Below are 57,671 nucleotides of genomic sequence, written 5' to 3' on the forward strand. Positions count from 1 at the left end.
AAAACATTATTTCTGGGTAATTTGAATAATAAAATCTTTAAATTTTTCAACAGCAGGGGGTAAATATCGATTTACCATATAAGCAAGATAAACCATACGCTTGGAATAAGCCGTATCCAAATCCAATTTTACTACATTATAGTTTTGAATTGTAGGATTATCGGTAATGATAGCAATTCCTTGATTTGCCGCAACCAACCCCGCCATAGAATTTACATCCTCAAACTGACAAAGAATATTAGGCATAATTTGTGCTTTCGTAAACAGATCATCAATGATTCGACGCATACCACTTTCCTTTGTATAACAAATCAAAGGATAGGGGCAGATATCCTGAATTGAAACTTTCTTTTTTTCAGCCAGGGTATGATTTTCAGGTACGATTACGACCAAGCCTTGCTCGTAAACAGGAATAAATTCTACGTCACATTCATTTTCTACCATTGAGCAAAAGATCAAATCATATTTTTCTCTTTTTAAATTATAAAGTAAAGTTTTCGTATTTCCTTCATAACATGAAAAAGAGATATTTTTATTCTGAGGATTATCTAAAAACCCTGCAATGATTTCCGGCACGAAATTCGTACCCACCGATGTCATATATGCCAATCCTACGTGACCGCCCCCCACAGCTATCAGTCTTTCAATTTGATTTTTCCCCAGCTCCAACTGTGTTAAAGCGTTTTCCACATAAAACAAATAAATTCTGCCATACTTGGTTAATACCACATTTCTTCCCTGCTTTTCAAAAAGATTTGCCCCCAATTCTTTTTCCATTGCAGCAATAGAATGGCTTAATGTTGGCTGAGAAATGCTCAACTTCTCCGATGCTTTTGTATAATGCTCCAACTCCGCCAAAGTCTTAAAGTAATACAATTGGTTTAAATTCATTTTTTACCTCCTTTTTCACATTCAACCTCTTCGCAATCATTATAACAAAAATATAGAAACAATCTATCTTTTTTTCCTTTTTCGTCATAATCAATAAATAAAAATAATATATTATGCATTTTTTTCAAAAAAATCTATTGTTTTTTGTTAATTTTACCAGTATTTTCTAGAATTTTATAGAAGAATACCACATAGAAAAAAAGAAGCATAGTTAATTAATTTCCGCTGTACTTAATTACTCTAAATTTTTTGCGAAATTAATTGGTTTAAATAAAATACGAAAATTACTTTTTAAGTTAAATCTGTAGAGAAAACGCATTAAAGTTCTAATAAAATATTACAGAAATTGTAAAAAATAATTAAGACGACTCATTTCACTTGATTCTGACAACTTGATATGTTATAATAAGTTGTCAGATGGGATCGGATTGATATTAAGGAGGTACCAATGTACGATACAATCGTTAAAATAAATAATTCTCTCATTCAGCATGGACTCAGGAATAACAGAATCTATCTTATGCATTTAGCTAAGGAAGACATGCCTGAAATATTAAGTGAATTAGATACTGCGGCTGATAAAAACAGCTATACTAAAATATTTGCCAAGGTTCCGGATTCTTTTTCCAACTCGTTTATAGAAAACGGATATATTATGGAAGCTCGTATACCGCTGTTTTTTGATGGAAAAGAAAATTGTATTTTTATGGCTAAATATCTAGATGCAAAACGAAGTTGCACAATAAATAATGAACTGAATAAAAAAGTACTGGAAAATGCACTCTCAAAGAGTTCTTCGGATTTTTCCCAAGGAAAAATCATTTTAAAGGACGATTTTACTTTTAGAAAAGCAAATGCTCAGGATGCCTTGAACATGGCAAATTTATATACTCAGGTTTTTGACTCTTACCCATTTCCAATCTCTGATCCCGAATATATCAAAGAAACAATGAACAGTAATGTAATTTACTTTGGCATTTGGAAAGGAAGTGAACTTATCGCTCTTTCGTCCTGCGAGATTGGTCTAGAAGATAGTAATGTGGAAATGACAGACTTCGCAGTGAATCCAACTTATAGAGGTTACAATTTTTCTTATTTTTTATTGAGAGAAATGGAAAAGGAAATGAAAAAACAAGAGATAAAAACGGCATATACCATTGCTCGTTCAGTATCTTATGGTATGAATGCTACTTTCGCAAAATGCGGTTATACTTTTTCCGGAACACTTATTAATAACACACAAATCGGCGGAAAAATTGAAGATATGAACGTATGGTATAAATCTTTGCAATAAATTTCATTTTAATGTTAAAAATATAAATTTAAAAAATTAAGGGGGACTTTGATGAATAGTGAAGCAATTGTAAAAAATGTTAGTTTAGATTTAAGAGGCAATTTATTAAATAAAAATGAACGAATAAATCAATCATTAATAAATAATAAAAATAGTTTTTCTAATGTCAGTGCCAAAGATTGGAATGATTGGAAATGGCAAATGAGAAACAGAATAAAAACCGTCGATGATTTAAGGAAATACATCAAGCTTACTCCGGAAGAAGCAATGGGTATTAACAAATGTCTTGGTACTTTAAGAATGGCAATTACCCCGTATTATCTTTCCTTAATAGACCAGAGTGATCCGAATGATCCCATTAGAAAACAAGCAATCCCAACTACCTCAGAGTTGGAATTATCCAGCTGCGATTGTGAAGATCCTTTACATGAGGAAGCTGATTCTCCGGTTCCCGGTCTTACACACAGATACCCGGATAGAGTTCTTCTTTTAGTTACTGATAAGTGCGCAATGTATTGCAGACATTGTACCAGAAGAAGATTTGCAGGACAAACAGACCAATCACTTCCCATGGAGCAAATTCAAAAAGCAATAGAATATATCGAAAAAACACCTGTAATAAGGGATGTCCTTATATCAGGCGGGGATCCTCTTTTGCTGTCTGACGAAAAACTGGAACAAATCATAAAACGTCTCAGAGCCATACCACATGTTGAAATAATCAGAATCGGTAGCAGAGTTCCCGTTGTTATGCCCCAAAGAATAACACCAGAACTTGTAGAAATGTTGAAAAAATACCATCCAATTTGGTTAAATACCCACTTTAATCATCCTAATGAGGTCACCCCGGAATCAAAAAAAGCATGTGAGATGCTTGCAAATGCCGGAATTCCCTTAGGAAATCAGACGGTACTTTTGCGAGGGGTAAACGACTGTATTCATGTAATGAAGAAATTAATGCACGAGCTTGTAAAAATAAGGGTAAGACCATACTATATTTACCAGTGCGATCTCTCCATGGGGATAAAGCATTTCAGAACAAAGGTTTCAAAAGGAATCGAAATCATAGAAGGTCTAAGAGGACATACTTCAGGTTTCGCAGTGCCAACCTTTGTTATTGATGCCCCCGGTGGCGGTGGAAAAATTCCAGTAATGCCAAATTATTTGATTTCAACAGCTGAAAACAAAGTAATCCTGCGAAATTACGAAGGTGTCATTACAACCTATAATGAGCCGGATGATTATGTTTCCGAATGCAATTGTAAAGATTGCATAGAAAAAAAGAATAATAAACAAATTGGTCTTTTGAAATTGATTTATGATAAGAAAATATCACTGGAACCTTCTGGTCTGATCAGAAATGTACGAAATAAAAAAAATAATTAAGCTACAAAGAATCATAACCACGCCTAAATGACGTGGTTAGCACTAGCCATATAAGGGCTTATCAGTAGCCAGCGCCTAAATGACGCTGGCTTTCACTTCGTTCAAGACTCGGTGGTATGATTATCTACCACCCTTACCTATTAACTTTATTCAAATACACTAACAAAATTTCGTTTCCTCTACTACCTCATTACAGGTGACGTTACTATTAAACTTTATATTTTTAAGCTTCTAAATTTCTTCATTTGATGTTATGGTTTCTGCAACTTCTGTTTTTTTAACCGCAGATTTGAACATCGTTAATGACGTATATAAAATAACTACAATTACCAACCATTTCAATGTGTTCAATGGCATAGATTTAACAATATACGCTGCCACCAACACACCAACTGCACCAAATAATGTAATAGCTAGGGATGCTTTCTTATCATAGGCTCCTTCTTTTACAAATTTTACACCAGCTGCCGGCATAAGGAAAGCACAAGAACCCATCATTATAGGGAAAGCAACTTTAGGACTAAGACCTAACGCATATACTAGCGCCATACAAGGTGCATATAATCCGATACCCAATGTCATAAGCGCCCCTAAAATAAAGTTTGCAACAATTCCAATGATTAATTTTATTCCTGTAAGGCCAATGGCTTCTCCGCCAACAGGGAAAATGCCTGCTTGACTAAACAACATGATAACTGCAACAACCAAAAGTGCAATTCCCATACCCATTTGAACTTTTTTCTCATCAAGTTTCGATACAACACCTGCTCCGAGTACAGCTCCAACCGCCGCTGCACCAAGCATACTAAATAAAGTAACTGCCTCTACTTTAATAACCGTTAAGAAAACAAAAGCTTCAAGAACAACAGGAATTGTCATTGATACGTTTAAAGTTCCCGGTAAAGTTTTGTCCTTTGATAAATTAAAAAACTTAAATAATGCTGTGGTTGGAGCAAAGCTCCCTATCCCTAAAGTGTCAAAAAAATTTGTAACAAATCCTACCCCGCCAAGAGCAAAAAAATTAGTTTTTTCAAGTTCACCAGCATTTTTCACCTTAATATAATCTCGAATAAACATTACTAAAAAATATAATGTAATAATAAAGAGCAGTCCTAGAACGATTTGTAACACGTTTTATTCCTCCCTTAAGTTTTTTATGAAAAGTATAGGAATTCCCCTCCGCTAATTAATCAACAACAAAACCGTATTTCAAAGGATCATCAGGATCAATCAAAAACTCATTAATACCTGTTATAAAGGCTTTTCCGCAAATTTCCGGAATAACCGCTTTATATTCGCCCACTTGTGTTTCTCCTATGATCCTTGCCTTAAACATAGTTCCTGTAATACTCTCGTAAACAAATTCTTCATTTATTCCAATGAGTCCTTTGCTATATAATGTTGCAATTTTTGCACTTGTTCCTGTTCCACATGGTGATCGGTCAAACTGTCCATCGCCAAAAACAACAACATTTTGGGCAGATGCTTCTGGACTTTTCGCCGATCCATAAAATTCTACTAAATCTGCTGTATTAATGTGGCTAAGTGTTGGGTGTTGTACCTCAATGGTTTCATTTACAATATTTCGAATCAACATACCCAAGCTACAGATTTTATTGGCATTTGATGGACTTATTTCCATATTCACATCTTCAGCTTTTACAAGAATAAAGAAACTTCCTCCAAACGCAATATCAACTGGAACTTTTCCAATTTCAGGGATATCTATTTCCACATTTTTCTTGTACACAAATGACGGAACATTTGTAATCGTCGTCTCTTGCGCTCTTCCATTTTCAACTTTTACCTTAGCTTTAATTAAACCCGCCGGTGCTTCCAGCGTAACATAAGTATAGGGTTCTTCAACCGGTACCATACCCGTTTCTACAGCAATCGTTGCCGCACCTATAGAACCATGACCACACATATTTAAATAACCACCTGCATCCATGAAGATGATCCCTAAGTCTGCTTCTGAAGATATCGGTTGCGTAATAATCGAACCAAACATATCTTTGTGGCCTCTTGGTTCATGCATAATACTTGTGCGTAAATAATCCAAGTTTTTATCTAAATATGCCTTTTTTTCTGACATTGTATTTCCCGGTATCACTGGAACTCCTCCTGTTACAATTCTTGTAGGTTCGCCCATAGTATGGGAATCAATTGCATGAATTGTTCTTATGGCCTTCATAATTGCTCTTCTTCCTCTCTTTTTTAAGTTTAAAAAAGCTAATACATTTTTGCATTATGTTGTAAAACCGTATTTCCCCCAACATTCATTAATTTTTACGGTATCCTAAATCAAAGAATGAATTACACCATCCAAACATTGATTTGGCGTAATGACAAAAGGAGTGTTTCGCATATCAATAAGATTTCTGGCACCAATATATCCGCCCGGTTGATTGGGAAACACTGCGGTATCATACATATTGCCAAGACCGGAAACAATCTTCACCAAAACCACTCTACTACAGTTTGGTCTAATCACATCATAGAATTCATCCGTTGCATATGGCATATCTTCTATATTATGCATCTGTTTTCGTATCTCATTTAATACATGATCTGCCAAACGATGTGCAGCTTGAATTCCCGTTGCAGTACGCCCCTCTCCATTCTCAAACAAAAAATCCATGTGGAGAATACTATCATCTTCAGCTGGCGTGCCTGACTGATTAAACCTGATACAATGATCCATGTATCCTTCCGAAGATCCAATATTTGAGGGCTGGAAGCCGCTCACATCCTCAACTCCGGTAAGCATAACCGTAGCGCCCGCTAAAAGACGAGTCTCTCCAGCCCCTAAATTGCCACTTTGCTTATAGGCTATGGGCATAAAATCCAAATTCGAATTAATAAACTGATGATGTTCATTGGGCTTGATCAATCGGACATGCATTTCTTTTACACTGGGTTCCAAGCCCACAAATCCTTCTTCAATACCTCCCCTTATTGTCAAAATTCCATGTGAGATATCCGTCTTTTCCCCAAATCTAATCTCTTCGATGGCATAATTCTTCCTAATCAACCGCATTACCCTTTTTTCTTCGGCTGCCAAATCCTTTCGAAAATTTCCCATTTTCTTCATCTTGCTCTTAAGCAATGCAACTGCTTTGATTGCATCATACGCACTTAGGTTGTTGTCTCCAACAATACATGATTCATATCCGGATGCATTCTTGTTGAAATCAACGATGGTTTCAACATAATTATTTGTACAAACAAGCCGCCCCTGCTGTCCTATGTAACTCATGCCAATGGACGGTATCCCCTTCATTCCTAACTGTTCAATCACATTTACAAAATCAATATGGTGATTTCCCCATCCGTCAATGGCTACAATTGCTCCATCTGCTCTCATGCATCCAGCGATATCTCCAGTCCTTTGCGCTGTAAACACCTTGTCATCAAAACTTTCAGATACACCATTTACTATGATTCCGCTAAAATCCAGTTCCTTATCCTTCAGCAACTGTTTCGTAATCGGGCAATGATAGTGATGCAGCGTCGTCATTTTTATACTCGGTCCTAATCCCATAACATAACCTCTTGTCCTAATATATGAATAGAGCACAAATTTCCATTCGCACTCTATTCATCAACTACAGTCTTAATCGTTATACATTATGTCTGTATTCATAAGGAAGTATCTTTAAACCGTTGTAGCTGGGGCAATCTCTTATCCATTCCAAAGATTCCTTTAAAATTGCTGTCTGCATGGGGATGTTATTGGGCTCTCCTGCATTGGAACCGATGGGAACATGGGGAGCCGTAATACGTGGTGCTCCCTGCTGACGAGCAATAGGAGGAAGTGCAGCAATCACTACACAACTCATTCCTTCCGCTTCACAACAACGAGTAATGATAGTTGCTGAACGATGGCAAGTTCCACATCCGCCTGTGCACAATACAATATCAACACCTTGCGCTGCTAATTTTTTCGCGATTTCCGGACCGGTTTCATTACTGAATTTTTCAACATTTCCACCGCCACCCATGAAGGTGTATGTTTCTTTTGGAAGCGAACCGATGAATCCTTCTTTTAATAACTCATGAAGACGATCAATGGGGAACATTGCATTAACGTCCTTGTTGATATCCGAATTATCAAATCCACCATGGGTAACCATAAGCTCTGAAGATGGTGTATCAAATTCGATTGTACGATATGAGAAATCACCGGATGTGTTAAATGGTGTCTGACTTTTTTTGTGAATTCCACCTGCTGTAATAAAAGCCACTTTGCATTCATTGATTGGTTTTTTTAATTCTGTAAAAACCGGCTTTGGTGTCACCGGAACAAAGATTTCGGATTGCATTCCTTCTAGTGTTGTTAATTTCATGAAATTCTCCTCCTGTTATAACTGTTATAATTAATTTCTGTTATAAACGACTTTTTAAATAAATGATGCCGGAATCTCTCTTTTTTGCATCACTTCCATGCAGCTGAGATAACACTCTACGTCCTGCCCTACTTCCAGAAAAAGGGGTGTGAAGAACCAACGTCGGGGAACAGCTACTGTTCCAAATCCGTTTGCTATCTCAACTTTTCCTGCGGTATCATTTACTTCTATCAGTTTTCCATTTATGAAACACGGTCTAATACTATGGTTTGTATTTAAATCCGAAAAGTCATAGTCAAAAGCATCCTCAACGACTTTGATATAGCTAAAATAAAATTGTAGTTCATGACCAGTTTCTATTTTTGTATCTCCTACAATCATACTTCTGGGAACTTCCAATACACCAAGTCGTCCATGCAGATGAATTTTAACGGATTGATCTGTTGCCTCTTTCACCAATCCTCCCATTAATACAGGATTGATTTGATAAGTCGCGGCACCCATTAGTGTAACGTCCCGTTATCAAGTAATTTTGTTTCAGGAAGCCCCAATAACTTGTTGTTCTTATTAATAACGTCATTGCTCCATTTCTTTGGAGCAGGAAGAACCTCAACGCCTGCCATCTTATTCTTCAGCATCTGAATTGCACGCACTGCTACTTCTTTCGTTACACATGAGCACCCGGCAACATTATTCTCAAATCCGCCCTGATCCATATTCTCTTCAATCATAGCTGTAGCGTACTCATTACCGACCACTAACTGCCCCTGATAAGCACAGAAAGATACGCCGACTACAGGAATTCCACGCTTACCTGCCTGACCGATATGCTGAATAAAATCAATATGGTTGTTACCAAAACCCTCAGTTGTGATGATACAGCCATCAATATCAAGACCTTCCAATAATGATCCAAGTCTCTCAGATACCCATAACTTCTCATCGTTAACCTGCGGCGATCCAATGCATACAACACCTATTAAATCTAATTCTTCATCCATTGCCAAACCTTCTACCAGGGGTTCACGGATATAATGACGAGTCATCTCTTTGGTTGCGGGTCCAATACAAGTAAGTGCATGGATAGATCCGTCTCTAACCTGGTTCGGCGTTAAAATAATAGGAACGTTACCGCAGTCAACGTTCTTCTGTCCACCGAGGATGCCACAAGGTTCTGTAGGGCAAAGTACGTTATCATGCATTGCGCCCTGTCCCATGATCTCTTTTACAAGAACAACACGAGGGTTCCCTTTTCTTCTAACGTCTTCACAAATTTCTTCTTTAATTACTTCGCCTTCATATTGCTTTAATTCGTTCCGAACTGCCTGAATGATATAGTCCTGGCATTTATGTGCCGCAAAAGGCCCCGGTCTTGTCATTCCTGAAAGTCTCTTAATCACTGCATGACAACGAATGATAATATCATTTTCATCTGCACAACCGGGATGTCCGAAATACATCTTTTCATCAAGGAATCCCTCTGAAGAACCAAATTCATGAACCTGCACGCCATCCTCGTCAACACCCGTAAGCATAAAGACTACGCCGTCTGCCACTTTTGTGATTCCTTCGCCTAACTCTCCCTCGATCTTTGTTGCAATGGGGCATACATCCATAATTGTTTCTGTATAGAGGTGACGTTCCTCAGGTTTTATTACATCCAGTTTCAAGCTGACACATAAAGGATCTTCTTCCGCTGCTTTTTTTACGATGCTTCCATCAATTGTTATCTTTCCGTCTTTAATTGATGTTTTCTTTCCAATCTCAGCATCAACAATTTTGATATGCTTCTTGATTAGTTTTCTGATTACATGCTTCTCACCCTTGTTCTCCTGTACAGGTGCCGGTACCTGCATGCTGCCGCCAAGTGCTGCTCCAACAGGAATATCTAGAGATAATCCTTCTAACTTATCAATATTTACATGAATCATACCAGTTCCTCCTACATATGTATTTGAAGCCATAATCTGTTCTGAATCTTTTTCATCTTTCACCAATGCAGTGGCCTTAAGCGCTGTCTCAACCTGATTAACCTTATCCAATACATCCCTTGTAATTGGTGTCAGAGCTTCTACATTTGTTAATAATGTGCTTCCCAACACCTGTTCAATTGTAAGTGCATCATCACTCAAAGTGAGCAGCCCTGCATCAATCATATCTTCGAATAACCCTGGATCTTCCAAGTCTGCTGCTCCGATAACCGCCCCTTTCTCCCTACGACAACAAAAAATTGCCGGATCTTTTAAATGATTTTTTAATGTTTCCTGTGTAATTGACATTTGTTATCACACCCCTTTTTTTATTTTGTTTTATCTTTTCAACTCCTTCATGGAATTGTAAAGTGCTATCGTTTATACATCCGATCTTATTTCTATCAAAACCCTTGGCTTTTACTTTTATTCTTTTATTCTTCGTACCAGTTTCATGTTTACTGCACGCAAGGGACCGTCTGTACAATGATAAACCGGTAATTTCAACTGTGGTGCACATGACATAACCGTATTGGAGCAATCTGTACAATTACTAATCAGCAAAGCCTGTGCCCCATCTTTTTTTAATTTCAAAACCTTTTGCACCTGACCTGGACATTTTCCCGGGTTTTCACACTTTCTCGTCCCGTTTTTTAATTCTTTTGCTTGTTTGCAATACTCTATTCCTACAACCTTGGAACCCATGCTTGCTGCAATCTGCTCTAATCGCTCTTTGTTCCCACCGCACGCACATACCAAAAGTCCTATTTTTTCAGGTCCCTTCCAAAATTCTTCTGTTGCAATCAAACCTCCTGTTGTTTTAATAATGGGATCTTCAAGGCTTACCCTTTTTCCTGTAAATGGACCGCCCATAACAATTTCTCCATATTCCAAACCGATTCCGCCGGCTTCTTTAAACACATCACCAATGAGCATACCAAGGGGCATATCAAGCATAACCTGAAGTAACTTTCCCTGTAACTTTCCCGCAACCGTCATATCTTTCTCTATTAGCGGCTTCTTATCTTCCACGGCTTCACGAATTTTGAATACTGTTTCCGCATTTATAACAATGGCATTGGCAGCCATGGGAAGCTGATCAACTTCTAAAAGTGTTCCAAGAACCTCACGCACAATTGCTCTTTCTTCCCCCATGGGATACATATTAGGGAGGGTTGCCACTGCAATATTTGATTCATTGATACCTGTTTTCAGCCGTTCAATCTCTTCTGTGTGAATATTCTTGATTGCAATAATTCCCTTGTTCGCCTTTACCGCTTCCATTACAATTTTGAGTCCTTTGATTAATTTATCTGCTTCTGTATCAATACGACGCATATTATGGTCTAATATCGGCTCACATTCTGCAGCATTTACAATCACCGTTCCCTCACCCGTAAATGGTTTTTGTAACTTTGCATATGTAGGAAATCCGGCTCCACCAAGTCCTACCAAACCTGATTCCCGAATCAAATCCAACGGTGCATCAGACGTAAGCTTTACATATTCTTTAGACTGTATTTCATCGGCAATAATACGAATTTGCTGTTCTGTGACTTCTTCTACCTCGCCTGATATGCTGGAAAAAACATTTGCTCCAAGTTGATCTTTCGGTGCCTCCGCAATCAGCTGACCTCTCAATACTTTGTCTCCCTTTTGTACAATTGGTTTCGATGGACTCCCAATATGCTGTTTTAATAGATATGAGAATTTCCGTTTCATTTTCATCTCTCCTTAGCTTTTTGTACATTTTAAAGTCGAAATATGCTATTCAATTCCCTTTGCTTCTTAAAAACATTTAGCGTATATTTAGAGTATATTTATAATATTGATATTTGTATAACGATTGTTATTTCTATCAGTTAGTACAAACATTCATACTTGACCGGATTGTAACGCACCCGTATAGTTTGGTAAAATATAACTAAATCCAAAGAACTGTTGCAAATGGCAAAAACCTTATTTAAAAGAAAAAGCTCTTCGCCTCTATTCTGGAAGAATGTCGGACGAAAAAGCTTTATCGAACAATATCATATGAAAAAGAGCACATAATTTACTGATTACAACAGCACCCGTAATAACGCCAATAAATTAAATTTTCAAGAAGAAAACGATACCTATAAGAAATCAGACATCTACAATAAGAACTCGTAGATGTGCAAAAGAAAAATTCCTTCTCAAAGCAGAACTAGCAATAAATATGCATACAACTGCTTAAAAAAGACATACACCTAGTAAAGAGATCATTCTTCAAAGCGACCAAAGAAGCCAGTTTACATCAACAAATTTGAAAGACTTTTGTGAGAAAAATTATGTACATCACCGCATGCGTTGCGCTGGTTGTCCATATAATAAACCACCAATGAAGTGTTTTTTTAATACACTTAAAGCGAATATTTTAACTTGTATTCCTTTCACTCATCTGATGAACTCAATCAGGGAATCTATGAGTTTATTTATGTGAATACAATTATGAAAAACCTCATTCTAATTTTATACTCTAGTATTATTTTACCTGACTAGTGTCAAACCTCTTTTAGAAAGGTGTGTATTCATGGATCTCAATACTTATAAATTATTTAACATTGTAGCTGAACACGAAAATATTTCTTATGCTGCCAATTTAACAAAATATACACAGTCGAGTGTAAGCCATACCATGAAACGACTTGAAGATGAATTGGGCTTAAAGCTGTTTACAAGAGATAGATATGGTGTTCATTTGACAACGGTTGGGCATGAACTGATCCCTAAGGTCAGAGAACTACTTGCTACCCATGCACAATTAGAACAATTCATAGATGATATTAAAGGTATTGAGTCTGGTACTATAAACATCGGTACGTTTTCAAGTATTGCTATTCACTGGCTACCTGCAATATTAGACGCCTACCATAAAAAACATCCCCAAATACATATTTTAATAAAAGAAGGTGGTATTGATGAACTCTACTCCTGGGTAACTAATCGGGATGTGGATTTCTGCTTTTATAATTATTGGCCAAGCCACAATATTGAATTTATACCTATACAAGAAGATGACTATGTGGCAATTTTCCCGAAAGACTACCCCTTAGATAAGGATCTTGAAGCCTATCCTATTAGCAACTTCCATGAGAAACCTTTTATCTTGTTTGACCCAAGTATTGAAAAAAATATTCAAAGATTATTGGCAGAACAATATGTATCACCATACATACTTTGCTCCTCAAGAGAAGACTTTACCATTATGTCTATGGTTGAACATCATTTAGGCCTCAGTATTCTTCCACGTCTAATTGTAGAACAACGAAAAGAAAATCTGCAGATACTACCGTTGTCGCCTTCTTATCAAAGAATTCTTGGTATCGGAATAAAATCGTACAAAGATGCTTCTCCAGCTGCAAAAAGATTCATTGATTTTGTAATGGATTTTTTTAACAAAAAATTATCTTTCCAGTAGATCAAAATTTCCGTTTGTTCCAACATGTCATTGTTGAATAACAATTTTTTTGTTGAAATAAATCCCATATATTTAGAAAGAAATAAAACTTAATTCCTTAATAGACGAATAACAGCGCCGATTTACTTCTTAAAAATTTAAATAAGCAAAGGCCGCATTTTCTAAAAGATCACACTAAATATTCCTATGCCTAATACAAACGTTACTAATCTTACTGTTGGCATCTTTGCCTTTAGCCTTTTTCGCTAAGGGCTTTTTGTTATGTGTTTTTAAATATAAATCCCAGTGTTTTTTAGCAACCAGAATATAAAAAAGCAAATAATTCGGAAAATGCTTGATTATTGTTTTGCCATTTTAATTAACCTTCCTTACTGTCTGTTTTATGAAAAAAGGACTAAGTCTATAGGTTTTTAACCTAAGGCTTAGCCCCTTATAAAATCCATTTCTCTTTTTTAATATTAAATACAACTCCTTTACACCAAAATTCTTTATTTTGATACTTGTATTTTAATTTTCGAAACTGTAGATACAACAGCGTACTGCTTTTTCCCTTCAGCACCTCACGAAACTGGAACTGCTTTTTGGATGGCATCTCTAACAGCAAATCTCCCATACCCTTTTCCTTTGTCACTGCCAGAAACCCATAAGCTGTATATATAATAATAGTTGTCACCAGTTATAGGAACCCACGCTGTTTCAAGTGAACCATATTCAATAAAAACCGGAGCCCTTGCATTTCATGACCTTCCTTCAACCGGTCTGAAAGCCATTGTCGCTTTGCTTCAATCCCTTGATGGGGCTTTTTACTGCGGATAATACAGAATAAATACTCATTTTCAAAGTTTTCTGTTGTTAAGTTTACAAAATCAATATTCATGTTCACCCTCGCTAAAAAAATATAAAATCACAATGCATACAAGTTATTAATTCCCCCAAAACCTAATTTTTCATCTGTCTTTTGTATCTTGTATATTGCCTTTTTTCTTTTACCATAATAAAAAGTCTCCTATGATATCATATTTTAGCATAGAAGACCCTATAAAATCTATTTACAGAAAAACTTTCAAAACCTCCAATAAAACAATATCATGCCCTATCATTGAAAACCTAAAACATTAATGTTCCCGGTTTATAACCATCCGGTAATTCTTCTTCACTCAAAAATTTGAAATTATCGTCACGCAGTATTGGTAAAAATACTTCATATGGTATCTTGGAAAACTCACATCCATAGTTACTAGAGCCAAACCAGCCGCCTTCTTTTCCATTTAAGTTCAAACCTCTTGCAAACTTTGTATGGTTTGAACAATCATGAACAACAAACCCCCATTTTTCTTCAACTGCCGCTTTCATAAATTTCAATGTTAATTCCCTACTCCAAATAGGTGAAATATAGCCATGTCTGGATATATACATATTCTCTCCCCAATAATTATCTATGTTATTTCCATTCAAATGCAATTCCGCACAATTGATAAAATCAAGTTTTGTATCCAAAATTGCTGGTTTTTTCTTAAAAAAGGCATCAAAGAATTCCGGTGTCATGGGTGTCTCAATGCCCACGTTCTTAATATATTTTTTTGCTATTCCAATATTTTCAATCACCTTGTCTGAACAATTTGAAGCCCCCAAGTTAAAACGTATTTCATCAAGGCCTGCCTCGCTCAAAGCTTTTAGTGTTTCTTCTGTCGCCAAAACACCATTTGTATAAAGATGTTGATGAATACCTGCAGCCCTAAATTTCTTTATCACGGAATAATATTTTTCAATTTCCATAAATGGTTCTAAATAAACATAAGAAACACCTGTGGGTTTTGGCTGAATTGTAAGAAGTAAATCAATGTCTTTTTCATAAAATTTTGTTCCTCCAATTTCCCACATTCCTTCTCCAATAGGCGCAATCTCATCCAATTCTCCAAAATTATAGCAAAACTTACACTCTAAATTGCATTTGTTTGTTTTTCTGATTGCAGTCAAACCTGTGCCCAAGAGGCAAGAACAACATCCTTTGGGGAATTTCTTATCCTCGCCTACATAAAAAGTTCGGTTTTCCAAAGTTTTTAAACCTTTGATTTCCGACATTAACATATCATTTCTATAATCAACTGCCCCTTCAATTTGTGCAAAGACAGCATACATAATTTCTTGCTGTGTAGTCAAAAGCGTTTCATCTTCCGGCAAAGCAGAGAAAAATTCAAACCACATTAGTGCATCTTTTTTTGAAATTTTCATATTATTCTCCTTTAAGGTTTCCTTCAGCAAAACACAACGTTCTGAAAAACTTTATCTTTTTACAATATTGCATCAGCTTATCAGAAAGTCTATTGTTTGCATTTTTTCATCTTGATTTTTAACTAACCTATTATACCATAAAGTCCATTTAGAAGAACAGCCATACCGCATAATTTATCCACATTCAGCATGATACATTGGGATTATTTTCATTTATCACTCATCCACTTTATTCTCAAAAACTTTCTTTACTTTAAAAAAACGGCTATCTGCTCATACAAATTTAGAACAGATAGCCGTTGATCCCATCATTTAAATGTTATTGCTAATTTTTAAATAAACAAATTCACATTAGATTCTTCCGCATCTCCGAGGTAAGATGCAACCCCAGCATATTCAACACCGTCAAGTAATTCATCCTTTGTAATTCCCATAATATCCATTGACATGGTACAGGCAACCAATTTGATTCCTTTGTTCATTGCATGCTGCATCAATGTTTCCAGAGAATCCACATTTTTGTCTCTCATAACTTTCTTCATCATAGCAGTTCCCATACCGCCCATGTGCATCTTAGAAAGTTTCAGCTTTTGACTTCCTCTTGGCATCATAGAGCCAAACATTCTGTCCATAAACGGTTTTTTCACGGAAGGCCCATGAGATTTTCTTAAAGCATTAAGTCCCCAGAAAGTAAAAAACATGGTAACCGGTCTGCCCATAGAAGCAGCACCATTTGCGATAATGAATGATGCAAGTACCTTATCCAAATCACCGCTGAAAACAATAATTGTCTTTCCTTGGGGTGTATCTATCACTTGGTTTTCCTTTTTGGGGGTTACACCTTCTCCACCCTTTTTAATAAAAACAATATTTTCTTTGTTTTCTCTTTCTGTCTTTACCAGAGTATTTCCCGTTCTGCGGCACCATGAAGCAATATCCGCTGAGAATCCCATATCCGTAGCGGATACCTTCAAAATTTCATTCTCCTTCATATCAGAGATTGTTTCACTCACCTTCATAATGGGCCCCGGACACTGTAAGCCACAGCAATTCAAAACTTTCATTTCTTTATCAGAAATTCTTGCTGGTTCTTCATTCTTTTTTTTTTCTTCAGGTTCGAAATGGGTTGTGCTGTTTTCATAGTGCATGGATTTATAAAATGATGTTCCGCCTGCCAATACAGTCACCTTTTTGAACCCATTTTGTCTTAAAATTCGTGCCGCATTATAAGAACGTACACCAATTGTGCAATATATAATAATCACTTTGTTTTTATCCAATTCGCCAAATCTCTTATGCACCTGACCTATAGGAATATGATAAGAGCCTGGAATTGCAAATACCATTCTTTCCATGTCTTCAGTTACGTCCAAAACAACATATTCATTTTTCTTGCTTTCATCAGCCATTAAGGCATCCAATTCGTTCCACTGAACAAAGCTTACTAAATCGTGTAAAATATTCTCTGCTACAAACCCCAACATATTAACAGGATCTTTTGCAGAAGAAAATGGTGGTGCATAAGCAAGTTCCAATTCTTCCAGATCATAGACGTTTCCGTTTAAGCGCATTGTGGTAGCAAGGGTATCAATTCGTTTATCTACACCATCCTGCCCAACAATCTGCCCACCAAGGATTTTTCCTTCTTTATCAAAAATCATTTTAAGGATTAAAGGTGTTGCTCCGGGATAGTATCCGGCATGGGATTTCTGGTTAATCAATGCCACAAAATAGTCCTGGTTTTTTACTTTTCCCATAGCTTTTAATTGTTTTTCATTCAGTCCCGTACTTGCAACATTTAAGTCAAATACCTTTGCCACTGCAGTTCCTAATGTTCCGTTATATGTTTTCTTGTCTCCAACCAAGTTATCTGCCAATATACGAGCCTGCTTATTTGCGGGACCGGCAAGGGGTATCATTGTTTTCTCTTTTGTCACATAATTGGAAACTTCAATAACATCACCTACTGCATAAATACCAGGGATAGAGGTTTGGAGATACTCATCAACAAGCACGCCGCCTTTTTTATTCAGTGCCATTCCTGCTTGTTTTGCAAGTTCACTGTTTGGTCTTACACCAATGGATAAAATAACCAAATCAGCTTCCACAACTGTTCCGCTTGTCAATTCGATTTGTACCACATTTCCTTTATGATGGAATTCTTTTACACCATCGCCCAAAATCAAATTAACCCGATTCATTACCATATTTTCATGAACCAAATTGGCCATTTCAGGATCAACCGGTGCCATAACCTGAGTCTGCATTTCAATTACGGAAACTTCCAAGCCTTCTTCATGAAGATTTTCAGCCATTTCAAGACCAATAAAACCTCCACCGATTACAGCCGCACGTTTCGGTTTTTTCTCTGTAAGATAAGCTTTAATTTGATCTGTATCAGGTACTGTCCACAAAGTAAAAATATTATCGGAATTAATTCCAGGGATAGGAGGCTTTATGGGTGAAGAACCTGTCGCCAAAACTAAATTATCGTAGGTCTCTTCATAAACCTCACCTGTTTTTTTATTTTTTACCTCGATTTTTTTCTCTTCTGGAATAATTCTTGTTACTTCACTGGATACCCGTACATCAATATTAAATTTATTTTTCATTGCTTCAGGTGTCTGCAGAAGCAGCGCATCCCTACTTGTGATTACATCCCCGATATAATAAGGCAAACCACAGTTTGCATAGGAAATATAATCGCCTCTTTCCAGCATAATAATCTGCATAGAATCGTCTCTTCTACGAAGTCTTGCCGCTGTGGTAGCGCCTCCGGCAACTCCACCAACGATAATAGTCTTTTTAGCCATATTGTTATCCCCCTCAGCTCTCATTGTTATCTGTTTAACAGTTTTATTGATGTCATTATATATAATTTTCGCAGGTTCTGTCTGTAACCATGTCACAAAAAAAAAGAAATCATATCTAATGATATGATTCCCAAAATGTTTTCTTTTATTTTATTTTTGAATATAATCTTAACCCAACTAATGCGCAACCTTCCAAAAAAGGAGCATGTGTTTTGTCCAAATAATCTAATAGCTCTTTACTCTCAGCCCCGGGTTGAATTAAAATATACTTGTAGTCTTTCTTGCATTCTTTCATTAATTTTAATCCCTTTACAGGATGGATACATAAATCAATAACATCAATTTCCTCTGTTATATCATTGAGGGATGCTAATTCTTTGCCAACACTATGCACTTGATACCCATGTTCCATCAATTCGTTTTTTATCTTGAAAGCATATTTTTCTTCGTTCAGTGTATCACCAACAACAGCAAAAACTTTTTCCTGCATGATATCTTTTAAATCCATATAATCACCCTCCATTATTATTGATTTTTCAAACTGTTTTTATTACAAAAAATTTTATATTTCTCAATTGCAAGTTCTATATTAAAAAGGATACAGAAAATTTTACAAAATTTCAATATTTTTTCTCTATATTATAATCTTTCTACCATTTCCTGTAAAGAAAATATTGATAAAAAAGAGTTTGAGAGAAAAATAAGGAAATTACACCTATATGCTCATGCTCAAATTCATTGGGGAGGGACTGACTAATTATCAACAATTTATTGTTAAAATTCTGAGACATCTGATTTTGTATTTCCTCTGCTAGAATCCCATATTTTGCAACCAATCACTCATCTTAATCTCTCTTTGCAGTTTTTTTTCTTCCCGAAACTTACCAAGGCGCAATTCATCTTTCATTTTTCCATCTTCCAAATAAATCACCCTTTCTGCCCTTGCCGCTACTTTTGCATCATGGGTAACAAGAACAATTGCCGCCCCTTCCTGATTTATATCATGAAAAATATCCATAATCTCTTTTGTGGCAGCAGAATTCAATGCCCCTGTTGGTTCATCAGCAAATAATATGGAAGGAGTATTTATGAAAGCTCTGCATATTGCCGCTCTTTGCAACTGTCCCCCCGAAACTTTTCGAATATCATAATGGGCAATTTGTGAAATTCCCGTACGTTTCATCAGATCGTCTGCCTTCTTATTGATTTCTCTTCTTGACTCTTTTCCTAACTGAAACCCCGGAAATACAATATTATCACGGAGGGATAAATTTTTAAGCAAATTTGATTTTTGAAAAATAAATCCCATTTTTTCCAACCGGATAGAACTCATTTCTTCCTCGGATAACGCAGTTATTTCTTTTTTTTCAAAGAAAACTCTTCCTCTTGTTGCTCTGTCCATACCGCTAATATTGTATAGAAGCGTTGTCTTACCGCAACCGGATCGCCCCATAACCGCCACATATTCTCCAACTTGAATGGACAATGATATCTCCCTTAACACCTCGTTACCTTCAAATTGTTTGCACAAGTGGTTCACTTGTAATAATGTTCCCATAGAATATTCCTTTCTTTTAATCATTCAAATGATATAACACATTTAACTTTTTTATACTTTTTGTCCCAAGCCAACAGAAACATCCCGCAAATGCCAACAAGGTTAAAGGAATAATTACCCAGGAAATCATTGGAATAATAAAAAATTGGATTTTTACGATTCCCAGTTCCATGGCAGAAAAAAGAATGCTCATAAGGTAATCACCAAAAACATTTGCCACCGTTGTACCACAAATAACACCAATGCTTGCAGAAATCAAAATTTGATAAAGCTCTTGCTTTCGCAGGTTTTTTACAGAAACTCCTAACGCTTTTTGAATTGCAATTTGTGATGCGGCTCCTGCTAATCTTAGCTTCATAAACAATGAAATAACAAGGCCGATAAGACCAATGCCAATTCCCATGGACACCCATGCTGTAACCTTAAGTTGCTTTAACACACCACCCAAAATTTCCGTAATAAACTCATCCATTTGTTCAATGGTATAACCATTTCCTAATTGATTGCGCCAGCTTTCTATAATTTCTTGTTTGTTATTTTGTTGGATAAAATCAACCATAAATCTATACTGCTCCGGTGGTACACCCTCGAAATCTCTCATTGTTTTTGCGGTCATACCTCCGCTGGTTACGTCCTGATAGATTCCACAAACATATAACATGATTTCATGATTTTCAGAATAAAGGGCAAGGGAATCACCGAAATTTATACCTAAATATTCAGATTCTAGTTTCGATAAAGCAATTTCACTTTCATTTCTTGGTGCATTTCCCAATAAATATTGAAGTCCCTGGCCTGCCTGTTGTCCTGAATCAATATGAATGCTCTTCCGCTTTCCCTCTGCATCCATGGCCATCATTCTGATTCTTTCAAAAAATTGATAATTTGTATTGTTTTTCTTTTGCAAGAGTTTTTCTAAATTTTCAAACCTATTTTCAATGTCTTTCCCCTGTTCAATCTCAATGAAAACGTCATGAACATCACTGCCCATATAAGAAATGAACTCCTCTGTCTCCATGGTATTTACTATATTAATCGGAATAATAACGATACAAGAAACAAGAGCCATAACCAAAATAATCAAGGAAAACCTTCTTACCTCCGTTCTAACCTCATGAAGTGCCATAAAAAATGTAGTAGGAATCGGCGAAGATTTATGTAAAACATTTCTGATCTGTTTCTCCCTGGCAAATCCTTTCCCACAAACCAAAGCGTCAACAATACTAATATTTTTCAGTTTCTTTAAAATCCCTTTGCAGTATTGTATTGTAACCAGATATACCAGAACACTTCCCAATGCACCAACAAAAAGAATGGTCCAAGATAACGGTTGTATTCCAAAAGTTCTATTCATATGCTCAGAAGTGTATTGATAGGCAATCAAAGAAAGCAGATAGCCAAATATAACACCAAATATCATTAAAATTCTGATTTTACTCAAGTATAAATTTGCAATGGCCTTGGAAGAAAGACCCATTGCCTTCATTGTGCCAATTTCCGTTATTTCCTCTTCCATTGCAGTCAATATGGTATATTTCATACAAAATAAAGCAATCAGAGTCAAAAGTACGCTCATAACAAACACAACCATTACCGTCATAATATCCGTCATTGCACTTAGCAAAAAAATAATTGTATAAGTTACTGCCTGACCATTCTTTGGCAAAGTCGGGATATACTCTTCATATACCGACTGATAATCAACTGCCATAGAAGGATCATCAAAATATGTTTCCAATAGGTATTCCGTTTCTCCTACAACACCATGCAAATCATAAAAGTCACCATCACTTATCAAAAATCTGGTAGAAGAGCATAACGTGGAATTCATCTGCCCATCATAAATATAACTGGCAACAATAAACTCCCTTTTTATTCCATTGCTTTCCAAAAATATTTTGTCCCCGATTTTAATTGGATTTTTTTCCAAAAGAATTACAGGAACACCGATTTCTCCTTTCTTTAAGGAAATAAATTCTCTATTTTCGTTCAACAACACATCATATTGGAGATTTTGCTTTACCAAACTAATATCTAAACGACAATCTGATAATGTAAATTCTTTTTGTCCCTCTACTCTCAGTTCATCGCCATACACATTAATCATTTCAACAGTTTGCCAGTGGGTAATATTGGGATATGCCTGATTAAATTCGTCTATATTTTCTTGATCGAGCATACCTTTATGCATTTGGAGAAAATGAGGAGGCAAAGCAGTTTCATACATCGTAGAAATGGATAAAAACAGTTGACTGATAGTAAGAATAACCGTGGCAACCAATCCAACGGATAACGTCATAAAGAGCAATAGTACCAAGTTGTTTCCCGGGTTTTTTTTAAAATCATTTTTTACTAAATTTAAAAGCATCTCTTCCCCCTTCTTCCGCTAATTTCACTTCAACTCCTTAACGCCTCGGGTTTTTTGAACGAAAATCATAGCCAAAATCATACCCAGCCCAGAAAGAACCAACATAAAAGCCATTCCCCGCCCCTCGCCCGTGCCGATAATTTTTCCTATACTTTGTGCAAGCAATCCTGAATGCAGAAACATTGGCTCAAAAACGGTGTCAGCTATTACACCACAGGTTGCATAGGCAATTATCATACCAACTTGGGTGAGCAAACTTACCAATCCCCAAATTCTCCCCTGCAAATCATTGGATACACTCACCCGTAAAAGAACCTCCCCACAGGTATTGATAAAGGGCAGTGTCAAAAAAAACAAGAATAATGCCCCTGAAATAAAAAGCAAATTTGTTCTTAGTCCGGCGAAAACCATAAACACGCCACATAAAATGGAGGCTGAAAAAAGCACTTTCCAATATTTGTTTTTTTTAATTCCAAAAATTCCAATAAAAATACTCCCTGCCACCATCCCAACAGCACAGATTGATTCAATATAGCCAACAGTTTGGGCATTACTAAGAGCCAAGATCATTGGTGCAATAAGAGTCTGAATAAATCCCACAAAAAAACATGTCAACGTCATGACAACAATCAAAGATTGGACTTCTTTTTTTTCATTTAATAGCTGAAATCCTTCACGGAACTCTTTTATAAGGCTTTCATGTTCTTCTTTTTTCTTAGGTTTTTGCAGATGCCTTCTTGCAATGGAAACGGCTAAAATCGTAATGGCAAACGTAGAGAAATCCAAAAACAAAATCAAAGAAATATCCGATACACTAAGAAGTATTCCTGCAATGGCAGGGGAAACGAGGTACTTTGCGTTTCCCGCAATTTGCACCATGCCGCTTGCCTTGGCATATTCATCTTCAGATAGTAGATCTGACACCGTTGCTCTGTATGCAGGCTCCATTAAAGCAACAAAAATAGAACTTATGGTGACACCAATACATATGGGAAAAATACCACCACTCCCATACTTTATACTCAATAAAATATAGAGCAACCCCAATCCTGAGAAGGAATCGCCGCAAATCATCAGCATTCTTCTGTCGTATCTATCGGCTAAAATTCCTCCGATGGGGCTTAGTAGTACCGTTGGCATATATGCCAATAACGTAATAAGCGATACATAAGTTACACTTCCTGTCAATTGATATATATAAATTGCTAAGGCAAACGCAGTCATGCCACTTCCAATATTTGAAATTAACTCACCGACCCATATGATTATAAAATTTTTCATTGTTCTATTTCTTTCCTTCCTATTTCACTAGAAACATTTTGTTGAAATCATTAAATGCGAATCTGAACTTTCCGACACTCCGATGAAGGAGATTTTATTATAAATCCCTTATCTTTGAAAAAACATCTCTGATTTATTCCATAGCATTTGCTTATCAACATTCAGCATTTTATAAAGTACGGTTATTAATGCTTGAAACATACGTTGCCGATCCATTTGTTGAATTTGAAAAATTCCATCATCCAAAAGGGTCAAAGCAGATGCTAAGAAAATCTGCATGTATTCCCGGGGATACTCAGCTTGAAAATCGCCCTTTTTAATTCCTACTTCGATGACATTTACCAGTATGGGTGTAAGTGCTGTCACCGTAGCAGATAAGGATTTTTGATGCATCAGCACATTCTCCGGTTTATGCATTTCCTCCAATAAACCCGATGGCATCTCATCTTCTATGCGAATAGATAGGAAGATGTGCATCAATTTGTCTATTGGCGGAAGTTCTGCTCTCTTTGCCGCGTCCTCTGCTCTGCCAATAATAATCTCTGTTGTTCTTTCAACGATTGCATCCAATACTTCTTCCTTCGATTTAAAATAATGATAAAATGTTCCTTTGGCAATTCCTATTTCAGTCAAAATATCATTCACACTACATTGCTCATATCCTTTTATAGAGAAGAGGGTTTGTGCAGTATCTAGAATTTCTTTTTTTCGTTCATTATGTTCTTTTACTTGTCTCATGATTTATACCCCTTTTCATTTTAGACCGACCGTCGGTCTATTTATGATTATATTATTGTCTTTTATTTCTTTTGTCAAGTATTTTTTTCATTCCGTGAAATTATCCAAAAAACCCTCTACCCAATTCTCGTTGGGTAGAGGGTTACTCTTAAAATTTAGCCATTAACGTTTTCACTTTTTCTATAAAAGCCTCTCGATTTATATCAGTTATAATATAAGCGTTATGCTCCATTTGTTTATCACTATATAAATCTGTAACCGTCTTACCACAGGTTAACTGGCCTTTTGTTTCCACACGAATTCCTACATGGTGAGTCTCAAAAATACTATCGTCTACCGTATATAATACAGCCACAGGATCATGGAGGGCAACCCCTTTATAACCCCATCCTAAGTATTTCTTAAGGCCACCTTGCAGTACGTCACGAAACAATTTTGCCTGGAACGATCCAAAGGCACCGATTTCTTCGATTTCCTCCGCTGTCATATATGCTTTTAAAGTAACATCTAATCCACACATATAAACAGGCACACCGCTGCAAAATAGCATATCAGCCCCTTCTGGATCAACATAAATATTGAACTCCGCAGAAGGTGTCACGTTGCCGCCAATTGCAGCACCACCCATGATTACAACTCGCTTGATTAAACTCGGTAAATCTTTATATTTTGAAAAAGCAATGCCCAAATTGGTCATGGGACCAACTGCAATAATTATCAACTCCCCATTGCACTCCTTTGCAATACGGTAGATCGCATCCCACGCTTTTTCTTCCCCGATTTCAGTATTGATGATCTCCTTGGGGTATGCAACACCCCCAAAACCATCACTACCATGAAATTTTTCAGCAGTAACAGCTTCACGAAACATAGGTCTATCCGCTCCCATAAAAATGGGGACGTCTTTTCCCATTGCATGTCTTACTTTTATAGCGTTTGCTGTAGTTTTATCAACGCCAACATTCCCTGCAACTGTTGTAATTGCACGAATATCCAATTCTTCCAATCGACTTGCTAACAATAATGCCGCCGTATCGTCAACACCCGGGTCACAATCGATAATTACTGGGAAACGATTCATTTTACCACCTCCCCATATACACTAATTGCTTCAACCAATAAATCAACAAATCCCTGTCTATCTATTCCCAGTAAAACTTTTGCATTTGGTGCCTTGCCCAATACTTGATTAAAATCAGCAACAGTTGCTCCTTTACAAAAATCTCCTGTTGTTTCAACCTGAATAAACAAGTCTCTGGATTCCATAATTTCCGGCTTAATCAGAGCTGCAACTGCAACTGCATCATGCACTGGCGCACCTTCATAACCAATACTTCTATGAAACTGATAAAAAAATTCCAGCCAATCAGCTACAATTTCAGCCACATGATTTCCAAGCGCACGTATTCTTTCAAAATCTTCCGGAAAAATCATAGCTTTCTCTGTTACATCCAACCCTGACATAATAATAGGTATTCCAGATTTAAATACTACATCCGCAGCCTCGGGATCAACCAAAATATTAAATTCTGCCGCAGGAGTCCAGTTTCCATGTTGAACCCCGCCACCCATCAATGAAATCTGTTTAATATTTTTTTTCAATTCAGGATGTGCCAAGAGTAACGCTGCAACATTTGTTAAAGGACCTGTGGGTACAATCGTAATAGGCTCATCACTCTCACGGATTACTTTTGCCATTAGTGTAACTCCATCCATATCAACAACTTCAAAATCAGGCTCCGGTAATTCCGGACCATCCAATCCTGATTCTCCATGTACCGTTGGCGCTATGATTGGATCTGCAATTAAAGGGCGAACACGGCCTTTTGCCGTTGGCACATGTAAGTTGATTAAAGTGCAAATACGCAGGGCATTATATGTGGTTTTTTCAATTGTTTGGTTACCACAGCAAGATGTAACAGCACGAATATCAAGAACAGGGCTTGCTTTCGCCAAAACCCAAGCAATGGCATCGTCATGCCCTGGATCGCCATCTAAAATAATAGGTATCCTTTTCATCTTTTCCTCCTGTTTTTCCTTTTGACAGAGAAAGTTGGTAAGTTCAAAAGAACTCCCAACTTTTTCTTACATATTATTTGTCACTATCTTTAAAACGTTTTACTTTCTTAATGGTACTCATTGCATAAATTACCAATCCGATAATTGTAACTGCATAAGGGATGGAAGCAACCAAATAGGATGAGAATCCCTGCATGCCTTCCATCTTGTTACCCAAAGCACTTGCAAAACCAAACAACAAGGATGATAACATAGCTCCAACAGGTTCCCCTTGTCCCATGGCCTGAGCAGCCAAGGCAATAAACCCACGACCCGCAACAATACCAATATTCCAGCTCTGAGAATAATACATAGACATATAAGCACCACCCAGACCTGCTAATGCACCGGAGATGGCCAATGCAATATACTGTGTTTTTAATACGCTAACACCAACACTATCCGCAGCATTAGGGTTTTCCCCTACAGCACGAATTCTAAGTCCCATAGCAGTTTTGTACAGCAACACCCACACAAGAATAACCAGAAGGAATGCAACATAGGTTAATACGGAGTGTCCTGAAAAAATCTGTCCGATCACAGGAATATCTTTCAGTAAAGGTATATTCACCTTAGGCGTTAACATATTCGGCGTTGTAAGGCTTGCGGTATTTCCCTTCAAACCTGTAAAAAGATATAATAGAAAAACAGTTCCGCCGCCGCCCAATAGGTTAATGGCAATACCCGCTAAAATAATATCTGTTTTTAATTTTAAAGCAAAAACTGCCATAATCATTGCAACCAAAACACCAATGACTACAGCGCCTACTACGCCAATAAGCCAACTGTTTGTCCAGTATGAGAAAAGCACACCGAATAATGCAGAGATCATCATAATCCCTTCGAGACCAATATTTACAACACCGCCCTTTTCGGCTACAACCGCTGCTAAAGCGGCAAAAAGAATTGGTGATGTAATACGAATAATAGAATATCCGAAGCTGGCCGAAAAAACCATGTCAACTAACTGATGAAACATTACGCATTACCCCCTTCCCCTGAGGTGGCTAATTCTTTTTTATGCAATTCTTCTTTTGCGTCCTTCACAACAATTTTCTGACGTGTACCAGACAAGAAGTGTTCCGCTGCAAAGAATAAGAAAATAACAGCCTGAATAATATCTATCATTTCTGCGGGAACGCCTGCGTAAATAGACATTAACTCACAGCCTCTATTTAAATAAGAGATAAACAATGCAGCAAACGGTATCATGATAGGGTTATTCTTGGCAAGAATTGCAACGGTAATACCTGTCCAACCGTAACCCGGCAAATCCAACCACTTGAAAGCATTTTCTCTGCCCAAGATTTCGATAGCGCCACCCATACCGGAAAGCATACCGCCAATAACTTGGGACAAAACAATAATACTGCCAACTTTCATTCCTGAATATTTTGAAAAAGACTCATTAATCCCAATCATACGGATGGAGTAGCCCCAGCGAGTACGATACATAAAATACGCTACAATAACCGTTGCTAAAATTGCAATAGCAAAGCCCCAGGACAACTCTGAGGTGGGAATTATTTTGGGTATAATTGCAGTATTCAAAAATGGATATGTTTGCGTAGCACCTTTACTTCTATCAGCAAATACATTATTCAGAAAATGTAAAATAATATACATAATAACGTAGTTCATCATTAAAGAACATACCATTTCACTGGCTTTTAACTTTACCTTAATTACAGCTGGAATAATCATGATCAAACCGCCCATAATGGTACCTGCAAGTACGGCAACCAGAATATGAACGCCAGAGGCCATTGGAATATAAATTCCCAAAAGCGCAGCAACAAAACCGCCTAACATAACAGCACCCTCGCCGCCTAAGTTGAATTGATTTGCAGAAAACATTACGCAAACCGCTAGACCGGTAAAAATGATCGGCGTCATACGAGCTAAAATAGTAAAAATTGATTTTGTATTTAAAGCACCATTACTAATAATTGGCTTAATTAACAGACATTCCAATGCTTTTCCAGGATCGTCAGCGCAAATCAAAATTAAAATAAATGCAACGAAAATTGCAATTGCAATGGCTATGAACCCACGGAAAATTTCGAACATATTATAATGCTTATTCTCCATGTAAAACCCCCCTTATCTCCTCAGCATCTTGCTGTTTTAAACCTAACATATACTCACCCATAATCGTGTCATTTAAAACAGAAGTATCTTCAAAGTAAGCAGCAATTTTACCGTTATACATAATGATTAAGCTATCGGAAAGCTCCATTACCTCGTTTAAATCAGCAGAAACCAAAAGAACAGCTGCACCTTCACGGCTGAGTTCCACCAATTTTTTACGAATAAATTCTGTAGCACCAACATCAATACCACGAGTTGGCTGATCGGCAATAATTAAAACAGGTTCACTGGAAAATTCTCTGGCAACAACAACTTTTTGAATATTTCCACCTGAAAGCATACCAACCGGCTGTCTGCGGGATTTGCAGAGAACTTTATAATCTTTAATTAATTCGTCGCTATCTTCATGCATTGCCTTTAAGTTAAACAAAAGTCCATTATTATATTTTTTTTCAGATGCACGATCGCTCATTAAGTTTTCTTCAATGGTTCCTGCGCCCGCAATACCAAATGTCATTCTATCCTCTGGAATTAAAGATACACCCATATCACGAATTTCTCTCTGGGGGCGGCCCAAAATATTCTTTCCGTTAACCTTTGCTAAACCATTATCGGGAACATTTAAATTGAAAAGCATTTCAACCAATTCCCTCTGCCCGTTGCCTTCAACCCCTGCGATACCTAATATCTCACCTTTTCTTACATCGAAAGACATTTTGTCCAGCATTTTTTTATTCCATTCATTGGTATATTCAAGGTTACGAACACTTAAAACCACATCTGTAGGCTCTGCTTTTTCCTTCTCAACTGTAAGAACAACATCACGCCCAACCATTAAGCGAGAGATTTCCTCTTTTGAAATATTTGCAGTTTCATGTACACCCATGGACTTACCACCACGCATAATCGTAAGTCTATCCGTAATCTGTTTGATTTCGTTTAATTTATGAGAAATAAAGATCAAGGTATAACCCTGTTCTTTTAAATGTATTAATTCTTTAAAAAGCTCTTCTGTTTCCTGGGTTGTTAATACTGCAGTGGGCTCGTCCAAAATAAGGATTTTCGCACCACGTACCAAAGCTTTTAAAATTTCAACTTTTTGCTTCATACCAACAGGAATATCTCTTACCTTTGCGTGTGGATCCACAAAAAGATTATATTTTTTTGAATATTCCTCAGTAATTTCAACCGCTTTTTTATAGTTGATAAATAATTTGTTTCCTTGCTTCGGCTCCATACCCAAAACCATATTTTCGGCTACAGTTAAGCTTGGAACCAGCATAAAATGCTGATGTACCATTCCAATTCCTTTGGAAATCGCCACAGTTGGTGACGAAAGTGAAACTTTTTCTCCATTAATAATGATTTCTCCTTCAGTCGGCTGTTCCAAACCAAATAGCATCTTCATTAACGTAGATTTGCCGGCACCGTTTTCACCCATAAGTGCATGAATCTCCCCACGCATTACATTAAAGTCGACCCCTTGATTTGCGGCAACACCGTTTGGATAGACTTTGGCGATTCCCTTCATTTGAACAACAAGATTGTTGTCGGACATTTTCGGTTCCCCCTCCTCTTTTGCATTTTGTTCATTTGAGCAGAAAGTTCATTGATTTTTAATTTTCCATGCACCTTCAAAAAAATCCTTTTATAAATAAAATAAATGAAAAGGATTTTTTTCACGACACATCGTTTTTTCTTTTTCATATTCTATCATAATTTTTCAAATAATAGTATGAAAAATTACGTTTTATTTCAATAAATCCCTATTTATAATAAAATTAATGCATCAATGGTAAAAGGGGAGCATAAAAGCCCCCCCTAAGTATTATCAGCATATTAATGCTTGGATAAAATTCATCAAGGTTTAACAGATTCCCTTAACTGCTGAACTTCATCTGTTTCATTTCCAATTGCTGTAGGAACTACGATATCGCCACTAGAAATGCCTTCAATTGCAGCGTTTACTTTTTCTTTTACAGCATCAGGTGTTTTGCTATCATAGTTTTTATCTGTAACCATGCCAATGCCGCCTTCTTTCATACCCAATAAAGTATGTTCACCGAAGTGTTCCTTGCCTGCATCCCATTCATCAAAGAACCAAACAAGAGAGTTTCCAATATTCTTTAAACCGGATGTCAAAGTGATTGCTGCCAATTCAGGAGAGAATGTCAATTCCTGATCGGAGTCAACGCCAATGAAGTATGCTTTTCCTGTTTCCAAAGCAGCTTCAGCAGCACCGTTACCGGAGTTACCAGCTACGCCCCAGATAATATCACAATGCTTATCGTTAATCATGGATTCAGCTAATTCTTTTGCCTTTGCAGGATCAACATAGCTGTTTACATATCTTGTGTCAATTTTAATGTCAGGGTTGGAGCTCTGTGCACCCAAAATTAAGCCATACAAGAAGTCATTGATTACAGGGCTATCAACACCGCCAACAAAACCAATAACAGCATCCTCGTTAATACCTTCAACACTTGTTTCTGTTGTCATTGCACCAGCATAAACACCAACCAAGTAACCCAGGTCATTCTGCGCATAGCTTAAGTTTGCAACGTTAGGCAATTCATAGGTTGTATCATCATAGATGAGGTATTTCTGATCGGGGAACTGTTCTGCAACATTTTTCAAATAATCAGGCATCTGATATGTGCCACAAACAATGAGGTCATATTCGCCAGACCTGGAAACTTCATCCAGGGTACTCTGCCATTTTGCCTGATCCTCTGTTGTACCACCCATTTCAATGGTATTGTACTCGATTCTGCCATCCTCCTGCAGCTTGTTCAAGCCTGCTTCAGCAGAGTCAAAAAAGGACTTATCTCCTAAAGTACCATTTACCAAGTTACAAACCTTATAAACTTTTGTTTCACTCTGTGTGGCATCTCCATTATCTGCGCCTGTGTTTGCCTCATTTGTGCTGCCGCAACCAGCCAGCATAGAAACAGCCAGTGCTGAAGCAAGAAGCATGGAAAGCAATTTTTTCATAGTTTTTCTCCCTTTCTTTTTGCATATTTTTTAAACTAAAATTTGCAAAAGCATATAAAAAGTACAAGCCTTTGCATAAGCATATTTTACCTCTAATGCTCAATTTTGTCAATAAAACACCCTAATTTGATAAGAAAATTGTAAAAAGTGTTCGTTATTTTACGACAAAAGTTTCTATTTATTTGTTTTTTATATTATAAAGCGATATTCAAAATGGATATTCGCAAAAATTTATGTAATTATTTACCAATTTTATATTTTTTTGAAAACATACTTCTTTGAATAAAGTCTTTTTTGTTTTTATTTCACATTAAATCCTAAGTTATTTCTAAAAATCTTGCCTTTTTTATATAACTCTCACAAAAAAAGACTCCATTTAATATAGAGTCTTTAGAGTCTTTTTTTAATCAATTATTCTTCATTACGGCGAAAAAGACCTTTTTTCTTCTTCGGCTGCTCAGCCTGAACAGGTGCTTCGTTAGATAAGTTTGGTTCTCTCTTTCCTAATACTTCACCCTTTAAAACAGGAATCCGCACTCCCTTATTTATGCCGAACTCGATAATAAAGCTTTCGTATGTGATATCCACAACCTTACCAAACATACCACTGTTTGTTATGATGGAATCACCAACGGCAATAGCACTTCTCATTTCGGCCAGCTGCTTTTCTCTTTTTTGATTGGGTCGTACAGAAAGGAAATACATAACCCCCACAAGGAGTACGCAATATAATACGATTAACATAATCGGATTGCTTGATGCAAGAGAGCCGAAAATATTTCCACTGGAAGACGATGCAGCAGCAGTATCCCCGCTACTGGGCAAAATTGCAGTGCTTGAATCTAATAAAAAAGGTACGATTGACATTTGTATCTCTCCTAACATATTTTTCTGTAAGCTTGAACCAAAAAAATTCGATTCATAGCTTTTCACCAGTATCTAAATAATTATATATAAAATTTAATTTAACGTCAAGGAATTATTTCCCTTTGGCTTGCTGAAATCCTTCTAATTTTGCTTTTTTGTATTCCGGAAAACGTCCTTCATCCAGAGCAAATCGTATTTCTTCCATCATCGTATTGAAGAAATGAAGATTATGCATAACGCATAGCCGCATCGCCAACATTTCCTTCGCTTTGAAAAGATGTCGAATATACGCCCTCGTATATCTACGACATACCGGGCAATCACATGTTTCATCAATGGGAGCTTCGTCCAATTCATATTTTGCATTCATAAGGTTTAGCTTTCCACCATTGGTATATACATGAGCATGACGTCCGTTTCTAGCAGGTAAAACACAGTCAAAAAAGTCAATGCCCCTTTCTACCGCTTCCAATATATTTTCAGGCGTACCTACCCCCATTAAATATGTGGGTTTGTTTTGAGGTAAATAGGGAACAACTTCTTCCAATATATGGTACATTTCAGCATGGGTTTCTCCTACCGCAAGACCACCTACAGCATACCCATCTAAATCCAACTCAGAAATCCGTTTCGCATGTTCAATTCGAATATCGGCATAAGTTGCACCTTGATTTATTCCAAAGAGCATTTGTTTTTTGTTAATAGTATCGTCCAGGGAATTCAATCTCGTCAGTTCCTTTTTGCAACGCTCCAACCAACGAGTAGTGCGAGCTACAGAAGCCTCAACATAAGGTCTTTCGGCAGGAATTCCAATACATTCATCGAAAGCCATGGCAATGGTCGAAGCAAGGTTGGATTGGATTTGCATACTCTCTTCCGGCCCCATAAAAATCTTTCTGCCATCAATATGGGAACTGAAACGTACGCCTTCCTCCGTTATTTTTCTAAGAGATGTTAAAGAAAACACCTGAAAGCCACCAGAATCCGTTAAAATGGGCTTGTCCCAAACCATGAACTTATGAAGCCCGCCCAGCTGTTTCACAATTTTATCTCCGGGACGCAAATGCAGGTGATAGGTGTTTGAAAGTTCAACCTGACATTTGATCTGCTCTAAATCCTCCGTTGAAAGTGCACCTTTGATTGCAGCCAAAGTTCCAACATTCATAAATACCGGTGTTTGTATTATTCCATGAGGTGTGTGAAACTCACCACGTTTCGCCCTACCGCAAGTTTTTAATAGTTTATACATAATTCTCCTCGTTTCTTTTTTCATACGTAATCATTATAATAACGTTTTTCCAATTTTTAATCAAGGGAATTTATTTATTTTAAATATAAAATAAGTTGTATTTCCTTTAGCTTTTCATGATAACATGTTATAATATATCAAACTACTCGAAAGAATAAGATTACTTCTTTAATTTATATAAAATTTCATAATTTATATATTATTTTCGAGGTATACTATTGAAAAATGAACGGAGTTTGAGAAATGAGTATAGAATTAATTGCAAGTACAACCTTCGGGCTGGAATCTGTTGTGAAACGTGAATGCCAAGCCCTTGGATTTCAAAATATCCATGTCTCCGATGGTAAAGTGGAGTTTACCGGAAATGAAAAAGATATTGTAACAGCAAACCTTTGGTTGCGCTGTGCCGGAAGAGTATGGGTAAGAATGGGTAGCTTTACCGCGGTTACCTTTACAGAATTATTTGATGGGACGAAGGCTTTACCTTGGGGCGATTGGATTCCTCAAGATGGAAAATTTACCGTAGTAGGAAAATCGGTGAAATCCACACTTTTCAGCGTTCCCGATTGTCAGGCCATTGTAAAAAAAGCAGTGGTTGAAAAATTAAAAGAAAAATATAAAACCGATTGGTTCGATGAAACCGGCGCCTCTTATACAATCCAAGTGGGTATCTTAAAAGATGTGGTAACCTTGGCTATTGATACTAGCGGCTCCGGCCTGCATATGAGAGGATACCGTGCAAACGCTTTGGATGCTCCTTTAAAAGAATCCATTGCTTCTGCCATGGTTCAGCTTAGCTATTGGCGCAAAGATCGAATTTTGTTGGACCCTTTCTGCGGTTCGGGAACAATCCCCATTGAAGCTGCCATGCTTGCAAGAAATATTGCACCTGGATTACAAAGAAAATTTGCCAGCGAAGAATGGGAGCGCATCGGAAAAGAACTCTGGAAAAAAGGTCGCGCCGAGGCATACCAAGCAATCGATTATGATGTTACACCTGAAATTTACGGAAGTGACATTGATCCTGCAGCCATTGCCCTTGCCAAAGAAAATGCGGAAAAAGCCGGCGTGGACGACTGTATCACCTTTGAAGTAAAGCCTTCTCAAGAGATAACTTTACCTGGAAAATATGGTGTCATCATAACCAACCCTCCCTATGGTGAGCGTATCGGCGAGCTAAAAGATGTAGAAGAAATGTATCGTACTTTGGGTGCAACGATGAAAGAGGATACTACATGGTCAACCTATCTAATCACATCTATGGAATATTTTGAAACGCTGTTTGGCCGAAAAGCCGACAAAAAAAGAAAACTGTTTAACGGTCGTATTAAAACAGATTATTATCAATTTGAAGGCCCTAAACCACCCCGCTCTTAAAATAAAACTGCATTGCTAAAAACTATTTTGGCAATGCAGTTTCTTTTCGATTATTATAAAAAATGTAATATCCCTCATAATTGAAGGGGCAATAAAATTATAAATTAGTATAATTGCTTAGCATAAAACTGAAGCCAATTCTTCAACAGCCAATGCTTCATCAGCGCCATCCGCAATAATTGTAGCGGTTTGTCCTTCTTGCATGTTTAACGCAATTGTTCCCATAATGCTTTTTGCGTTAATTTTTTTTTCATTTACACTCACTTGAATTTCAGAATTAAATTTACTTGCTGTCTGCACAAAATAAGCTGCCTGTCTTGCGTCTAAAGATGTTTTGATTGTCACTGTTCTCTGTGTCATTTTTCTTCACCCTTACCCTCTCTGAGCGTCTCTGCTAAGTTGCTGATTTTCCGCAGTCTGTGATTTACACCAGATTTGCCTACCGGCTCCGCTAAATAAGTTCCCAATTCCTTTAGACTGATGTCCGGATATTCCAACCGAAGTCTTGCTACTTCCTGCAATTGCTTTGGAAGCTTATCAAGCCCAATAGTTTGTTGGATATATGTAATATCTTCCAATTGCTTGACCGCTGCAAGTACCACTTTATTAAGATTCGCCGTTTCACAATTTACTTTTCTGTTAATATCATTTCGCATTTCCTTCACGATTCGAACATTTTCCAGATCCATTAATGCAATATGCGCTCCCATAATATTTAGCAAATCAACGATTTGCTCTCCCTCTTTCAGGTACACAATAAAATGGTCTTTGCGTTCTACCACTTTTGAGTCAAGGCCAAAGGTATTTACCAAATCTCTCAGCTGCGTTGCCAAATCATGAGAAGGCAGCACAAACTCTAAGTGATAGTTTTTTTCGGGGTTGTTTACCGAGCCAACCGAAATAAACGCCCCTCGGATGTATGCACGACGACAACATATACTGCTGACCACCGTAGGATACATCTTATTTCGAATGGTCGGCATACCATTCCTAGTCAACAAGATACCTGTTGCGCTAAGTAATCTTTCAACTTGGTTAGAATTTTTTAGTAAAAGAACATAAACCTTTGATCTGCGTTTTTTACCGCCGGATTTGATAAATATTTCACTGTTAATATTAAAAGTATTTTTCAATAATGTAAAGCATTTTTTCGCAACAAGATAATTTTCGGTTTGAATTTTTAAACAAAAAGAATCCTTATATAATGCAATATGACCACAAATATTTACAAAGGCTGAGAGTTCAGCAATGCTGCAATGTCTCCCATTTCCAAAATGTTCGTACAACTCTTGCTTTACCTTAGATGAAAATGACAAATTTGCGCCTCCTTTCAACTTTTTTCGTTTATCAACAATTAAGGTTGTTTTCTGTGGCGTGTATCCTTCTCAATATCATTATGCTTCAGTAAAAGTGTATGTTTGTCCCTATCTAAAGCATTATATAAAGCGTTTGCCAAAGTCACCGAACGATGCTTCCCACCTGTGCAGCCAATACTGATTACAAGGCTATTCTTCCCCTCTTTCACATAAAGAGGCAATAAAAATTCAACCATTTCTACCAATTTTTTCAAGAAATCCTTGCTTTCTTGAAAAGACATGACATAATCGCTTACTGCAGCATCATTTCCGGTCATTTCTTTTAACTCCTGAATATAAAAGGGATTTGGCAAAAATCGCACATCAAAAACCAAATCACTATCTACTGGAATGCCATACTTAAATCCAAAAGAGCAAACTGTAACAACCAGACTTTCAAAATGCTGATTTTCCATGAAAATACGGTTTATTTGAGCCTTTAACTCTCTTGTAAGTACATTTGTGGTATCCAAAATGTAGGTTGCACGACTCTTTACTTCCTTTAGCATCTCCCGTTCTTGAAGAATGCCATCTTCAATGGATCCTTTTCTGGAAAGAGGATGACTGCGGCGTGTTTCTTTATAGCGTTTAATCAGAGTATGATCCGATGCATCCAAAAAAATAATTTCATATTGATATCCTTTTTTTTCTAAGGTAAACAACACATGAAATAAGTCGTTAAACAACTTTCCACCGCGGATATCTACCCCCATGGCAACACGCTCAATTTCCCCTTCTTGTTCATAGCAAAGCTCTGCAAACTTGGGAATCAATGCCGGAGGTAAATTATCTACGCAGAAAAAATTAATGTCCTCCAAAAACTTTAGAACAGACGACTTTCCTGCGCCGGACATACCCGTAACAATTACAAATCTCATAGAAAATCTTCTCCTTTGTAAAGCACCTAACTCTCTCCGACAATTTTCACTTCTGTTTCCAACATAACACCGAATTTTTCAAAAACAGCCTGCTGGCAAAAAGCGATTAAGTCTAGAATATCCTGGGTGGTAGCTTTTCCTATATTAATGATAAACCCTGCATGCTTCTCTGAAACCTGACCACCACCAATAGTCTTGCCTTTTAAGCCCGCATCCTGGATCAGTTTTCCCGCAAAATAGCCTTCCGGCCGTTTAAAGGTACTTCCCGCGCTGGGAAATTGTAAGGGTTGTTTTTCTCGCCTTTGCTCACCAAGCTCTGCCATTCTTGCCTTAATAGTATCCCGATTCCCTTTTTGCAATTTTAAGGTAGCCCTCAAAAGAATATATTCCTCTTTTGGCAAGATGCTGTGGCGATAAGACAGCTCTAAATCTTCCACAGGAATTGTTTTTCGCTCCATTTCTTTTGTGAGAACTTCAACAGAGACTAAAACATCTCTCATTTCCCCGCCATAGGCCCCTGCATTCATGGTAGCGGCGCCCCCCAATGTCCCGGGAATACCTGACGCAAATTCCAATCCTGTTAGGCTATTTTCAGCCACCTTTGCCGACAGTGCAGCCAGTAATACACCACCTTCAGCGTAAACATATTCTCCATCTATTTCAACGTTCGACATTCTTCCGCCAATCTGCAGAACTGCACCTCGAATGCCCCTATCCCTTACCAAAAGATTGCTTCCATTGCCGATTACCAAAAAGGGGATGTCGTACTCTTGTAAAATACGAATACTTTCCCTTACTTCCTCCAAATCAGAGGGCATAATAAAAATATCCGCAGGACCTCCCGTCCGAAATGTGGTATGCCCATTCATTGGTTCATCCGTTAAAACGGCATTCTTGCCCAACAATATGCGTAACTTCTCTACTACTGAATCCATATAGTCACCTTCCTATTTTGTCTCAGCATGATTGGTTTGCAAAATCCTCTTTTCCAGTTCTTTTGCTGTGTGATACCCCATTTTCTTTTGGCGATTGCTAATTGCCGCAGATTCACAAATTACAGCAACGTTTCTGCCCGGACGAATGGGAATGGTATTACAAAGTACTTTATTCCCTAAAATTTCCATATATTCCTCGCTCAAACCCAAACGGTCATAGGAGCCCTTATTACCATCCCAAATCTCCAGCTTTATAATTAGGTCTATAGATTTTAATTGCTTCACAGCACCAATACCGAATAATTCTTTTACATTAATAATACCAATTCCCCGCAATTCGATTAAATAACGAATCAGCTCAGGGCAACTGCCCACTAGCGTTTGATCGGCAATTTTTTTAATTTCCACGGCATCATCGGCAATTAAACGATGTCCTCTCTTAATTAATTCCAGGGCAGTTTCGCTTTTTCCGATTCCGCTGGCTCCTGTAATTAAAACACCTTCGCCATAAATATCTACCAAAACTCCATGCATTGTTACACGTTCTGCCAACTCTCCTCTAAGCCACATTATCATTTCTGCGGCAAAATCCGTGGTAGTTTTACAGGTTCTGAAAATTGGTATATCGTACTTTCTTCCATAGAAAATCATTTCCGAAAAAACTTCTTGGTTTTTACAGATGATTAAGCAAGGAATATGACATTCAAACAAATGACAAATTGCCTCATCCCTTGCCAGTGCATCCAGCGTTTGTAAATAGCTGTGCTCCACTCTGCCTATAATTTGTAATCTATCATTATCAAACCTATGGTAAAACCCTGTTAGCTGTAATGCAGGGCGGTTTATTTCCTTTCGGGTAATCACCCGATTTGAAATATCTACCTCAGGTAAAACATTCTCTAATTGAAATTCTTCTACAATTTTCGTTAATTTTGCACTATACATGAAAACCTCCTTACACTACAGGCTTGTACTCATTGTTATCATAACCGAAAACGATTAATTTTGCAATTCATCCTGATGGAAAAAAGCATAAACCTGCTCTGAAGAAGGAATGTTCATTTCCTCAACCTCTAAAAGATCTGCCACTTCCGCTTGGGCAATTTCTTCAATGGAACCGAAATGGCGCATTAATGCCTTTCTGCGAATTTCTCCAATGCCTTTTATATCATCTAAAACTGAATGCAGCGCCTTTTCTTGCCGTAGCTTCCTATGATAAGTAATAGCAAAACGATGTACCTCATCCTGTATTCTGGTTAAGAGGCGAAAACCTTCAGAAGTAAAGGGTATTTTAATTTCTTCTCCCTCAAATAAAAGCCCTCGTGTACGATGTCTGTCATCCTTTATCATGCCGCAAACAGGAATATCCATTCCAAAAGATGCTAAAACCTCTTGAGCCGCCCTCACTTGAATCTTACCACCATCCATAAAAATCAAATCTGGCAAACGGGTAAAACTGCTGGTATTTCCTTCAGCTTTTTCTCGCAAAGCATGATTCAACCTACGGGTAATCACTTCTTTCATTGAAGCATAATCATTTGCACCAACTACAGTTTTAATGCGAAACTTTCGATAATCACTGTTTTTTGCCTTACCATCCTCAAACACCACCATAGACCCAACGGATTCAAAACCTTGTGTATTGGAAATATCATAGGCCTCCACACGTTGAAGTCGCTGACTAAGTCCCAAAACCTGCCGCAATTCCTCCATTGCTCCTTTGGTACGTTGTTCCTCTTTTCGCAACTTCTCACCAAATTGCTCAAAAATAAGCATGGCATTCTTATGGGCAAGCTCAACCAACTTTTGTTTTTCTCCTTTTAATGGGACAATAAAAGTTACCTTTCCACCTTTTTTTTCACTAAGGTATTGTGTTAAAAGCTCTTTTTCCTCAAAAACCAAGTCTTCCTGAAGAATAATTTCCCGGGGAATATAAGCAGTGCCTGTATAAAACTGCTGCACAAACGCAGTTAAAATTTCACTACGGCTTTGTTCCTCAGGTGCAGTCATTGTAAAGTTTTCCCGCCCTGTCATTTTTCCACCTCGTATAAAGAAAACCTGTACCAAGCACTCATGGAACGCACGGGCCATAGCAACAACATCCGCATCTCCCACAGAAATGTTTGCCATTTTTTGCTTTTGGGCAATGCTCTGCACCGAACGAATTTTATCCCTTAATGAAGCCGCTTTTTCAAACTCCATATTTTCGGCGGCTTCCGCCATTTCCTCTTCCATTTTTTTTCGGATTCCCTCGTGCTTCCCCTCCAAAAAATCCATCGCATCTTTTATAAATTCCTTATATTCTTGGGAAGTTATTTTGCCGCTGCAAGGTGCAAGGCATTGACCAATATGATGATTTAAACATGGTCGTTCTTTGCCAATTTCTTTTGGCAAATTCTTTTTACATTTTCGAATGGGAAAAAGCTTATGCAATGTTTCTACGGTTTCTTTTACAGCCAAAACATCAGTATATGGACCATAATACTTGGCTTTATCTTTATCCATACGTCGTGTGATAAAAATACGTGGAAAATCCTCCTGAATCGTCACTTTGATATAGGGATAAGTTTTATCGTCCTTCAGCATGATATTGTAATAGGGCTCATACTGCTTGATCAAATTACATTCTAAAATTAAGGCTTCCAATTCTGAATCGGTAACAATATACTCAAACTCCACAATTTGGGGAACCATTGCACGGGTTTTTGCAGTCTGATTTTTACTGCTTTGAAAATATTGTCGAACTCTATTTTTTAAATTAATTGCCTTTCCCACATAAATAATTTCACCATTCTCATTCTTCATAAGATAAACGCCGGGTTTTTGTGGCAATTTCTTTAATTCTTCACTAATGTCAAACACCATATCACCTTCTCTCCAATCCTTTGCAGGTATCCAAAAAACAAGTGCAAAGGAAATCCTCTGAAACTACTGACAGGAAAGGTACTGAAACCATAGCACTAAACCGCTAGCGCGGTGGCTATTTCCGAAACCACATATTACCCTGTTAAAACTGCTGAAACACGGCAGTTTTTTCTTTTTTTAGATACAATGGAATCATCACTTTATAAGGAGATGATTCTATGACTAATGAAGAAGTTTATGTACGAGCTTATGAAGAAATCAAACTAAGGGGGCTATCGCCACACACCGTTGAAGAATACCTTGGGAAACTAACTTTATTTCTCAGATACTTCAACAACCGTCCAATCGAGACAATGGGTGAAAACGAGATCCGTGAATTTCTTCTCTACCAACTGGATTCAGGTAAATCATCTGGAACCGTAAACATCTACAATAGTGCCTTGCGTTTTATTTTTGGTGCTGTATTAGGACGAAACCTCAATTATCAGCTCATTCCCAGACGTCGCCAATATCGTCCTTTGCCATCTATTATGAGCAAAAGTGAAATCGTACGGTTCTTTTCCACCATTAATAATCTTCGGGATAAAGCAATCTTCGAAACTGTATACGGTGCGGGATTGCGTATATCAGAGGTGGCTCGGCTACGTGTTCAAGATATAGATAGTGAGCAGATGCGCATCTTTGTCTCTCATGGAAAAGGTGGAAAAGAACGTTATACAATCCTTTCTCAACGAAATCTTGAGCTTCTCCGAGAGTATTGGAAGCACTATCGTCCCAACCATCCAGATGGATATCTATTTTATTCAAGAGGAAGAAAGAACAACGTCATGACCACTAGGGCAATTCAAGACGCATTCCATAGGCACTGTAAAAATGCCAATCTTCCCAATACATTTACTGTTCACACATTACGGCATTGCTACGCCACACACCTACTGGAGTCCGGCGTAGAAGTATGCTGCATCAAAGAATTATTAGGGCATACCTTTATCCAAACAACATCATTTTACCTGCATTTAAGCAATACCAATCAATTGGTTCAAAGCCCGTTAGACACTCTACCAAAAAAGCGTGGTCGCAAGTCAAAGGTGAAGTCCAATGCCTGAGGTGCAAGATATTTTCTCTCAGTACGGAGAAAATTATCGCAGAAAACATAAAATGTCTATTGTACAGCATAAGGCTATGAATGCAATTCAGAACTGCAGAACTGCCCGGCTCGGCGGGCATATGGATAAATGTCCATCTTGTAACTATGAACGACCATCCTACAATTCCTGTCGCAACCGACATTGTCCCAAATGTCAAACCCTTTCCAAGGAACGTTGGATTGATGCACGGAAAGCAGATTTACTAAACATCGGTTATTTTCATGTTGTGTTTACTGTTCCACAAGAACTGAACTGGCTAATCTACAAAAACCAACGTGCTTGCTACAATCTGATGTTTCGGTGTGTTGCAGAAACACTGCAAGAGCTATCCTATGATAAAAAATATTTAGGTGCATCTATTGGGTTTACAGCCATACTTCACACTTGGGGTCAGAATCTTTGCTTTCATCCACACATACATTGTATTGTTCCTTCTGGTGGATTAACTACTTTAGGTAAATGGCAACCCTCACGCAAAAAGTTTTTTCTGCCCGTACGGGTTCTTTCACGTAAATTTCGAGGGAAGTTTCTGGCGTTGCTAAAGCTCCACATACCTGAAATAGAACAAAACCTAGTGGATCTGTGCTACCAAAAAGAATGGGTTGTTTATTGCAAACCACCGTTTAAGGATGCCCCTTGTGTTGTTGAATATCTCGGCCGTTATACTCACCGGGTAGCGATTTCCAACAATCGTATTCTCAAATTAGAAAACGGTACCGTTACCTTTAAATGGCGGGATTACCGCGACAACAGTCGTTGGAAAGAGATGGTACTAAATGTTGACGAGTTTATAAGACGCTTTCTTATGCATATCTTACCACAAGGGTTTATGAAGATAAGACACTATGGATTTCTCTCCAGCCGAGGCAAACAAAAGAAATTGATAATATGTAAAATTCAAACCAGAACTAGTCTTGCCCCCAAAGAAAAGCTTTCTGCCGAACAACTTATCCAAAGAATTCTCGGCAGAAAACCATCTCAGTGTCCACACTGCGGACACTCCGGTTTGCTCAGAACCGGACTTTCTCCGCCAGTAGCCAAAACTGCATAATCCAGGCAATGTTTACCATTGCCTTCAAAGCCTGTTTCAGGAACAGGCTAGCATTGCTACGCTTATTTTAACAGAAAATGGTATGGTTTTACAAGAAAACACCTCATATACTGCTTAAAAGTGTGCTCATTCTATGTTTTTTTGAAGGAAATAAAGAATACTTTTCCCATAGCATATGTAATCCGAACGCGGTTTCGCGCTATGGAATTATCCAACCAAAGGCAACTGGGTCTCTACTCTGTTGCTTTTTTTGAGCCTTTACTCGGATAATTCACTACTCATAATGGGTACCTCATAAATTACAAATAGTTAAAACTATATAGAACCTTTTTTCAGTAAAAAGAAAAAGAGAAGCGCCAAAGGCTTTTGTGGGAATTTCCCTACCTTTTCTTCTCCTGCCTATTTTATGCTATTATAAAATATTTTCTCTGTATTTGAAAGAGGTTTCACAGAAATAGTTTTAACCCATTTGTTTTTTTCTTTGGTAAAATGCCATTTTTCCTGTTTTTAAAAATCAGTTTCAAAAGACAAACCATCACTGATTAAAACAGATGATAAAATCTATTTTTCAAATTTCAGCTGTTTTTAAGGTTGATTTAATTTTAAGTTGATAAAGTAACAAGATACAAATATTGAAAGGATGAAATATATGAAACGAACGGTTCCTCTTTTATTCAGTCTGACCCTTTTGTTTGGCACTACAGCTTGCAGTAAAACACCTACGGAGAGTCAGCAAACTGAAGCAACATCATATGCCAACGCCCTTTTCGATGACAGCTATGTACATACCATAGACATTCAAATCGACCAAGATAATTGGGCTGACTTGCTGGAAAACCCTATGGACAAAACGAAATATGAAGCTAACGTTACCATTGACGGCAACTCCGTTGAAAATGTTTCTTTTTCAACAAAGGGAAACTCCTCCCTTTCTCAGGTGGCCGGGAGCGATAGTGACCGCTATAGCTTTAAAATCAACTTTGGTAAATTTGTTGATGAACAGACCTATGATGGTTTAGACAAATTAAACTTGCAAAATATCTTTTCCGATGCAACCTACATGAAAGATTATCTTAGCTACGAGATTATGGAAGAATGCGGAGTTGCCGCGCCACTAAAAAGTTACGTTTCTCTCTCCATTAATGGGGAATTATATGGCTTATATTTGGCACTGGAAGACTTAGACGCTTCTTTTCTGGAAAGAAATTATGGTGAAGATTACGGACAGCTTTATAAACCGGAGACAGCAATGTTAGGAAATATGAAGCAACGAGACAAGAACAACATGGATCCTCCTGATGGGATGGAAATGCCTGATGGGGCGAAGATGCCTGATGGGACAGAAGAATCCGAAGAGATGAATCCCCCTGAAAATAACGAACAAGTGCAAACGAAAGCCGATGGAGAAAATTCAGGTGCACCCAAGGATATGGGGCAGCCCCATGACGGCGGTATGGGCATGGGCGGCACTGCAAGCGGTGCTGATCTTGCCTACACTGACGATGAAATTTCCAGTTACTCTGATATTTTTGACAACGCACAAACGGATCCTACCGATGAAGATAAAGTACGTGTCATTGCCGCATTAAAACAATTATCTACGGGAGAAAATCTGGAAACATGCGTAGATGTTGATGCTGTAATTCGTTATTTTGTGGCACATAACTTCGTAATAAACGGTGACAGCTATACCGGCTCTATGCTCCACAACTACGGGCTTTATGAAGAAAATGGTGTCCTTACCATGCTTCCTTGGGATTATAATTTAGCCTTTGGTGGTTTCCACATGAATGGTGATGCAACCAGCATCATTAATGAAGCAATCGATACCCCATTAAATTCAGAAAGTATTGGTAAACGACCCATGTGGGATAAGATTATGGCGAACGACGAAAATATTCAGCTATATCACCAATATTTTAATACGTTAATTACTGATTACTTTGAATCCGGAGAATTTGAAAGCACGGTTAACCGTATCTCCACTATGATCCGACCCTATGTTGAAAATGACCCCACCGCATGGTACAGTGTGGATGAATTCGATACAGCGGTAGACACCATTACCCAATTCTGTTTGCTTCGTGCACAGAGCATTCGCAGTCAGCTTGACGGCACCCTTGCCTCAACTACAGAGGCCCAAGAAGCAACTAATTTGATAGATGCCAGTGGAATTGATATTTCTGCCATGGGCAGTCAAGAAAAAGGGAACGGTCACGAAGGCGGTCAAGGTGATTTTCCTGGAGAAATGCCAAGGGAAAGAAATACGGAACAATCGAACAAAAACTAACTTTTAAAAGACAGACAAAAAACCTCAAAATTGCTGGAAATCAACAATTTTGAGGTTTTTTTATATTAGATGAAACTGATTTAATAACCCAACAATTTTTCGCCCCATAGGTAAGCTATTCAAATCTTCTTCCACAATTCCACCAATCAACAGCATAACCATTGCGTAAATTCCCATGGCAAAGAAAACAGCAATTATGGTTGCCAATGCATTGTTTGGATAAAGCATCATCATAACATGGTATGCTGCCAATGCCGTAACTCCCATAGCTGTTGCGCCGGCAATTGGTTTTAAAAATGTGCCCATCATATCGAATCTAACACCCGTAATTCTGGAAAGCATGATTACGTCAAAAACAGCTGCAACCAGATAGCACCCTGTTGTAGATAAAACTGCCCCCAGTACGTTTAACTGTGGAATGCCAATTAATAGATAATTTAAAATGACCTTTGCAATTGCACCTAAAACTGCACCCACAACAGGAATTTTAATATGGCCTATCCCCTGTAGAATGCCCGTTGCAGTTTGACATAAGGCAAGAAACAATATAGAGATTGCACCTACTGTCAATAATGCGCCGCCTTCCGATGCCAGAGGAAATAATAAGTGAATGATAGGGCCACCTAAAACGCCAATCCCCACTGCCGCCGGGACAGAAATAATCATAGAAATACGAAAAGTCAGATTCATTTTCCTACGAACTTGCTTATATTCCCTTAGTTTCACCGAGGCGGCAATACTTGGTAACGCTGCCGTTGCCAAAGCAGTAGATATAGAAACCGGCAGTGTTGTTAAAGTAACATATTTGCCCGAGAGTTGCCCATATAAATCCATGGCGCCATCGTGAGTATAACCTGTGTTTTCCAAAATGCGGGTAACCATATTCATATCTATTAAATTGGTAATGCTAAATACTGCCGTCCCCGCAATAATGGGCCATGCTGTTTTCAATAGTTCTATTGCTGTATCTGCACGGCTTTCCTCAAAAGACTGATGACATCGCCTCATCTTTTTTCTGATTGTTGGCCTGATTAAAAAATAACTGAACAAGACCACCAAAAGTCCGGCAGCAGCACCAATTCCCGTGCCCGCAGTACCTCCTGCCGCGCCCATAGAAATGTTTTTTTCTCCGGCACTCACACCATAGCTAAGAAGTACATACGCAAGATAAACGCTAAAGAAAGCATTGAAGATTTGCTCCACTATTTGGGAAATTGCCGTGGGAACCATGGTATTCATGCCCTGAAAATACCCTCTGTAAGCCGACATAACTGCCACAATAAATATGGTAGGTGAAAGGGTTAAAATACAGTAATAGCTTTCCGGAGCATTGGCAAAAACTGCAATCTGCCGCCCAAAAATACTAAGAGAAACTGCAAATAGCAATCCTAAGGAACCTGAAACAATCAGAGCGCTTTGGAAAACTCTATGGGCATTTCGGTACTCCTTCACTGCAATTCTCTCAGAAACCATTTTTGAGATGGCAGCAGGTAAGCCCGCTGAAGAAAGTATCAGCAAAAAGGTATAGATGTAGTAACCCGCACTGTAAATTCCATTTCCTCGATCCCCTATCATGTTTGTCAGGGGCACTCGGTAAACAAAACCTAAAAAGCGTACAAGGATACCAGCCGTCGCTAAAATGGCGGCCTGCTTGACAAAGGAACTTTTTCTTTTTGTTCTTTCTGCCATATCGCACCTCTTACCTTACTGATTTTATAAATTAATTGCCACGGGCTCTCAGTTTTCTTCTAAGGTTATTGTCCAAAACTTTTTTCCGCATACGCAAGTTTAACGGTGTTACTTCCAAAAGCTCGTCCTCACTAATAAATTCCATGCATTGTTCCAAAGACATTTGGATCGGCGTTGTCAACCGCAGTGAATCGTCGGAACCGGAGGAACGGGTATTGGTAAGCTGTTTCTTTTTACAAACATTAATGTCCATATCATCAACACGCGCATTTCTGCCAACAATCATACCTTCATAAACCTTTGTTCCGGCACCAATAAACAAGCTGCCTCTTTCCTGCGCATTATACAAACCATAGGTAATTGCCTCGCCACTTTCAAATGCAACCAAGGAACCCTGAGAACGTGTGGGAATCTCACCCTTATAAGATTCATAGTCGTCAAAAATGGAGTTCAAAATACCATTTCCTTTTGTATCTGTCATAAACTCGCTACGATAGCCAATTAATCCCCTTGCCGGAATACTAAACTCCAAACGTGTATATCCACCTTTAGAAGGATACATGTTTCTCATTTCACCTTTTCTGGAACCAAGCTTTTCAATTACATTTCCCGTAAATTCTTCAGGGACATCAATTGTTACCAATTCCATTGGTTCACACTTTTTCCCATCAATTTCTTTCAATAACACCTCAGGTTTGGAAACCTGAAATTCATAACCTTCTCTACGCAAGGTCTCGATTAAAATCGAAAGGTGAAGTTCTCCTCTGCCAGAAACACGCATGCAGTCCATAGACTCCGTATCATCTACACGAAGGCTAACATCGGTGTTCAATTCCTTGTAAAGCCTGTCTCTAAGCTGACGGGACGTAACAAATTTCCCCTCCTGTCCGGCAAAAGGACTGTCATTTACTGAGAAATTCATAGACAAGGTGGGTTCCGAAATTTTTACAAATGGCAATGCTTCCGGTTTTTCAGGCGCGCAAATTGTATCGCCAATCATAATATTTTCAATTCCGCTGATTGCAACAATGTTACCGACACTGGCCTCTTTCACCTCTACCCTTTGCAAACCTTCAAAAAGATAGAGCTTTGTAATACGCAGCTTTTTCTGCACTCCTTCGTTATGCATATTTAAAACAACAACCTCATCATTTACATGAATTGTTCCATTTTCTATTTTACCAATACCGATACGGCCAACATATTCACTAAAGTCAATCGTTGTAATCAATGCCTGCAAAGGTACATTCAAATCACCCTTCGGACAAGGAATATGATTAATAATGGCTTCAAATAAAGGCAGCATATCTCCTTCTCTTGCAGATGAATCTGTGGAAGCATATCCCCCTCTTGCAGAGGCAAAAACAAAGGGAGAGTCTAACTGCTGATCATTTGCATCCAGTTCCATAAAAAGCTCCAGCACTTCATCTACCACTTCATCTGGGCGAGCTTCCGGACGGTCAACCTTATTCACACAAACAACAACTGGATGATTCAACTCCAACGCTTTACGCAACACGAATTTCGTCTGAGGCATAGGGCCTTCAAAGGCATCTACCACCAAAACAACACCATCCACCATTTTCAATACACGTTCAACTTCACCGCCGAAATCCGCATGACCAGGAGTATCTATAATATTAATTTTCGTATCATTATAGTTTACAGCTGTATTTTTGGAAAGAATCGTAATACCTCTTTCACGCTCAATATCACCGCTGTCCATTACTCGTTCCTGTACAACTTGGTTTGAGCGAAAAATACCGCTCTGGCGCAATAGCTGGTCTACCAATGTTGTTTTGCCATGATCTACGTGGGCAATAATTGCCACATTTCTGATATTTTCAATCTTTTGTTCCATAACAAGCTCCAATCAATTCTAATTTTTAAACATCGTTATATTTTATCACAGCCTTCTTCCCTATGCAATTATTCTTTGTCAAAAAATGCTGTTTTTTTCTGTTTATTATAGAAAATTTGCGATATCTTGGGAATAATCATTTAAATTCCCATTTTGCCGTAAGCTTTCTTCGAGGACAAACAAATTCTGACCGTTAATTTTAGTATAAAACCATTCCATATAACTTATACCGAGAAAAACCCCACCAAGAAATAATCCAAGTGGGGACGCATTGATGCTGTTCAGTTTTCATTCTGTATTTTGGGTGCTCAGAAGATAATAAATATTGACCTTTTCACCATTCCATTCGCCAATTCTTACTTTCATATGAACCATTGTTTTACCATCTTTTAAATATCTATACGCATCATAAAAAATCTTTGACGGATTGTTCACTTCAAAACAGAAATCTCTGTTATTATATTTATCCCAAAATAATTGGTGGCATCTTGCACCTAAGCAACCATCACGAATTTTATTCGTAATTTTACATGCAGCCTCATTTATATAGATAATCTCGTTGGTAAAAGCATCACAAACGAAAATTCCATCTGAAACATCATCTAAAAGCAGAAGTGCCTGCTGCTGTATTTTCTCATTTAGTGGAGCTTCCATTCCTTTACGGTAAAAAAGGAAACGACTTTTATGATTTTCTTTAGCATTTGAAAGGGCTATGTCTGCATTATTGTATAATTCTTCAAAACTTGTTGCATTTTCAGGTGAAATACAAACACCTACAGCACAAGTAATTGTTAGACTTTGATCTAAGTTATCATATACCATAGCATGGGAAACCCTCTCAAGCTTTTCCTCTAACAATTGATCCTCAATCCGAAATGGAATAAATACTGCAAATAAGTCTCCATCTATTCGGCTCACAAAATTGCTCTCACTAAAAATAGCTTCTATCATTTTACCAACAGCGTGAAGAACCTTATTTCCCACACCATATCCATAGGCAATGTTTATTGATTTAAAGTGATCAATATCAATGAGAATAAAAATCCCGAAAAAATCTCGCTTCTGATCATAAAAATCCTGAATTCCTATCTTTAATTCCGAACAATTTAAGAGTCCTGATAAAAAATCAACCTCGGCTCGATTTTTCATTTCTACAATTGCATCACTGAATTTTACTTCTTTTTGTAATTGCAAAACTTTCATTCGGCATATCACATTTTCCACTGTGTTTTCCATATTTTCCAAAACATACGGTTTAAGCATACAATTAAAAACACCAATGGAAACCGCATCATTCACCAGCTCCAAGGAAGTATGTATGGTTATCATGGGAACGTCATATTGCTTACAAAGATTATTTATTTCTGAAATTTGTTTGATCGTGATGTTTTCACCAACACAAAAAATCAGAATAGCAATGTTTGACTTTTGCTCGTAAATACAATCTTTCGCTTCTTGAAGTGTCGTAGCTTTTGATAACACATACTTTCGGCCAAAAACACCTTGAAATTGTTGAAATTCTTTTTCTTCTGCATCAAAAATCAGCATATTTTTCTTTTCGATATCTAAACGCAAAATATTGCTTGGCAACTCACCATAATTTTCTGCACTATGTATTTCACAATTAATATCATCCTGATTTACTTCAATAACTAATTCCTCAAAGGATCCTATTGGCAAAGGCTTCGAAAAGAAAAACCCTTGGATACAATGGCATCCCAATATCTTTAACAAATTCACTTGTTCCTCAGTCTCAACACCCTCGGCAACCACCATAAGGTTCATCCATTTCGCAAGACTAATTACAAAACTCATGATATTTTTTTTATCTCTGGATCTATCGTGGTTTTGGACAAATCTCATATCTAACTTCAAAACATCGATCGGTAGTTCAGACAACATATTAAGGGAGGAATACCCACTTCCGAAATCATCCATTTCAATCAGAAAGCCCAATTCCTTTAATTGCTTAATCCCATTAATCATTTGTTCTGCATTTTCCGTATATGCGCTTTCCGTAATTTCCAGATGAATATGGCATGGAGATAAATGATACTTATTAAGCAAAGAAAGCAAGATTGTATCAATATCAGAATTAAAAATATCAGCCCGAGATATATTCACAGAAACAGGAATCAACGCATTTCCCCGATCAATCCATGATCGTACCCACTTACAAGTTTCTTCCAATACATAAAGATCCAACTCGGTAATAAAACCAGTATTTTCAAATATCTGAATAAACCTCCCCGGCGGTATCAAGCCTCTTTCCGGATGGTTCCATCGAACCAAAGCCTCTGCACTGCATATCTTTTCATTCCTTAAATCGTACTTTGGTTGAAAAAAGACAACAAACTCTTTATTAATTAAGGCAGATTTCATATTAGATAAAATAAACTGCTCGTCCAACAGTTTTTGACGAATGCTGTCATCATAATATGCGCAATGTGCGCCGTATTTCCCTTTGATGGACTCAATGGCAAAACAAGCGCGGGCACACATAATATTCACAGGTAAATTTCTGTCTTCAATTGCATAAATACCAAACTTAATCACACTGTGCAGATTTGCGTTAAACTGATTAATATATTCTGCACTTTCTATAAAATCTTGTTCCGCGTATTCTTCGCTATGTTCAACCATGGCCGCAAAAATATCGCCGCCAATCCTTCCGCATATCCCTGCCCCGTTTATCTTATCTTGAATCATTTGCGCAACAAATTTGAGGAGGTCATCCCCCTCTTCGGTGCCAAACAACTCGTTTACCAATTTAAAACGTTCTATATCACTGCAAATAATGTCATATTTTTTGTCCGGATTTTTTTGCAAAGTATCCGAAACCAACTGGTAAAAATATTCCCTGGAATACAAGCCGGTGAGCTTATCCTGCTGAATAAAATCCCTAGGCATGGCCAATTCACTATAATAAATAGCTTTTGCCACTTGCTGCATTATTTCATCAGGCAGGTAAGGTTTCTGAATAATATCTTGCACACCAATGCACAACGTCTTTCCGCTCCCCTTCATTTTCTCATTTTGAGAAATAAGAATAACAGGAATTTTGTGCAAAAAAACATCCCTGCTAATTTCAGCCAATACCTGATACCCATCCATAATAGGCATTGCTATATCAAGCAGAATTACAGAAATGCTAGTATATGAATCATGCAGAATCTTAAGGGCTTCTTCACCATTTTCAGCTTCCAGTATTTTATACTGATGGCATAAAATATCGGATAGCTTTTGCCTATCCAACTTATGATCATCAACGACAAGGACATTTTTCTTTAAAGGCACAACAATATCCTCCTTAATTTTTTTGGAAGAATACCAAATTATTACAAAAACAAATCAATACTTAAAATAAAATGACAAAAAGCGCTATAAGTTTCATTTTAAAGTAAACATAAAATTTAGCTAAGTTTTACTGTAAAACTATAATTCCGTATAAAAATACATATTAAAACCAATTGTTTTGTTACATATTACCATTAAATTTTAGCATTCTACTGAATAAAAGTCAACAAATTAATCCACTATATTCATTCATTCCATACATTAAAGCCCATGTCTAATCCATAGAAAAAATGAATAGATAGTATCTAGCTTCCTATCATGCAACCCACGAAAGCATGTATAATGAAAAAAAACCCATACCAGAGGTATGGGCTTTTGTAGTTGTAATAAAAATTACTGAAGTAACTGCAGAACGCCCTGAGGCAACTGATTAGCCTGAGCCAACATAGCCTGAGAAGCCTGTGTCAAGATGTTATTCTTTGTGAATTCCATCATTTCAGCAGCCATGTCTACGTCACGGATACGGCTTTCAGCAGCTGTCATGTTTTCGCTTGCAACACCCAAGTTGTTGATTGTGTGCTCCAAACGGTTCTGAACAGCACCCAAATCACCACGGGTTGCAGAAACTGTGTTAATAGCATCTTTGATTTTTTGAATTGCTGCTTCAGCCTCTGGCTGCCCAGCAACAGAAATATCAGAGATTCCCAAAGACTTTGTGTTCATATTACCAACACTAACAGTAACCTTGTTATAGTCTTCTGCTGTATCACCAACCTGAAGGCTTAAGCCGCCGGGTTTCTTCACGCCGCCTGTGGAAGATGTTTCATCAAAGATAAGGGACAAGGAATCGGAGCTAATATCAGCTTTGATACCGTCCTTTGCCAAAGCAGCCTGCAGGTTTTCCATAGCAGCTGTATTATCAGCTGTATCGCCTAAGCTTACAGCTGTATTTCCACTCTGAACAGCAGCTTCGCCATTGGTAAATTCATATGTTTTACCATTAACTGTTACTGTATCGCCGGATTTAAACTGCTCGCCTGTTTGCATTGTAAGAATTGTATTACCGCCGGTACCTTCTGTTTCTGTTACTACCTCAGTCATAGCAGTATCTGAGGTGGAAATGCCTGTGATTTTAGGAGCACTTGCACCTGCTGTATTATTTGTCAGGGATAATGTATCAGCAGTAGTTGTTCCGTCAGCTGTAAATAATTCTTTCAAATCAGCATCATCATTGATTGCAGTTGCTATAGCTTTTGCGGCATCCGTAGCAGAAGCACCAGCAGCTAATGAGTATTTAACCTCTTTGCTTAACTGATTGCCATCTGCGTCAGTATAGTTAATGGTAGCAGTATAATCAGCCGCTGCATTAGTAGGAGTACCAAATTTTACATCAAAAGAACCCTTTGTATACTGTTCTGACTGAACAACGGCATTGTCATTACTTACGCCAATGGCAACGTTTGTAGATTCTGTCTGAATATCATCTGTACCTTCCAGATAGATATTTGAACCATCCATAGCTACACTAAGACCAGCCTTCTGAAGTTTAGTTAATACGTCAGCTGTGGTTTCATCTTTCTTCAGCTCAATTGTTTTATCCCCAATAGTTAAATTACCATCCTCTGTAACTTTATCGGAAGCCAAAGCAATACTATATCCAGCATCTCTACCTGCTTTATTGTTAGCAGAAACAACGGTAGTATCTGCATCAGTAGCAGCAGTAGTATATGAAACTTGAGTGATTACACTGCCAGTCGCACCAGCATCTTTTGCAGTAAATTTAAGATTGGTTGTACCATCAATGGTAAAGGTTTCCTTCAATACTGCTAATGCATCTTTTGTTGCAGCATCATCCTTGAATGCCAGTGTACTACCATCTGTGCCATTCAATGCTGCTGCAATATTAGCATTTGTAAGAGCAGTACCATCACTTGGATCGGTTAGTGTGATGGAATAGCTTTTTCCGTTTGCATTAAAACCAATTGTAACAGAATCGCCAGCAGCTGCACCATTCCCTGCAGTACCAGTAGTAATATCCACTTCATAGTTTTCTTTTACAGCAGCTTCATTTGCAATTGTAATACCCGTGGATGCAGAAGCAAGAACAGTATCTTCCATGCCTTCGCCGGTTGCGCTGCTTGTTGAACCCAAGGAACCATCTAACAAGTTGATACCATTGTAGTTAGTGGATTCCGCAATACGGTCGATTTCAGCCTGAAGGGATTCTACTTCCTTCTGAAGGTTTGCACGGTCAGTTTCGTTGTCATATGTACCGTTAGCAGACTGTGTTGCCAATTCAACCATACGATTCAGCATGGAGTGAACTTCTGTCAAAGCACCTTCCGCTGTCTGAACCAAGGAAATACCATCATTGGCATTGTCTGTAGCTGTGTCCAAGCCCTGAATCTGAGCTCTCATTTTTTCGGAAATAGCCAAACCAGCAGCATCGTCGCCGGCTCTGTTGATCTGGTAACCAGAAGACAATTTTTCAAGGTTTTTGCTTACCGCATTGTTGTTTACGCCCAACTGTCTGTGGGAGTTTAAAGCTGCAATATTGTGTTGAATTCTCATAATAAAACCTCCTTGTTTTTCATAGGGAACGCATCCTTGCATTCCACCAATCTAAGTATCCAAGCAAAATCCGTGCACTGATTTCACTTGTAAAACTGGTAATTACATAACTTACCAATGCATATACAACATTATTTTCCTTTTTTGTTGTACAACTATTTTATCGGTCATTTTTTGGACATCTTAATAGTTTTTGGAAAATTTTTTTATGTTTTTATAAATTTCAATAAGGTTGAAAACTAAAACCCTATCCTTTTGGATTTATTATTTTTCTTTTATAGATAAGTAAATATGAAAAGGCATGTTTTCTGCAAGCATCTCTAAGCACACTACTTCTGAAAAACTTGAACTTACCGTAAATGCTCCGTTTATTAAAGTAGGGGTAGAAATATCTATGGTTTTTCCTGTTTCAGAAAGCAAAATACTTGCATTTGCCGCCAGCATATTGCTCAACTCCGAAATGGCACTTTGGGCAAGTTCGTCAAATTCTGCCACTTCCATACCACCCATCATATACGAAGCAATTTTCTTGGCACAATCCTCACTCATTGAGAAAAATACATTTCCCGTAAGTTCCCCAATAATGCCGATAATACCAATAACCCCTGTAGAATCAATTTGATTATTATATTTTTTTTCGCTTACAAACTCCACATTTGAAATGCCCAGCATAGGCATCACATTTAATACAGCATTGCTAAACGCAGTAATAATCTCTTTATTCATTGCACTCACTCCTGTTAAAGCCAACATTTAAATAAATTTCGCCCAAAATAGTATCTGCCTCCACAGAAGTTACGGTGTCAAGTTTTAATTTTGAAATGGTAATGGATTCTCCGTAAACCACCGTAGGGGGAGCAACACGCAAACCCCAAATTTCATTTTTCTTGTTTAGCATAGAGCATGCATTTCCCGCAATAATATTTGCCATTTCCCCCATAACATTAATCACATATTCTTCCGCCAAATCATCCTTTTTCAATAAACCGGAAGCAATTCCCTTTGTTGAATGAATAGACATGTCCAAAATCATTCTTCCTGAATATTTTCCAATAATACCCATAACCACGGAAATTCCCCTTGAAGAATATTCATCATTTGATGTCTTTTTATTTTTATAATCGGGAACGGATTTAAAAAACTTATTATATGTATCCGTTAAAGCTTCTTTAAATGCAGTAAAATATAGCTGTTCCAATTCCACAAATAGCTCTTCGTCTGCCATAATTCTTCGTATCAATAATGAAAGCTCATCACCGTCAACTGGTTTTTGAATGTACCCGGATACTTTTTCCTTCTTTGCCTTACGCATGATTTCCTCATCCATCATAGAGCTGATCACAATTACCTTCAAATTGGGATCTACCTCTCGAATTGCTTTTGTGCATTCTAAGCCGTCCGCATCGGGCATGGTCATATCCATCGTCACAAGATCCGGCTTCAACGTTGAAACAGCCTCTACAGCTTCTGATAATGAATTTGCACTACCAATCACTTCAAATCCCTTTTCTCCTAAAATCTTGCTAATCATTGCCACTGAAAAAGGAGAATCATCTACTACAACTATTTTCGTATCTCTCATCATGCACCTACCCTTTTACCACTTTTCCCCACAAAATAACAACCATTGTTTTTCAGCAAACCAATTTTTTCCCGATATTCCTTTCATAAAAATAGGAACTTTTGAAAATGCCCTCCTTATTTATTTTATGTAACCATTATAACCCATTCTTTTTCTTTCGCATAGAACTTTGTTCTCAATTCAAAAAAATTCTACATTTTGTCTTTTTTTCAGCAAAATCGGCAGATAATATCAAAATAGCCCTGCACCTCATTACAGCTTTACTGTAAAAGATTAACAGGGCTTTCATTCATAATAAAAAATCGTTTTATGGTGACTAACCATATAAGCTTACTTGAAGCTAAAAAGTCAATTTTATCATTACAGCAATTTTTCGATATCTTGCTCCAATTTTTCAGGAGTGTATGCAGGTGAATATCTGGCTACCACATTACCGCTACGGTCGATCAAAAATTTACCGAAGTTCCATTTAATATCGCTGGGGGCATTTCCCACAGTAAATTCTTCTACCTTCTTCTCAAAAGCTTTTGTCTCATCGTTACCCACGTCCTCAGGCGCCTGTTCCTTCAGCCATGCATAAAGTGGATCGGCTTCTTTGCCGTTGATGGCAATTTTAGCAAATCTGGGGAAGGTTGTCCCGTAATTCAGTGAGCAAAATTGGCTGATTTCTTCATCCGTTCCTGGTGCCTGCTCTAAAAACTGATTACAGGGAAAATCCAAAATCACAAAACCTTTTTCTTTATATTTGTTATACAACGCTTCCAAAGCTGAATATTGAGGTGTAAGTCCGCATTTTGTAGCAGTATTTACAACAAGAAGTACCTTTCCTTCATAGTCTTTTAAAGATACGTTCTCTCCTATATTGTTTTTCATCTGAAAATCATAAATATTCATAATGATCTCTCCTTTGCACTTTAATATTTAGCATGCCTATAACGGGATGCTTGTTACATTTTTTTTCTTATGTTATAATTATAATAAATTATCACTTTTATACAAGTACGCAGTTATAAATGATATAGTATGGAAAAACATACTATTGGATAGGGGAGGATTTACATGACAAGTACTCCAAATGAAATATCAAAAACCTCAGATAATTATTTCTGCCCCGTTCGCTATACCTTGGGCATCCTCGGTGGAAAATGGAAAATGCCCATTCTTTGTATGCTTTCAAAGGAAGACTCCATG

General features: G+C 37.6%; 45 protein-coding genes and 1 pseudogene (1 of these 46 running past the window's edge). 8 read left to right on the forward strand and 38 right to left on the reverse strand.

Going from position 1 to position 57,671, the window contains the following annotated elements; translation table 11 throughout:
• Positions 1 to 6 precede the first annotated feature (6 nt).
• Positions 7 to 891 (reverse strand): LysR family transcriptional regulator, encoded by an 885-nt coding sequence (locus P9Q65_RS05970; RefSeq protein WP_304508457.1) that lies wholly within the window; start codon positions 889 to 891, stop codon positions 7 to 9.
• Positions 892 to 1,339: 448 nt separating this feature from the next.
• Between P9Q65_RS05970 and ablB the strand changes: the two genes are divergently transcribed.
• Positions 1,340 to 2,185, forward strand: a complete 846-nt coding sequence (gene ablB, locus P9Q65_RS05975; protein WP_304508458.1) for a putative beta-lysine N-acetyltransferase — start codon at positions 1,340 to 1,342, stop codon at positions 2,183 to 2,185.
• 51 nt (positions 2,186 to 2,236) lie between these two features.
• Positions 2,237 to 3,571: a lysine 2,3-aminomutase gene (gene ablA, locus P9Q65_RS05980; protein WP_304508459.1), complete on the forward strand. Its 1,335-nt coding sequence runs from the start codon at positions 2,237 to 2,239 to the stop codon at positions 3,569 to 3,571.
• A 231-nt stretch (positions 3,572 to 3,802) separates the two neighbouring features.
• Here ablA and P9Q65_RS05985 read toward each other — a convergent pair whose 3' ends face one another.
• From P9Q65_RS05985 to prdC, 7 genes are all read right to left on the reverse strand, one after another.
• The gene (locus P9Q65_RS05985; RefSeq protein WP_304508460.1) at positions 3,803 to 4,702 is read right to left on the reverse strand and encodes a sulfite exporter TauE/SafE family protein; all 900 of its coding nucleotides are present in this window, start codon (positions 4,700 to 4,702) and stop codon (positions 3,803 to 3,805) included.
• A 55-nt stretch (positions 4,703 to 4,757) separates the two neighbouring features.
• Complete coding sequence (locus P9Q65_RS05990) at positions 4,758 to 5,765, reverse strand: proline racemase (RefSeq protein WP_304508461.1); 1,008 nt, start codon at positions 5,763 to 5,765, stop codon at positions 4,758 to 4,760.
• A 105-nt stretch (positions 5,766 to 5,870) separates the two neighbouring features.
• Positions 5,871 to 7,115: a glycine/sarcosine/betaine reductase component B subunit gene (locus P9Q65_RS05995; protein ID WP_304508462.1), complete on the reverse strand. Its 1,245-nt coding sequence runs from the start codon at positions 7,113 to 7,115 to the stop codon at positions 5,871 to 5,873.
• 79 nt (positions 7,116 to 7,194) lie between these two features.
• Positions 7,195 to 7,920, reverse strand: coding sequence for a D-proline reductase (dithiol) protein PrdB (gene prdB / locus P9Q65_RS06000; protein ID WP_304508463.1), 726 nt, complete (start codon positions 7,918 to 7,920; stop codon positions 7,195 to 7,197).
• Between the two features lie 54 nt (positions 7,921 to 7,974).
• Complete coding sequence (locus tag P9Q65_RS06005; RefSeq protein ID WP_304508464.1) at positions 7,975 to 8,424, reverse strand: CBO2463/CBO2479 domain-containing protein; 450 nt, start codon at positions 8,422 to 8,424, stop codon at positions 7,975 to 7,977.
• The gene (gene prdA, locus P9Q65_RS06010) at positions 8,424 to 10,199 is read right to left on the reverse strand and encodes a D-proline reductase (dithiol) proprotein PrdA (protein ID WP_304508465.1); all 1,776 of its coding nucleotides are present in this window, start codon (positions 10,197 to 10,199) and stop codon (positions 8,424 to 8,426) included. The genes P9Q65_RS06005 and prdA overlap by 1 nt, the downstream gene beginning before the upstream one ends.
• 117 nt (positions 10,200 to 10,316) lie before the next feature.
• The gene (gene prdC, locus P9Q65_RS06015; protein WP_304508466.1) at positions 10,317 to 11,612 is read right to left on the reverse strand and encodes a proline reductase-associated electron transfer protein PrdC; all 1,296 of its coding nucleotides are present in this window, start codon (positions 11,610 to 11,612) and stop codon (positions 10,317 to 10,319) included.
• A gap of 832 nt (positions 11,613 to 12,444) precedes the next feature.
• Here prdC and P9Q65_RS06020 point away from each other — a divergent pair.
• A complete protein-coding gene (locus P9Q65_RS06020; protein ID WP_304508467.1) occupies positions 12,445 to 13,332 on the forward strand; it encodes a LysR family transcriptional regulator in 888 nt (295 codons plus the stop codon).
• A 430-nt stretch (positions 13,333 to 13,762) separates the two neighbouring features.
• Here the strand turns inward: P9Q65_RS06020 and P9Q65_RS13390 are convergent, their stop codons facing one another.
• From P9Q65_RS13390 to tgt, 17 genes and pseudogenes are all read right to left on the reverse strand, one after another.
• Positions 13,763 to 13,963, reverse strand: coding sequence for a hypothetical protein (locus P9Q65_RS13390; protein WP_442870837.1), 201 nt, complete (start codon positions 13,961 to 13,963; stop codon positions 13,763 to 13,765).
• Positions 13,911 to 14,209: pseudogene (locus P9Q65_RS06030) on the reverse strand (GNAT family N-acetyltransferase); the annotation flags it as partial. The pseudogene P9Q65_RS06030 and the gene P9Q65_RS13390, both read right to left, overlap by 53 nt.
• Before the next feature lie 230 nt (positions 14,210 to 14,439).
• The gene (locus P9Q65_RS06035) at positions 14,440 to 15,564 is read right to left on the reverse strand and encodes a radical SAM protein (protein ID WP_304508468.1); all 1,125 of its coding nucleotides are present in this window, start codon (positions 15,562 to 15,564) and stop codon (positions 14,440 to 14,442) included.
• A gap of 332 nt (positions 15,565 to 15,896) precedes the next feature.
• Positions 15,897 to 18,377 (reverse strand): FAD-dependent oxidoreductase, encoded by a 2,481-nt coding sequence (locus P9Q65_RS06040; RefSeq protein WP_304508469.1) that lies wholly within the window; start codon positions 18,375 to 18,377, stop codon positions 15,897 to 15,899.
• A gap of 145 nt (positions 18,378 to 18,522) precedes the next feature.
• Complete coding sequence (locus tag P9Q65_RS06045) at positions 18,523 to 18,885, reverse strand: CoA-binding protein (protein WP_304508470.1); 363 nt, start codon at positions 18,883 to 18,885, stop codon at positions 18,523 to 18,525.
• A 303-nt stretch (positions 18,886 to 19,188) separates the two neighbouring features.
• Positions 19,189 to 19,935 carry an ABC transporter ATP-binding protein gene (locus P9Q65_RS06050; RefSeq protein WP_304508471.1) on the reverse strand — a complete coding sequence of 249 codons (747 nt, stop codon included), beginning with the start codon at positions 19,933 to 19,935 and terminating at the stop codon, positions 19,189 to 19,191.
• A gap of 16 nt (positions 19,936 to 19,951) precedes the next feature.
• The gene (locus tag P9Q65_RS06055) at positions 19,952 to 22,303 is read right to left on the reverse strand and encodes an ABC transporter permease (RefSeq protein ID WP_304508472.1); all 2,352 of its coding nucleotides are present in this window, start codon (positions 22,301 to 22,303) and stop codon (positions 19,952 to 19,954) included.
• Positions 22,304 to 22,327: 24 nt separating this feature from the next.
• Positions 22,328 to 23,584, reverse strand: coding sequence for an MFS transporter (locus tag P9Q65_RS06060; RefSeq protein ID WP_304508473.1), 1,257 nt, complete (start codon positions 23,582 to 23,584; stop codon positions 22,328 to 22,330).
• Positions 23,585 to 23,692: 108 nt separating this feature from the next.
• The gene (locus tag P9Q65_RS06065) at positions 23,693 to 24,322 is read right to left on the reverse strand and encodes a TetR/AcrR family transcriptional regulator (RefSeq protein ID WP_304508474.1); all 630 of its coding nucleotides are present in this window, start codon (positions 24,320 to 24,322) and stop codon (positions 23,693 to 23,695) included.
• Between the two features lie 148 nt (positions 24,323 to 24,470).
• A complete protein-coding gene (locus P9Q65_RS06070; RefSeq protein WP_304508475.1) occupies positions 24,471 to 25,403 on the reverse strand; it encodes a nucleoside hydrolase in 933 nt (310 codons plus the stop codon).
• Positions 25,400 to 26,341, reverse strand: coding sequence for a nucleoside hydrolase (locus tag P9Q65_RS06075; protein WP_304508476.1), 942 nt, complete (start codon positions 26,339 to 26,341; stop codon positions 25,400 to 25,402). The genes P9Q65_RS06070 and P9Q65_RS06075 overlap by 4 nt, the downstream gene beginning before the upstream one ends.
• Positions 26,342 to 26,414: 73 nt before the next feature.
• The gene (locus P9Q65_RS06080) at positions 26,415 to 27,359 is read right to left on the reverse strand and encodes an ABC transporter permease (protein WP_304508477.1); all 945 of its coding nucleotides are present in this window, start codon (positions 27,357 to 27,359) and stop codon (positions 26,415 to 26,417) included.
• Positions 27,359 to 28,471, reverse strand: coding sequence for an ABC transporter permease (locus P9Q65_RS06085; RefSeq protein WP_304508478.1), 1,113 nt, complete (start codon positions 28,469 to 28,471; stop codon positions 27,359 to 27,361). Before P9Q65_RS06085 ends, P9Q65_RS06080 begins: the two co-directional genes overlap by 1 nt.
• Positions 28,461 to 30,029 carry an ABC transporter ATP-binding protein gene (locus P9Q65_RS06090; RefSeq protein WP_304508479.1) on the reverse strand — a complete coding sequence of 523 codons (1,569 nt, stop codon included), beginning with the start codon at positions 30,027 to 30,029 and terminating at the stop codon, positions 28,461 to 28,463. Before P9Q65_RS06090 ends, P9Q65_RS06085 begins: the two co-directional genes overlap by 11 nt.
• A 302-nt stretch (positions 30,030 to 30,331) precedes the next feature.
• On the reverse strand, positions 30,332 to 31,465 hold the full coding sequence (locus P9Q65_RS06095) for a BMP family ABC transporter substrate-binding protein (RefSeq protein WP_304508480.1): 1,134 nt from the start codon (positions 31,463 to 31,465) through the stop codon (positions 30,332 to 30,334).
• A gap of 411 nt (positions 31,466 to 31,876) precedes the next feature.
• Positions 31,877 to 32,332: a preprotein translocase subunit YajC gene (gene yajC / locus P9Q65_RS06100; RefSeq protein ID WP_304508481.1), complete on the reverse strand. Its 456-nt coding sequence runs from the start codon at positions 32,330 to 32,332 to the stop codon at positions 31,877 to 31,879.
• Between the two features lie 112 nt (positions 32,333 to 32,444).
• Positions 32,445 to 33,581 (reverse strand): tRNA guanosine(34) transglycosylase Tgt, encoded by a 1,137-nt coding sequence (gene tgt / locus P9Q65_RS06105; RefSeq protein ID WP_304508482.1) that lies wholly within the window; start codon positions 33,579 to 33,581, stop codon positions 32,445 to 32,447.
• A 243-nt stretch (positions 33,582 to 33,824) separates the two neighbouring features.
• Here tgt and P9Q65_RS06110 point away from each other — a divergent pair, with 243 nt between their 5' ends.
• Positions 33,825 to 34,958: a THUMP domain-containing class I SAM-dependent RNA methyltransferase gene (locus tag P9Q65_RS06110; protein ID WP_304508483.1), complete on the forward strand. Its 1,134-nt coding sequence runs from the start codon at positions 33,825 to 33,827 to the stop codon at positions 34,956 to 34,958.
• 117 nt (positions 34,959 to 35,075) lie between these two features.
• Here P9Q65_RS06110 and P9Q65_RS06115 read toward each other — a convergent pair whose 3' ends face one another.
• The 6 genes from P9Q65_RS06115 to uvrC are packed head-to-tail and all read right to left on the reverse strand — an operon-like array spanning position 35,076 to position 40,988.
• Positions 35,076 to 35,318: an HPr family phosphocarrier protein gene (locus P9Q65_RS06115; protein WP_304508484.1), complete on the reverse strand. Its 243-nt coding sequence runs from the start codon at positions 35,316 to 35,318 to the stop codon at positions 35,076 to 35,078.
• Positions 35,315 to 36,274: a DNA-binding protein WhiA gene (whiA, locus tag P9Q65_RS06120; RefSeq protein WP_304508485.1), complete on the reverse strand. Its 960-nt coding sequence runs from the start codon at positions 36,272 to 36,274 to the stop codon at positions 35,315 to 35,317. The genes P9Q65_RS06115 and whiA overlap by 4 nt, the downstream gene beginning before the upstream one ends.
• Before the next feature lie 38 nt (positions 36,275 to 36,312).
• Complete coding sequence (gene rapZ, locus P9Q65_RS06125) at positions 36,313 to 37,191, reverse strand: RNase adapter RapZ (protein ID WP_304508486.1); 879 nt, start codon at positions 37,189 to 37,191, stop codon at positions 36,313 to 36,315.
• A 26-nt stretch (positions 37,192 to 37,217) separates the two neighbouring features.
• A complete protein-coding gene (gene murB, locus P9Q65_RS06130) occupies positions 37,218 to 38,126 on the reverse strand; it encodes a UDP-N-acetylmuramate dehydrogenase (RefSeq protein WP_304508487.1) in 909 nt (302 codons plus the stop codon).
• 12 nt (positions 38,127 to 38,138) lie between these two features.
• Positions 38,139 to 39,071, reverse strand: coding sequence for an HPr(Ser) kinase/phosphatase (gene hprK / locus P9Q65_RS06135; RefSeq protein ID WP_304508488.1), 933 nt, complete (start codon positions 39,069 to 39,071; stop codon positions 38,139 to 38,141).
• 54 nt (positions 39,072 to 39,125) lie between these two features.
• Complete coding sequence (gene uvrC / locus P9Q65_RS06140; RefSeq protein WP_304508504.1) at positions 39,126 to 40,988, reverse strand: excinuclease ABC subunit UvrC; 1,863 nt, start codon at positions 40,986 to 40,988, stop codon at positions 39,126 to 39,128.
• A gap of 221 nt (positions 40,989 to 41,209) precedes the next feature.
• Here uvrC and P9Q65_RS06145 point away from each other — a divergent pair, with 221 nt between their 5' ends.
• The 3 genes from P9Q65_RS06145 (at position 41,210) to P9Q65_RS06155 (ending at position 45,480) form a co-directional block, all read left to right on the forward strand.
• The gene (locus tag P9Q65_RS06145) at positions 41,210 to 42,097 is read left to right on the forward strand and encodes a tyrosine-type recombinase/integrase (RefSeq protein WP_304508489.1); all 888 of its coding nucleotides are present in this window, start codon (positions 41,210 to 41,212) and stop codon (positions 42,095 to 42,097) included.
• Positions 42,090 to 43,190 (forward strand): IS91 family transposase, encoded by a 1,101-nt coding sequence (locus P9Q65_RS06150; RefSeq protein WP_304508490.1) that lies wholly within the window; start codon positions 42,090 to 42,092, stop codon positions 43,188 to 43,190. The genes P9Q65_RS06145 and P9Q65_RS06150 overlap by 8 nt, the downstream gene beginning before the upstream one ends.
• Positions 43,191 to 43,839: 649 nt before the next feature.
• Entirely contained in the window at positions 43,840 to 45,480 is a 1,641-nt protein-coding gene (locus P9Q65_RS06155) for a CotH kinase family protein (RefSeq protein ID WP_304508491.1), read from the forward strand.
• A 60-nt stretch (positions 45,481 to 45,540) separates the two neighbouring features.
• Here the strand turns inward: P9Q65_RS06155 and P9Q65_RS06160 are convergent, their stop codons facing one another.
• From P9Q65_RS06160 to P9Q65_RS06190, 7 genes are all read right to left on the reverse strand, one after another.
• Entirely contained in the window at positions 45,541 to 47,169 is a 1,629-nt protein-coding gene (locus P9Q65_RS06160; RefSeq protein WP_304508492.1) for a putative polysaccharide biosynthesis protein, read from the reverse strand.
• Positions 47,170 to 47,200: 31 nt separating this feature from the next.
• Positions 47,201 to 49,030, reverse strand: a complete 1,830-nt coding sequence (typA, locus tag P9Q65_RS06165) for a translational GTPase TypA (RefSeq protein WP_304508493.1) — start codon at positions 49,028 to 49,030, stop codon at positions 47,201 to 47,203.
• Between the two features lie 288 nt (positions 49,031 to 49,318).
• Positions 49,319 to 52,327 carry an EAL domain-containing protein gene (locus P9Q65_RS06170; RefSeq protein ID WP_304508494.1) on the reverse strand — a complete coding sequence of 1,003 codons (3,009 nt, stop codon included), beginning with the start codon at positions 52,325 to 52,327 and terminating at the stop codon, positions 49,319 to 49,321.
• Positions 52,328 to 52,720: 393 nt separating this feature from the next.
• The gene (locus P9Q65_RS06175) at positions 52,721 to 54,898 is read right to left on the reverse strand and encodes a flagellin N-terminal helical domain-containing protein (protein ID WP_304508495.1); all 2,178 of its coding nucleotides are present in this window, start codon (positions 54,896 to 54,898) and stop codon (positions 52,721 to 52,723) included.
• Positions 54,899 to 55,162: 264 nt separating this feature from the next.
• Positions 55,163 to 55,624, reverse strand: coding sequence for a chemotaxis protein CheX (locus P9Q65_RS06180; protein WP_304508496.1), 462 nt, complete (start codon positions 55,622 to 55,624; stop codon positions 55,163 to 55,165).
• Entirely contained in the window at positions 55,617 to 56,483 is an 867-nt protein-coding gene (locus P9Q65_RS06185) for a response regulator (protein WP_330695251.1), read from the reverse strand. The genes P9Q65_RS06180 and P9Q65_RS06185 overlap by 8 nt, the downstream gene beginning before the upstream one ends.
• 357 nt (positions 56,484 to 56,840) lie before the next feature.
• Positions 56,841 to 57,374: a glutathione peroxidase gene (locus tag P9Q65_RS06190; RefSeq protein WP_304508497.1), complete on the reverse strand. Its 534-nt coding sequence runs from the start codon at positions 57,372 to 57,374 to the stop codon at positions 56,841 to 56,843.
• Positions 57,375 to 57,539: 165 nt separating this feature from the next.
• Here P9Q65_RS06190 and P9Q65_RS06195 point away from each other — a divergent pair, with 165 nt between their 5' ends.
• Positions 57,540 to 57,671: the 5' end (the start) of a winged helix-turn-helix transcriptional regulator gene (locus P9Q65_RS06195; protein WP_304508498.1), read on the forward strand. It continues 258 nt past the right edge of the window; 132 of the gene's 390 nt are visible here — the first part of the coding sequence; its start codon is at positions 57,540 to 57,542; its stop codon lies beyond the right edge, outside the window.

This window comes from Anaerotignum sp., from assembly GCF_030625865.1.
Lineage (GTDB): Bacteria > Bacillota > Clostridia > Lachnospirales > Anaerotignaceae > Chakrabartyella.

Bases quoted from the DNA above. Each gene is read 5' to 3' on its own strand.
- P9Q65_RS05970 (WP_304508457.1), bottom strand. From the start codon at position 891: ATGAATTTAAACCAATTGTATTACTTTAAGACTTTGGCGGAGTTGGAG.
- ablB (WP_304508458.1), top strand. From the start codon at position 1,340: ATGTACGATACAATCGTTAAAATAAATAATTCTCTCATTCAGCATGGA.
- ablA (WP_304508459.1), top strand. From the start codon at position 2,237: ATGAATAGTGAAGCAATTGTAAAAAATGTTAGTTTAGATTTAAGAGGC.
- P9Q65_RS05990 (WP_304508461.1), bottom strand. From the start codon at position 5,765: ATGAAGGCCATAAGAACAATTCATGCAATTGATTCCCATACTATGGGC.
- P9Q65_RS05995 (WP_304508462.1), bottom strand. From the start codon at position 7,115: ATGGGATTAGGACCGAGTATAAAAATGACGACGCTGCATCACTATCAT.
- prdB (WP_304508463.1), bottom strand. From the start codon at position 7,920: ATGAAATTAACAACACTAGAAGGAATGCAATCCGAAATCTTTGTTCCG.
- P9Q65_RS06005 (WP_304508464.1), bottom strand. From the start codon at position 8,424: ATGGGTGCCGCGACTTATCAAATCAATCCTGTATTAATGGGAGGATTG.
- prdA (WP_304508465.1), bottom strand. From the start codon at position 10,199: ATGTCAATTACACAGGAAACATTAAAAAATCATTTAAAAGATCCGGCA.
- prdC (WP_304508466.1), bottom strand. From the start codon at position 11,612: ATGAAACGGAAATTCTCATATCTATTAAAACAGCATATTGGGAGTCCA.
- P9Q65_RS06020 (WP_304508467.1), top strand. From the start codon at position 12,445: ATGGATCTCAATACTTATAAATTATTTAACATTGTAGCTGAACACGAA.
- P9Q65_RS06035 (WP_304508468.1), bottom strand. From the start codon at position 15,564: ATGAAAATTTCAAAAAAAGATGCACTAATGTGGTTTGAATTTTTCTCT.
- P9Q65_RS06040 (WP_304508469.1), bottom strand. From the start codon at position 18,377: ATGGCTAAAAAGACTATTATCGTTGGTGGAGTTGCCGGAGGCGCTACC.
- P9Q65_RS06045 (WP_304508470.1), bottom strand. From the start codon at position 18,885: ATGGATTTAAAAGATATCATGCAGGAAAAAGTTTTTGCTGTTGTTGGT.
- P9Q65_RS06050 (WP_304508471.1), bottom strand. From the start codon at position 19,935: ATGGGAACATTATTACAAGTGAACCACTTGTGCAAACAATTTGAAGGT.
- P9Q65_RS06055 (WP_304508472.1), bottom strand. From the start codon at position 22,303: ATGCTTTTAAATTTAGTAAAAAATGATTTTAAAAAAAACCCGGGAAAC.
- P9Q65_RS06060 (WP_304508473.1), bottom strand. From the start codon at position 23,584: ATGAAAAATTTTATAATCATATGGGTCGGTGAGTTAATTTCAAATATT.
- P9Q65_RS06065 (WP_304508474.1), bottom strand. From the start codon at position 24,322: ATGAGACAAGTAAAAGAACATAATGAACGAAAAAAAGAAATTCTAGAT.
- P9Q65_RS06070 (WP_304508475.1), bottom strand. From the start codon at position 25,403: ATGAATCGTTTCCCAGTAATTATCGATTGTGACCCGGGTGTTGACGAT.
- P9Q65_RS06075 (WP_304508476.1), bottom strand. From the start codon at position 26,341: ATGAAAAGGATACCTATTATTTTAGATGGCGATCCAGGGCATGACGAT.
- P9Q65_RS06080 (WP_304508477.1), bottom strand. From the start codon at position 27,359: ATGTTTCATCAGTTAGTTGACATGGTTTTTTCGGCCAGCTTCGGATAT.
- P9Q65_RS06085 (WP_304508478.1), bottom strand. From the start codon at position 28,471: ATGGAGAATAAGCATTATAATATGTTCGAAATTTTCCGTGGGTTCATA.
- P9Q65_RS06090 (WP_304508479.1), bottom strand. From the start codon at position 30,029: ATGTCCGACAACAATCTTGTTGTTCAAATGAAGGGAATCGCCAAAGTC.
- P9Q65_RS06095 (WP_304508480.1), bottom strand. From the start codon at position 31,465: ATGAAAAAATTGCTTTCCATGCTTCTTGCTTCAGCACTGGCTGTTTCT.
- yajC (WP_304508481.1), bottom strand. From the start codon at position 32,332: ATGTCAATCGTACCTTTTTTATTAGATTCAAGCACTGCAATTTTGCCC.
- tgt (WP_304508482.1), bottom strand. From the start codon at position 33,581: ATGTATAAACTATTAAAAACTTGCGGTAGGGCGAAACGTGGTGAGTTT.
- P9Q65_RS06110 (WP_304508483.1), top strand. From the start codon at position 33,825: ATGAGTATAGAATTAATTGCAAGTACAACCTTCGGGCTGGAATCTGTT.
- P9Q65_RS06115 (WP_304508484.1), bottom strand. From the start codon at position 35,318: ATGACACAGAGAACAGTGACAATCAAAACATCTTTAGACGCAAGACAG.
- rapZ (WP_304508486.1), bottom strand. From the start codon at position 37,191: ATGAGATTTGTAATTGTTACGGGTATGTCCGGCGCAGGAAAGTCGTCT.
- murB (WP_304508487.1), bottom strand. From the start codon at position 38,126: ATGGATTCAGTAGTAGAGAAGTTACGCATATTGTTGGGCAAGAATGCC.
- hprK (WP_304508488.1), bottom strand. From the start codon at position 39,071: ATGTATAGTGCAAAATTAACGAAAATTGTAGAAGAATTTCAATTAGAG.
- P9Q65_RS06145 (WP_304508489.1), top strand. From the start codon at position 41,210: ATGACTAATGAAGAAGTTTATGTACGAGCTTATGAAGAAATCAAACTA.
- P9Q65_RS06150 (WP_304508490.1), top strand. From the start codon at position 42,090: ATGCCTGAGGTGCAAGATATTTTCTCTCAGTACGGAGAAAATTATCGC.
- P9Q65_RS06155 (WP_304508491.1), top strand. From the start codon at position 43,840: ATGAAACGAACGGTTCCTCTTTTATTCAGTCTGACCCTTTTGTTTGGC.
- P9Q65_RS06160 (WP_304508492.1), bottom strand. From the start codon at position 47,169: ATGGCAGAAAGAACAAAAAGAAAAAGTTCCTTTGTCAAGCAGGCCGCC.
- typA (WP_304508493.1), bottom strand. From the start codon at position 49,030: ATGGAACAAAAGATTGAAAATATCAGAAATGTGGCAATTATTGCCCAC.
- P9Q65_RS06175 (WP_304508495.1), bottom strand. From the start codon at position 54,898: ATGAGAATTCAACACAATATTGCAGCTTTAAACTCCCACAGACAGTTG.
- P9Q65_RS06180 (WP_304508496.1), bottom strand. From the start codon at position 55,624: ATGAATAAAGAGATTATTACTGCGTTTAGCAATGCTGTATTAAATGTG.
- P9Q65_RS06185 (WP_330695251.1), bottom strand. From the start codon at position 56,483: ATGATGAGAGATACGAAAATAGTTGTAGTAGATGATTCTCCTTTTTCA.
- P9Q65_RS06190 (WP_304508497.1), bottom strand. From the start codon at position 57,374: ATGAATATTTATGATTTTCAGATGAAAAACAATATAGGAGAGAACGTA.